The organism is Paenibacillus sp. JNUCC 34, assembly GCF_058269055.1.
The window spans coordinates 4,507,672-4,565,186 of sequence record NZ_CM177770.1 but is presented as its reverse complement, the minus strand read 5'-3'; the positions used below and the strand labels follow the sequence as shown (position 1 = coordinate 4,565,186).

Genomic DNA, 57,515 nt, shown 5'->3' with positions numbered 1-57,515 from the left:
AATGCAAGCGTCGTGTCTTTTCATGACAATTGTGGACTGCCCCGTACAGGGATCGAACGCGGCGGTTTAACCATTAAAGGCGTTTCTTATGATATGGTCATCCATACGGCAAGCAAGGAAAACTGGCCTGTCATTCAGGAACGATTGAAGAAACCGGCTATCATGGCAGAGCGTTTGCTTACGGAAGACTTTAGTGAATAACTTGTCCGTAGTTTTATAAGCGCTGTCTCTGACAGCGAACCTATTTTCATCCGAAGGAATAGCAAATAAACTCAAGAGTTACTTGAGTTTATTTGCTATTTTGCTTCTATTGATATCCTACTCCTTGATAAGAATAGCCCAAGGTCTTCATTCGTCCGGCATCCAGTAGGTTCCTGCCATCAAATAGATTCGGATGCTTCATGATCTGCTTCATTTGACGCCAATCGATGTTCTTATACATCTTCCACTCGGTGCAGAGGAATGCGGCATCGGCTCCTTTCAACGCTTCATCAGGGGAGTTGCAGAATGTAACTGATGGTTGGACCAGTTCTGGGGGAAGCTTTGCGATCGGATCGTGCACGTAAATATGTGCCTGTTCGTGAAGAAGAACCTTGATCATCCTGATAGCAGGCGCTTCCCGGATATCATCCGTTTCCGGCTTAAAGGCGAGACCCAATATGGCGATTTTTCTTCCGTTGAAATCCCCTAGCCTTTTTCGAGCCTTTTCTAGTAAATATAAATATTGGGTCTGATTTACGGATACGGCCTGTTCTATTATGGTTAACGGGGAATTAAGCGCATCTGCCAACCGGACCAAAGCGGAGGTATCTTTGGGAAAACAGGAGCCGCCGTAGCCTATCCCGGCTTGCAGAAAGCTTGGTCCAATTCTGGGATCAAGTCCGATCCCGTGAGCTACTTCTTTGACGTTAATCTCAAGCTTGTCGCAAAGCCTGGCTAATTCGTTGATGTATGAAATTTTCATGGCCAAATAAGCATTGGCAGCATATTTAATCAACTCTGCCGTTGCAGGCGTCGTAATCACGACCGGACAAGATAGCGATTGATACAGTTCCTTGAGAAGCTTGACTGCATGATTACTGTCCGTTCCAATGATGATCCTATCCGGAGAAAACGAATCCGACAATGCCATTCCCTCACGTAAAAACTCGGGATTCGAAACGACATCGAATGGGGAAGCAAGAGCTTGCGCTGAGCGAATCCATTGCACGATTAAACGTTGCGTTCCGACGGGAACGGTGCTCTTGACAACGATAAGCTTATATTCGTTCATGCAGCGGCCGATATTGGCGGCGATCTGCCTGACATACTGAGTATCAGCTTGGCCGTCTTGCCCGGATGGGGTTCCTACGCATATAAAAATCACATCATTATTCCGAATGGCTGAGTCCGTATCCGAAGTGAACTTGATCTTTCCGGTCCGTAGATGCTTCTTCAACAAACGTTCAAGCCCTTCTTCATGAAAGGGGATGGATCCTTGTTGAAGCTGTTTCAGCTTGTTCAGATCGGTATCTAGCCCCGTTACGTTCCAACCTGACTCCGCCAGCACCAGAGCGGTTGTCGTCCCCACATAACCAGTACCTGCTACCAGTATATTCATGATGTGGTCAACACCTCTTTTCAAAAAGTAAGGCCGTCTTTGACTGAGAGGCTCGTTACTTCCACATTATGATGAAACGAAAAGGAATGACATGGGTAGTACGTCTGGTGAATTCGCCGTTTCTCCTCTAATGTAAATTTCATACTTTATCAGGAAAAGGAAAATTATGATCAACCGGTATTACATCACGGAGGTGTTGATCTTAGCGACAAAGAGATCAGAAGGGATGGATCGAGTTGGTTTCTATCATTTGTTGTACGATGAGACCTTCTTTTATGAATAACATATTCGATAATTATGCTCGTCAAAATTTTGAAAATAAAGAATTGATTATCGTATTGAATAAAGATGACATGGATATAGACCAATGGAGGGAAGAAGCAAAGAGGTATAAATATGTATCCGTTTATAAGATCTCGGAGAAATGGAAATTAGGACAATGTTTGAATTACGGGATCGGGAAGGCAAAACATGATCTCATTGCAAAATTCGATGATGATGATTACTATGCACCCGATTACCTGAAAGAGGGCGTAAGCACGCTTAAGCGAACCAAGGCTCACGTTGTAGGTAAACATACTTCGTTTGTGTATTTTGAGGAAAAAAATGCGCTAATGCTGTTCAGGAAGGAAGGAGAAGAAAAGTACAGAAGGCATCTTAAGGGGGGGACCCTTCTGTTTAAGAGGGAGGTATGGGATAGAATCAAATTCAATGAGGAGATGGAACACGCGAGCGATGCCGAATTCCTGAGACGATCCAAGAGAGAAGGATATCGATTATTCTCCTCATCCAGATACAATTACGTATGCGTCCGAAGAAAGAACATAAATACCCATACGCAGAAAACCAGCACCGAAGAGTATATGGCCAAGTGCCGATTCATATCGTACACCGATAACTATATCACGCTAATAACCAAAAGCTTTGATATTTGAAATGGGGGTGATATCTTGACTCATAAAAGGATATATTTATCTCCTCCGCATTTAAGCAATAACGAATTGAAATGGATACAAGAGGCTTTTCGGACTAACTGGATTACAACATTAGGTCCTCATGTAGAAGCTTTCGAACGGGAAATAGCTGAATATGCGGGGGTAATGGGGGCTGTAGCTGTAAGCTCGGGTACAGCTGCCATTCATTTGGCCTTAATTTCTTTAGGTATAGGGTCCGGGGATCTTGTTTTTTGTTCAACGCTTACCTTTGTTGCAAGTGCAAATCCTATAGTATACCAAGGGGCAACACCTGTATTCATCGACTCAGAACCGGAATCATGGAACATGTCATCCACAGCGTTAGAGCGTGCTTTTGAACATTATAAATTTAAAGGACAATTACCGAAAGCCGTTGTGGTCGTAAATTTATACGGGCAAAGCGCAGATATGGAAGCGATCATAAAGGTATGTGAACAGTATGGAGTACCCATTATCGAGGATGCTGCAGAGTCTCTGGGAGCAACATATCAGGGAAAAGCCAGCGGGTCATTGGGGAAACTCGGTATTTATTCTTTTAACGGGAATAAGATCATTACCACCTCAGGGGGAGGGATGGTCATATCCGATGATGAAGCAGCCATAGCGAAAATTCGAAATTGGGCATCGCAATCTCGGGATCCTGCGATTTATTATCAGCACAGTGAATTGGGGTATAATTACCGGCTTAGCAATGTGTTGGCGGCAATCGGGAGGGCGCAATTAGAAGTACTCGATCAGCGGGTATCCGAACGACGTAAAGTTTTCGAGTCGTATCATCAAGCTCTTTCGAAATGGGATGGAATAGAGTTTATGGCAGAGCCCCAATATGGCCGATCTACCCGTTGGCTCACTGCACTTACAGTTGACCCCACACGTACCGGAATATCCGCGGTAAGGATCATAGAAGCTTTAGCAGAGCTTGATATTGAAGCGCGGCCAGTCTGGAAGCCAATGCATCTTCAGCCCCTCTATAATAAATGTAACTATTTTCAGCACGACGAGAAAGGCAGCGTTTCTGATTTATTATTTCAACGAGGGCTTTGTCTGCCGTCCGGTTCTAATCTATCAGAGAAGGATCTTGAACGAGTTATTGAAAGTATTCTCAAAATTTTAAGAAACGACCGGAAATCATGATCCCCCATCCTAATCAAGACCTTTTTTATAAAAGACTTAGAATACATCTGGTAATATGCTAAATTAAAAAGCTTTGCGGGAGGTTGAATAAAACAACTTATGAAAAGGACAAGAGACGCAAAGACAAGGGAGCGTATCATACGAAATGCTCTTGAGGATATAAGTATGGGGGACTTGCTCGAGAGAAGGTCGATTGATATCAAGATTGATGAAATAAGTGGTTACATCAAAGATAAGGTCATTCTTGTAACTGGTGCGGGAGGTTCAATCGGTTCCGAGCTTTGTCGGCAAATCACTAGGTTTGAACCTCGCATGCTTCTGTTATTAGGGCATGGTGAGAATAGTATTTATCTCATTGAAAAAGAATTAAGAAACCATCATAAACTTATAAAAATGATATCGCTTATTGCAGATATTCAGGATAAAAAAAGACTCGAAGATATTTTTTCATTCTACCGGCCCCAGATTATCTTCCATGCGGCAGCCCATAAGCACGTTCCGTTAATGGAACTAAACCCCTCCGAAGCTATAAAAAACAACGTATGGGGAACTAGAAATCTGGCCGATTGTGCCCAAAAGTATAAAGCAGAGTGTTTTATATTTATTTCTTCCGATAAAGCTGTTAATTCAACAAGTATCATGGGAGCAAGCAAAAGGCTGGCGGAGTTAGTGCTGCAAACTAGGGCGAAAGACAACGGGACCCGGTTCGTTATCGTTCGTTTTGGTAATGTACTGGGAAGCAGGGGGAGTGTCTTCCATTTATTTAAAGAGCAAATTATGAAGGGAGGTCCGGTCACAATAACCCACCCTGAGATGGTTCGTTATTTTATGACGATTCCGGAAGGAGTAAAACTAGTCATACAGGCTGGGGCAATGGCCAAAGGAGGGGAAATCTTTGTTCTTGATATGGGCAATCCTATCAAAATCATAGACTTGGCTCATAAACTGATCTCCTTAGCGGGTCTTAAACTCGGTAAAGATATTCAAATTGTATTTACAGGAATGCGTCCGGGTGAAAAGCTAGTGGAAGAAATATTAACGGATAGAGAGAAAGTAAGAGCTACTTACCATGATCTTATTTATATAAGTGATCCTCCTACAATTTCAGAAGAACTGTTGGTGAGTTTAAGAGAATTTGAAAATTTTGTTTCCTTGCATGACTCGGTTGCAGTTGAAGAAATTCTTACTAGGGTAAGGACTATGTTTCCAGAATTATACCAGCCTCAGCCCTCAGGTGTTGATTCGAGTGAAGAGCAGCAAACTTAATATTTTATATTTCACCTTTAATTGGTCCGCATACACGTATAAACCCGATCATTACTTTAAACAAATCTTAGCCATTCAGCCTGATGTGCATGTACATTTCACAGAGCAAGGTGGTTATCTTCCTGAGATTATTAGAAAGCTCGATTTTACCCCCGATTTTATTTATATTGATAACTTTACTCATAACAGACGAATCAATACTCTCCCCAATGGTTTGAATGAAGTCAATATTCCTAAAGGTATACTTCTTCATGACGTTCAAAGGAGGAAAAATGCTTTTAGGAGCTTTCTGTTGAGTAATGACATAGATTTAATATTTGTTCACTATCGTGATGCATTTCTTAAATACTTCCCACAATTGCGTAACAGATTAAGATGGATGCCGAATCATGTATATAAGCCAATCTTTCATAAATATAATGTCAAAAAAACGATTGATTACCTAACGATGGGTAGAGTTAATAATCTTTATCCGCTTCGCAAAGAAATTGTAAGCAAATGTCATCAGTTGAAGGGGTTAATCGTCCATGAACATCCTGGGTACAAAAGTTTCACTAATGAAGAAAAGGATTCTTTATTCCTGGATGAGAAATACGCAGAGGAAATCTGTTGTGCCAAAATGTTTCTGACATGTGGATCCCGATATGATTTTGCAGTAGGTAAATACTTTGAGATCCCTGCTTGTGGAACATTACTATTAGCTTCAGATTTTCCGGAGCTTACTGACTTAGGGTTCAAAGATAAAAAGAACTTCATTAGTATCAACAAAAGGAACTTCGTAAAGAAAGCTAAATATTATCTTGAACATGAAGATGAGAGAAATGAAATAAGCCGAGAAGGCTATAAGCTAGTAAATTCACGGCATTTAACGGATATTCGAGTCAGAGAATTCGTGAATGAGCTCTGGAATTTCCTTGGAAATACAACTAGTGAAAGAAGTCTGAGCACCTTTGATAAGGGGGGACAAAGTTGAATAAGATCAATATTCTATATTTTACAATCAATTGGTCTACCTTTACGTATAAACCCGATCATTATTTTAAATTGGAACTTGCCAAGTTGCCGGATGTGCGAGTTCATTTTAGGTATGGATTGCGGGATGGAAAAAAGAAAAGCGGAGGGCATCTTCCAGACATAATTAAAGACCTGGGTTTTGTTCCAGACTTTATTTATTTTGACGATTTTGAATCTATTCGAGGTGTTTATGGGCTTCCGACAGGAATGAATGAAGTGAAAATACCTAAGGGAATTTTGTTTCACGATGTCTATCGGATTAACGAATCATTTAGAAAGTATGCAATTGAGAATAAAATTGAATTGATTTTTGCCCACTACCGGGATGCCTTTAATAAATATTTCCCAGATCTTAAAGACAGGTTAAGATGGCTTCCGAATCATGCCTATAGTCCGGTTTTCCACAAATATAAGGTCGAAAAGAAAATAGACTATTTGATGATGGGAAAAATCAATGAGTTATATCCTCTTCGCAATACAATATACCATAGCATGCAAAAGATGGAAGGCTTTGTTTCCCACGATCATCCAGGATATAAATGGGTTTCGGGGGGGGAAAAGAAAACCATGTTTATTGATGAAAAGTACTCAAAAGAAATAAGCAGAGCAAAAATGTTTCTAACCTGCGGTTCCAAATACGATCTTGCGGTTGGAAAATATTTTGAAGTTCCGGCCTGTGGAACCTTGTTGTTGGCTTCTAGATTTCCGGAGTTAGAAGATTTAGGTTTCATCCATAAAAAGACCTACGTCAGAATTTCTCGAAACAACTTTCTTGATAAAGCTAAATATTATTTGAAGCATGAAGACAAAAGAAATCAGATCACTGAGAATGGAATGCAATTAATCCGTACCCGCCATACAACTGCGATTCGCGTTAGAGAATTTGTAGATGAGCTTTGGAAATTCACTGGGAAGACCAGAGACAAGGCTCGAGAAGGTGATCAACCTAATGACGAAGTTTAATATTTTATTTACTAGTGCAGGCCGAAGAGTCTCACTAATTCGATATTTTAAAGAGGCTTTGCTTGAGATGGGCGTAGATGGAATAATGGTGACTGCCGATATGCGGAAAAATGCTCCTGCAGCTCAGGTTAGTGATATCCATGAGCTACTGCCCCGTGTTACAGATTTGGACTATATCCCAAGATTAATTGACCTTTGCAAGAAGCATGCCATCAAGCTTGTGATCCCGTTAATAGATACGGAGTTGCAAGTTCTTGCTGATCATCGAAATGAATTTGAAAAAATAGGTGTATTCGTTCTTGTTAGTGCTTCCGAGGTTATCCAAATTGGAAACGATAAAAGAAAAACAGCATTGTTTTTAGAAAGCATTGGAATGAAGACACCCAAGCTTATGGATCCTTACCAGGCTGTACAAGAAAATTATACCTGCTACCCCCTAATGCTCAAGCCTTTTAACGGGAGCAGCAGCATAGGCGTGACGAAGGTAAATAGTGTTGAAGAATTAAAATTTTTTTTGAGCTATTTCCAAAATCCAATACTTCAGGAATTTGTGACAGGACAAGAGTATACGGTTGACGTCTTGATGGATTTTCAGGGGAAAGCTTGTGCGGCGGTACCTCGTTTGCGGATAGAAACTAGATCAGGCGAAGTCAGTAAAGGGATGACTGTGAAAGATAAACAAATTATGAACGCTGCAAAAAAAGTCGCAGAGGCACTTCCTGGAGCAGTGGGATGCATAACATTGCAGTGCTTTGTCACTGACTTGAAAGAGATTGTATTTATTGAGATCAATCCTCGATTTGGAGGTGGTGTCCCTCTTTCCTTAGCAGCTGGTGCCCACTTTTGCAAAACTATTATTCAATGGCTATTAAACGAGCCGGTTGAATGGGAGAATATGGATGGTTGGTGCGACGGTCTAGTCATGCTTCGATACGATGAGGCTTTCTTTGTAGAACAAGGCGATATAAAGTGATAAAGGCTGTCGTGTTTGATTTGGATGATACTCTTTATATGGAGAAAGAGTATGTCATTAGTGGTTTTCAGGAAGTGGATCTTTGGGTACAAAGGCACTGCAAGGTACAAGGTTTTTTTGAAAAAGCGATGTTGCTCTTTAATCAAGGACACAGAGGTCATATTTTTGATGAAGCGCTTGAATTATTGAACATAGACATTGAATACGGAATGGTCCTGCAAATGCTAAAGATTTATCGTGAACATCTGCCAAAGATACAGCTATATCCGGATGCACGGTGGGCGTTACAATATTTTTATGATAAAGATGTAATAGGTCTATTAACCGATGGGTTCCTAGAGGCACAACGTCAGAAGGTGAAAGCTTTAGGCATAGGCCCCTATTTTAAAACAATCGTGTACTCGGATGAGTTGGGTCGAGAATATTGGAAGCCTAGCCCGATTCCTTATATTAGAATGTCTACAAATATGGGATTTGATCCTAAGCAATGCGTCTATATTGGAGATAATCCTCAAAAAGACTTTATAACGGCAAAGCGCTTAGGTTGGACGACGATATGTATAAAGCGAACAGATGATCTATACTCCGGTGTTGCTATAGACTCTGGTTATCTAGCAGATTATCAAATCTTAACGTTATACGAGCTTAAACACATAAACTTACTTTGAGACGAGTTGGAAAGGGCAGTTCGAATACAATGATTCGACTGCTCTTTCTGCAGTTGAAATAATCAATAAATTGTTCCTTCGTTTTATTTCGCCTTAAGGTACGAATGCCGTTACAGTAAAATTACCTATACATAAAATGAGAGGAGGAGTTTACTTAAAAACAAATTTGGCAGGTGAGAAACATGTCGAAACGAATTCCTGCGCGCCCCGCAAAGAGATCAAAGACAAGGCTATATCCGTTCATGATCAGAAACGCAGAGAAACCTAAGGTGTCAGTCATCATTCCTGCCATGAACGAAAGGAAGACCATTGCAGCCGTAATCTACCAAGCTTTTCAGGTGCACCCACAGACGGAGGTAATCGTTGTTGCGAACGGTTCCACAGACGGTACGGCTGAAATTGCACAGAGGGTCGGTGCGAAAGTCATCCGCTTACCGCATGCACTTGGGCAGGACGTAGGGCGAAGTGTCGGTGCTGGAGAGGCCAAGGGAGACATTTTGCTGTTTACCGATGCTGACATCGTTATTAAGACAAGGGATTTCATACCGTTGACAAAAGCGGTAGAAAATGGCGTGGATGTGGCCTTAAATAAGTATTTGGGACCGACCGGCAAGACGCATGTTCATAGTGTTGTACTTGCCAAGCATGCGTTAAATATATTGGTCTCGAATCCCGGGTTGAAAGGCGCCTCCTTAACCACGATCCCGCATGCAATGAGCCGCCGTGCGAGGGATATGATTGGTACCGACAATTTAGCTGTTCCTCCAAAGGCTCAGGCCATAGCTATATATAAAGGCCTAAACGTACGCGGTGTCCATGAGGTCGATGTAGGGAAGAGCAACCCAAGAAGAGGAAGAACCAAAGGAAATGATCCTCTTGAGGGACTAATTGTTGGTGATCATTTGGAGGCGATAGATTGGTTTATCTCACAGTCTGGTGTACGGGGCAATCGGTCAGATCTGACACGTAACAGAGAGAGCGTGTGGTGACCTTATGGCAAACAGAAAACGGAGACGAATAGCGAAGGGCTTCTCAAATTCTTTTAGAAGAAAATCTAAACTACCGAGAAAATCAATCAGAAAGAAAAAGCGGAACTACGATCATGAAACTGAATTTCGTCAAATCTCAAGTAAGCAATTAATTACAGAAAGGGTCTCGAACTATTGGAAGGAAAGAGCTTATATAGCGGGTAATCAGGCAGCAACCGCAGAAGAGAGCTTACGCTCGGTTGAAAAGGAGATGAGTCCTTATCAACAAGTAAATAAGAGCTGGAATCGCTGGTATCAGTCTGTAAAACCATTGCCGTGGTCGGTTTACTACGCTACCGCTGCTAAATTTGCGGAAGGATATTGTAAACATTCAAAATTGTATTTCGGTAATCGTATATTGCTTCCGACAGATAAAACGGTAGCTGCGATCGTCATGGTCATGAATGAAAAAGATACGATTCTTCAAGTGATTGAACAGCTGCATCGGATGACACTGCATGAAATTATTTTTGTTGTGAACGGATCGACGGATGAGAGCTTTGAAATGATCCGAAATCAATCGAATGCAGTAATCGTTCATTACCAACAAGCTTTGGGTCACGATGTTGGCAGAGCGATAGGGGCAAAGTTGGCCGATTCTGATATTTTACTATTTCTGGACGGTGATTTTCCGGTGCTGGCAGAGCATCTCGTACCTTTCATTGATGCCATTGAAAGAGGAATGGATATTGCATTAAACAATATCTCTCCTTACATTGGATTATTCTCCGGTCGAGATTACGTGACAACAGTCAAGGAATTTATAAACCGGTCGATGTCTAGGGAGGATCTCGAAGCGAATTCGCTAACTGCGGTCCCACATGCAATGAAGAAGGAAGCAGCACGTATAATTGGGTACAGTAACTTGGCGGTTCCTCCGAAAGCGCAGGTCATTGCTATGGAGAAGGGATTGTCCATAAACGCACCCGCCAGTGTGGATGTGATTACAAGAAATCGACTTAGAACGCGAAATATTGGTCCCTATAATGCCGTTTCTGACATGATCATAGGAGACCATATCGAAGCTTTAAAAACGGCAATCGATTTGAAAGGCTCAAGGTTATCGTTCCCGGACCAGATCAGACACCGCCAAATAACCAAGGTATGAAGGTGGATGGCATGAGAAAAACGAGTATTATTATCCCGACTTATAATGGAAGGGAATTTCTTAAGGATTGTATTTATTCCATTAAACAATATACAGAACAACCGTATGAAATCATAGTTGTCGATAACGGTTCAATCGATGGAACTGTCGATATATGCCGGCAGGAGGGAGTTACTTTTATTTCACTCGCAAATAATGTTGGCTTTCCCGCAGCGTGCAATAAAGGATTGAAAATCGCTACCGGTGATACACTCCTTCTTCTAAATAATGACGTTATCGTTTCACGGAATTGGCTGAAAAACATGCTGGATTGTCTATACAGTAATAAAGATATCGGCATTGTCGGGCCATTGACGAATTATGCAAGCGGCAAGCAGCAGATCGATATGCCGTATACCAATGTGGAGGAGATGGCACAACAACTGAATGAGCCGGATTCCCGAAAGTGGCTTAAGGTGGATCGCATAGTCGGTTTATGCTTCTTGTTTAAACGGGAGTTAATGGATCAAATTGGATTGCTGGATGAACGGTTTTCACCCGGCCATTTTGAAGACGATGATTACTGTTATCGGGCGAGGCAGGCAGGATATACGTTTAGAATCGCGGGTGATGTATTTATTTTTCATCATGGAAGTGCCAGCTTCGCCAAACAGGATGCAAGCAAGGTGAAAAGCCTTATCGAGTGTAATCGGCAAAAATTTATGGATAAATGGGGAATCGACCCGACGATCTACGTATAGGTCGATTTCTTTGCAGAGAGGGAGGGTTATATGAAGGGCGTCATATTGGCAGGAGGTACCGGCACCCGTCTTTACCCGCTGACAAAAATAATAAATAAACATTTGCTGCCTGTCGGAAAAATTCCAATGATTTGTCACGGGGTAGAGAAGCTGCGAAATGCGGGTATCGAAGAGATTCTATTGGTGATTGGCAAGCATTCTGCAGGTTTATACACTGAACTGTTGGGCGGTGGAAAGGAGTGGGGTGTTCGTCTCACCTATAAAATTCAGGAAGAGGCCGGAGGGATTGCCCAAGCGTTGTCACTCGCCGAACCTATTATGAAGCCGGATGAAAAATTCGTTGTACTACTCGGTGATAATTTGTTCGAGGATCCTCTAACAACCTACGTTCAATCCTTTCGTAGACAGGCAGAGGGTGCTCGGGTACTTTTGAAAAAAGTACATGATCCTAAGAGATACGGAGTTCCTATTCTGGAAGAAGATAAAATTTTAACGATTGAAGAAAAGCCTGAAGAGCCCAAATCCGATTTTTGTGTAACCGGCATTTATATGTATGATACCGCTGTTTTTGATAAGATTCGAACCATTAAACCTTCCGGTCGCGGCGAACTGGAGATCACCGATGTTAACAACGTATACGCATCCGAGGGACAACTTGCATATGACATCTTAGACGGATGGTGGACGGATGCAGGAACTTTCCAGTCCTTGCATCAAGCCAGCGACCGGCTCATGAAGTGAAAGAAATGTTAGAAAGAATGAATCCGGAGGCCTGACTGCATGCAAACAACAGAAGTGAATTTGTTACAGCAGGGAGCGTGGTTATCGGAGCAATCCGCGAAACAAAAAGGATATGAGGACGGTTTTGAGCAGGGACGGAGAGAGGGATACCGGATCGGATTCTCTGAAGCCGCTCTACGCACACTGCCGCAGGACAAAGTACCCGTCAGGGATCTCCATATTCTATATGTGACCGCGGGTATCGGTGTTCCGTATCCAGCACTGGACCAGGCGGTGATTGACGCTTTTAAGGATCTAGTCCGAAAGCTTACGGTTGCTAATCCTTCGGAAGACATAGTTGCTCTGGCCAAAAAAGCGGACCCCGATCTTGTGCTCGCTCTTAACGGAGTTGTCCTGGAAGCGGATACCGTCAAGGGGCTCAGACAAAGTGGGTTTAGAACGGCCGTCTGGTTTACCGACGATCCGTACTACACGGATTGGACGGTATCGATTGCGCCCCGATACGATTATATTTTTACGCTTGAATCAAGCTGCCTCTCCTTTTACCGAAAGTTAGGATGCCAGCATGTTTATCACCTTCCATTCGCGGTTAATCCGAAAGTATTTCATCCGAAACACGTACCTACTTCTTATCAATCCGACATCTGCTTTATTGGGACTGCATATTGGAACCGGGTAGAGGTAATCGATCGACTCGCCCCGTTTTTAAACAATAAAAAGGTAGTTATCTCCGGATGGTGGTGGGATCGGCTGCAAAGCTACTCCCTCCTTTCTGAAAAAATCAAGCTTGGCGATTGGATGACTCCTGAGGATACGGCTAGTTACTATAATGGAGCCAAAATTGTAATTAACCTTCACCGCGCAGCAGATGACGATACGATTAATGCCAATGGACGTAAGATTCCGGCTCTTTCCGTCAATCCGCGAACATTTGAAATCGCTGGCTGCTCCACACTTCAATTGTCCGATGTTCGTCCGGATCTAGGTCAGTTATATTCCACGAGAACTGAAATCGGAACCTATGGTTCTCATGATGAGCTGGTAGAAAAGATTGAATATTATTTGCAGCATGAAGAAGAACGGCAACAAATGGCCTTTAACAGTTTGATGAGAACGAGAAGGGATCATACCTACCATAAAAGATTGGCCTCCATGCTAGACATCATTTTTCCTTAACCGATAGTTAAAAATGGATGGGTATACCCGTTTCCTAATTGATTAAAAAGAATATATTGAGCGTAAGATGGGGTGATCACCATAAGGCAGCGCTTAGGAAAAATAAAGCATAAGCGAGTGAAGAGACGCATTCTTAAGCGAGAATTCACCAAGAAACGGAGGACATCCTCCAACAAGGTTTTCGTACCATCCGATTGTGATTGTGAACAGAAGTTGCTGGAGCAAGCGTCCGCTTCGTTTAACGAAGGTTACGATTCCGGTTATGACGAGGCATGGATGAGGGCAATGCAAACCGTGCCGGTGATGCAACCGGTGCCGGATAAAGTCGTACATGAAAGCTCCGACGATGAGTACAAAAAAGGGCTGTATGACGGAGGAGAGGGTATTGTGGACTCCATCCTCCCAGAACTCGAGATTCTCCCCGGAATTTCAGTTCGAAAAATTATCGAAGTTGGCATGAAGCACATGAGTTCGCACAATTATAGACTTCTCGGTGCCACGGAAGTTGCTGGGATGATTAGGAGTGCTCTGAAAAAGCGCTCATCCTTGTCTGTTATTCGCCTGGGAGATGGAGAATTGCTGACGCTGGCACAGGAAGTTGTGATGAGTGAAGAAGAGGTGCGGAAAGAAGGACATTTTTTAAATTATTCCGGTGTGAATTTGCCGGATCTTACGGCCCGGGATATGCTGACTGCGGCTATTAGAAAAGCAGATATTGTAGGAATTCCAAAATTGCGACTATCCAACTTTCAACCTCTTGCGTTTTCCGTATTGAAGGCTCATGGCATTGATTACCGAAACCTGAAATTGACTCTATCGACAATTAACTATGCATTGCATCTGGAAGGTTTTATTCGGGGGATCCTTGCGGGCTATCGTGTTCTAATTGTCGGAAACTCGGCTCATGGACTTTCGAAGGTGCTTGAAGAGGGCGGTATCCGCGTGACTGGTGTCGTTACCCCTGTAGATGGAATACGGGATATACCGAGAGTCATGGATGAAATATCGGCTGCCCGTGAGTTCGATATCGCACTCGTTGGAGCAGGCATTCCCGCTGTGATCATTGTTCAGCGTATTGCTTCTGAGTTAGGAAAAGTTGCACTTGACTTCGGACATCTGGCTGATTCATTAGCTCAAGGAGAGTCAGTCTTATGAACAGGGTGCATGACAATCAAGGGTACAACGATGGCTACCTTAAAGGATTTGATACTGGTTACGCGGACGGGTACAGGCGTGGAAAAACAGAGGGAGCCATCCGCAGTACAACTTACTTTGAAGGTACGAGCATCATCATTCCGACTTATAATCAGCTTCATTATTTGAAGGAGTGTATCGAAAGCATTCTCCGATATACCAATGAGCCATATGAATTGATTATTATCGACAATGCATCTGTGGACGGAACCGCAGAGTATCTTAAGTCGGCTCAAGGGGTCCGATTTCGGATCAACCAAGAAAATTTGGGGTTTGCAGGGGCAGTAAACGAGGGGCTTATGATGGCAAAGGGAACAACTTTGATGATCTTGAACAATGATTCTGTCGTTACCACGAACTGGCTGCCCAATTTACTTGCCTGTCTATTCAGTAATTCGCAGTTCGGAATTGTCGGACCTGTGACGAATTACATCAGTGGGGATCAATTAATCGATGTCAGTTACACGAATACAGAGGAGATGCAGCAGTTTTCTCAATTATACAATCAATCTGATGCTCGGCGCTGGTCCGTAACCAACCGATTAACAGGTTTTTGCATGCTGCTCCGGCGGAAAGATTTTATCCGATTAGGTTATTTTGATGAAGGTTTTGAAATCGGGAATTGTGAAGATGACGACTATGGACTGCGTGCCCGGCTTCTGGGGATGCAGCTTATCATCGCAAAAGATACATTTATCCATCATTACGGCAGTGTGAGCATGAAATCATTAAATTCCAGGTTTGATCAAGTATATGCTAACAATCTGAACTTTTACTCCAATAAATGGAGTGATCCTCATGGCATGCTGCTTCTTGATTGGCAGCGTAACATGGATAACTCAAACCTTCAAACCATTGATTCGTACCCAACCTGTGTGATCGTGCAAGGAGCTGGTTCGAGAACTTATTGGATAGAGAAGGGGAGCCGTTATCCGATTGATGGCACAAGCGGAGTTCAGGCCGTTCGGGTATCTCAGGTCGATCTCCGCAATTGGCAACTTGGTGGAACCATCTCTGTGGAGGAAGTGAATCGTCGCATGAAGGCAGTATATGATTCATTCCATGACGGCAGAGATATAGAAGGCAGGCTAGTGAAAGTGCGGGACGGCAGTGTCTTTCAGTGTAAAGGGAATAAGCTGCATCGATTTCTTAATCGACATACATTAGTTGTTTGGCATCTTGACTTCTATGAACCGTTGTTAGTGAATCCTCATGAACTTCGGGATTACGAGGAGGGGGCACCAGTTATCCCGCCTCCGGTGATTAAGGCAGATAACATTTAAATGAGCAGAGGGTGAAATCCATGAGAAGAGGTATAAAAAGCCGTAATGTGAAGTTTAGATCGAAAAGAAGAGTGTTAAAAGGAAGGAGATTGACCGGAAGAAGGAGGGCGGTATCTGGAAGAAAACTGAATATAGTCACACCTGAGCATCAAACGGTTGACTACAATCAATCCTATGACAAGGGGTTTGATGAAGCTTACAATGAAGGATTTAACGTTGGCTATACGGAGGGTATGGACGCCGGCCATCAAGAAGCTTATAAAGGAGAATGATAAGATGGCTCTGAGAAAAAAACAGAGGAGCAGAACACGCCGTATGAAACAGAAACGCCCCCCTGTTACCCTAAACGCTTATCAAAAAGGACGTATCGACGGTTTTCAAAAAGGAAGAGAAGAGGGCTTCCTGCATGGGCGAACTGCAGCCCAAGTCGTTTCTAATAACGCAGTGACGGTTATCGAATCGGACCTCCCCAAAATAGATGTTCTCGTGATCGCAGCCGGATTGATTCCTTCCCTTGAGATTGGGGTTCTCCAACCTTTTAACGCATTGAAAAAACACGAGAATTTACAATATGACATGAAGTTAGAACATGAAGTGAGTAGAGAAATGATAGCCGCTGCTGACACAATCGTGTTTGTCCGCAATGTCGAACCTTCGGCCTATACGTTATTAGAGTTGGCCCATCAACTCAGGAAGCGAACCGTATATGTAATCGATGACAATTTTCTGGAAATTCAACCGACAACTCCCGTCGGACAATACTATTGCGATCCGGTCCGGAGAGAGACGTTTATCAAGTTTTTAAGAAACGCGAAGACCATTAAAGTAGATTCTCCGGATCTTGGCACCTATATTCAGGAAAGATTCAATAAGAATGTTATATATTTTCCGGGCAGTGTTGATTTTGACTGGCTCGATCAACAGCGCAGGGTGGACCGGGAGCGGGAACAAATTGTAATCGGCTATGCTGGGGGCGAAAAAGAGGAGGATTTTGCTCCCGTCATACCGGCGCTGAACAAGATTCTCGACTACTATGGGGGATTTGTGAGGCTGGAGTTTTTCGGTTACCTTCCTCCGTCCTTCGTCAATCATCCAAGCGTTGAATATGAAGGGGGAGGTATGGAATACAAGGATTTCATGAAGGAACTGAATCGGTGTAATTGGGATATCGGGATAGCCCCACTTGACAATAACTCCTTTAACAAGGGGAAAACGAACAATAAATTCCGTGAATATGGCGCTTGCCAGATTCCAGGAATTTATTCAAAGTCCCCCGCTTATGCTCCTTGGGTCACCCAGGGTGAAACAGGCTATCTTGTTGAACATACTGAGAAGGCTTGGTATGACGGGATCAAGGCTATGATTGAAGATCCGCCGATGAGGCAGCGTATCAAGGAAAATGCGGGGATGGCGGTTAGACAGCATTTTTCACTCCATACATGTCTGGATAACTGGAAGAAATTCATTTTAAAAATATAAATTAGGGGGTGGTGAGAGGGATGGGAAGAAGAGGAGATATGAACGTACTCATCATCGGATCGGAAAAAATCGCTTCCTACAAAATAGGCATTGAGCAGCCGCTCCGGCATCTTGAACAAAGCGGAGTATGCCGGTTTGAAGTCAGATCTGACGATGAGGTGGACAAATCAAGACTAGGTGCAGCGGATATCGTCATCTTCTTTCGCACGGTTCAGCCAGAAGCGTATAAACATCTTGAAATGGCCCGTGAAATGGGAAAAAAAACAGTGTATGCCATCGACGATCATTTCTTAGCCATGCCCCCTGCTTCGGATATGGGGAGATATTATCATGAATCGTCGCGAAGAAAGACGTATGTTAAGTTTCTTAAAAACGCTCAAACCGTAAAAGTCGCCTCACGTTTTTTTGCCAATCATCTCGACACGCATTTTAAACCGAATAAACTTGTATATTTTCCAGGAAGTGTTGATTTTTCGATCTTATCCGGATTGAAAAAGAACAGAAAAGCAGAGGGGAAAATTGTTATTGGTTATGAAGGTGGGAGAAAACCGGTGGCCTTCGAACCTGTAATTAAGGCACTTGATGAGGTCATCAGGAAGTATGGGGATAAAGTAAGAATTGAGTTTTGTGGATACGCTCCGGAAGAACTTAAAGATAAACCACAGGTGTCCACAGAACCTTATGATGAAAATTATAAACATTTTCTGAAACGTCTTTACCGTTCAAGCTGGGATATTGGATTGGCTCCGCTTGAGCGAACACTTCTGCACGATTGTAAGAGTAATAATAAATTCCGTGAATATTCAGCTTGCCGAATTCCGGGCATCTTCACTTCCTCTCCTGCTTACGAAGAATGGGTTCAGGGTAAAGAAAGTGGTCTGATTGTCTCGGAAACAAGCGAAGATTGGTATAAGGCTATAGTCGAGCTAATCGAACAACCGGAACTGCGGAAAAACATTGCAGATCATGTGGAAAAAGTAGCTCGGGAAAATTTCTCAGTGGAAGCTTGTGCCGAGCGGTGGCGCTCACAAATTTTAATGTCGGATTAACTGGAGATAACGAAAGGAGAGGTTTACTTGGATCATAAACTGATACCCGTTCTTCAACCAAGCATCGGACAAGAGGAAATCGACGCGGTAACAGAAGTTTTACGTTCCGGATGGCTTGGGCTTGGACCTAAAACCGAACAATTTGAACAAGAGTTCGCGAAGTTTGTTGGCAGCCGTTTTGCGGTGGCACTCAATTCCGGCACGGCTGCTCTCCATTTGGCAATGGACATTTTGGGAATTGGACCCGGTGATGAGGTTATCGTACCTTCGATTACATTCATATCCACGGTTCACGCTGTTAGTTATGTTGGTGCGACTCCGGTTTTTGCGGATATCGACAGATCTACAATGAATATATCTCCAGCTGATATCGAACGAAAAATTACGGATAGGACCAAAGCTATTATTGTCGTTCATATGGGGGGACACCCTTGCGACATGGACGCAATACATGAGTTAGCACAATCGAAGGGAATCAAGGTCGTGGAAGATGCTGCGCATGCCTGCGGAGCGGAATATAAAGGGAAACGAATCGGATCGATAAGCGATATTACTTGTTTCAGCTTCCACGCCGTCAAAAATTTGACGAGTGGTGAAGGGGGAGCTATCACCTGCAATACAGAGTGGATGAACCGAAAACTACGCGAGATGAGATGGGTTGGTATTTCACGTGATACATGGATACGGTCATCCAATGAAAAAGTGTATGCTTGGCAGTATTTCGTTGATAAGGTTGGATACAAATATCATATGAACGATATGCAGGCAGCCATTGGGCTGGTTCAACTGGGCAAGCTGGATCAGCTAAACGGAAGACGCAGGGAAATAGCAGAACGTTATCAGTCGGAGTTGAAAGATTTGGAGTGGATCGAGCTTCCTCAGGAACAAACGGATACGAAAAGCGCATGGCATTTGTTCCAAATTAAATTCAAGGACGAATCCTTGAGAGATCGTATGATTACTCATCTGCAAGAGCATAACATCGCTACAGGTGTTCATTATTATCCATGTCATCTTCATCCCGTCTATCTCCATTTAAAAGCGGTCGTTCCGCTTTCCTCTGAAATCTGGAAAAGTATTCTTACCCTTCCTATTCATCCGAATGTAACAGAAGAAGACCAAGATCGGATCATAAGCCGCATCAGGGAGTTTAAACCATGAAAAAACTGATGGTATTAGGTGCAGGCATCTCCCAGCTTCCATTAATCCAAACAGCAAAAAGGATGGGATTGTACGTCATTGTTCTAAGTAGGCAGGGAGACTATCCAGGGTTTGCTTGGGCTGACAAAGTTTATTATGAGGATACAACAAATACAGATAAAGTAGCAGAAATCGCCCGACTTGAAGGAATCGACGGAGTATGTACGACAGGTACGGATGTGGCTGTAAAGTCGATTGGTAAGGTAGTTGAAGAAATCGGGGTCAGCGGATTGAATTACGAGTCTGCCCAGCTATCGTCAAATAAATGGAAAATGAAACAGGCTTTTATGGACCACGGCGTGAGAACCGCCAAATTTGTAAAAGTCAAAAATAAAGAGGAGGCCCATGCTGCTTTCGAAGTGCTGTCACCGCCTCTCATTTTCAAAGCTGTTGATAGTGGAGGAAGTAAGGGAATTGTGAAGGTAACGAATACAGAACAAGTGGATGAAGCATACGAAAAAGTGAGAAGAGATACAAACCTCGATTTTTTTATCGTTGAAGAGTTTATTGAAGGAACCGAGTTTGGAGCACAAGCTTTTGTGTATAATAACGAGATTCAATTTATTATGCCGCACGGCGATCTTATGTTTTATGGAGACACTGGTGTGCCTATCGGCCATTATGTACCTTATGAGTTATCAGATGGCGTGGAACAAGATATTTTCTCTCAGTTAAAGCAAAGCATTCTGGCACTGCAGCTAAATAATTGCGCGATTAATGCGGATTTTATTTTAAATAACGGTAAGGTATTTGTCCTTGAAATTGGAGGTAGAGCGGGAGCAACTTGTTTACCAGAACTCGTGTCTACTTTTTATGGATTCGATTATTATGAACAGATGGTTAGGGCTGCTCTCCATATGAAACCTAGTTTTTCTATCGAGTCTTTTCAACCCTGTGCTTGTGAACTCTTGATTTCCGACAAGGAGGGTGAAATTACTGGACTTGTGAATGGGAACGCCAGTCATGAAGATATTATTCAAATATCTTTTGATTATAATATAGGTGACAAAATAAACAAATTCCGAGTGGGTACGGATCGGATCGGGCAAATTATCGTCAAAGGCGGCCGCTTAGATGAGGTTATGAATCGATTGAATGAAGTTAAAGGAAATATAGACGTACAATTAAAGTGATGATAAACAATGGATATCCCGATCCTCTCAATGATGATCGGGATTTTTTTACAGATGATACATGACTAACTGCATCGGAGGAAAATAATGAAGATTATAGATACAAAGCTGAATGGAGCGAAATTAATTGAACCGACGGTTCATCTCGACCATCGTGGATTTTTTTTAGAGAGTTACAACGAACAAACACTCAAGCAATCCGGTATTAGTTATAACTTTATTCAGGATAACCACTCCTTGTCCTGCGAAGCTGGAGTCCTTAGAGGGCTTCATTATCAGTTGGCTCCTGAAGGGCAAACGAAACTGGTTCGCGTGACGACAGGTGCGATCTTTGATGTCATTGTTGATATTCGAAAACGTTCGCCTACTTTCGGTCAATGGGAAGGCTTTGTTCTGTCTGCATCCAATTACCGGCAACTGCTTGTTCCTCAAGGGTTTGCCCATGGTTTTTGCACTCTTGTGCCCGATTGTGAAGTTCTATATAAGGTCGATGGTTATTATTCTGCTGAACATGATCGCGGAATTGCTTGGAATGATCCAGATTTGAACATCGAATGGCCCGTTTATAAACCTATTCTTTCAGATAAGGATTCGAAGCATCCGCCTTTAGTGGCGGCAGAAATCAATTTTGACTACAAAGGGTGAGGGTATGAAAGTTATTGTAACCGGAGGCGCGGGATTTATAGGCAGTAACTTTATTCGCTATACGCTGACTCAATATCCACAGGATGAAATGATTAATGTGGATTTATTAACGTATGCTGGGAATCTGTATAATCTGGCAGATATTTTACCACATCCGAAGTACCGATTTGTGAAGGCGGATATTGCTGATCGGGCATCATTAGAGCCTCTCTTCAAGGAGGGGATTGATGCTGTGGTCAATTTTTCGGCTGAATCGCATGTTGACCGGAGTATTGTACAGCCCGAATTGTTTGTCAAAACCAATGTGTTAGGAACTCAGACACTTCTGGATTTATCTAAAGAGTATGGCGTCCGAAAATTTGTTCAGGTATCAACAGATGAAGTATATGGGACACTGGGAGACACTGGTTTATTCACCGAAGATACACCTCTTCAGCCTAACAGCCCCTATTCTGCAAGTAAAGCTGGCGCAGATTTACTCGTGCGTGCCTATTATGAAACGTTTGGTTTGCCGGTTAATATTACCCGTTGTTCGAACAATTATGGTCCTTATCAATTTCCGGAGAAACTCATTCCCCTTATGATATACAATGCAATGCAAAACAAACCGCTTCCGGTTTACGGCAATGGGATGAATATTCGTGACTGGTTGTATGTAGAAGATCATTGCCGAGCGATTGATCTGGTTTTACGCAAGGGGAAGGATGGACAGATATATAATATTGGCGGACATAATGAAAGAAATAATCTGCAGGTTATCCGTACCATATTGGAAGTGCTGAACAAGCCTGAATCATTGATTTGTCATGTCGCTGATCGTCTGGGCCATGATCGTAGATACGCCATTAATGCGGACAAAATTCGGAATGAACTTGGTTGGAATCCGAAATACAATTACGAAAGCGGTATTCGAAACACAATTCGATGGTATCAGGATAACGTTACATGGTTGGACCAAGTGATTTCAGGTAATTATGCGAACCATGTGGATAAGGAATACAAGAAACAAGTGGGGGATAGTGGATAAGTGAGGCCCAATGCCAAAACCTTTCAGCATACGTTTTCTAACGGAGGTCATCCTATACGGTGTCAGTACACACCTATTATAGAGATGGAGGATGAATCATGATCAAATCCAAAGCCCTCAGCTTAACACTGTCGGCCGCAATGATCGTCAGCATTGCCGGGCTAGCGGGGTGCGGAACCCCTGCTGGGAACACAACACGTACTAATAACATTACCACGAAAAATACTGGACGTACTGGCGTTAACATGTTGGGAACCAACAACTTGAGAACCCACAACTACAATGCCAATGCTACGCAGCATGATCTAACGAATCTGAAATACAGTCCAGAGCTGTCAAGGAAAGTCTCCAAAGTCAAAGGTGTGCATGATGCGCATGTATTTGTTGCCAATAATAAGGCTTATGTGGCACTGTCAACGAACACTCAACACAGAACTGACGGCAATATGACTGGCATGAGTACGGGAAGAACGGGTCCGATGTCAACATACGGGACAACTAGAGGTCGTACCGACGGTGCTTATGGTACCACAGGAACAGGCAGTGCGGGTTTGTTGCGTGGATTGACCAATCCATTGAGAACACATCCTTCTGGGACGAATCCATCGGTGATGCATCCATCAGGAACGAATCCATCCGCGGTGCATCCATCGGGAACAAATCCACCGGGAACACTTGATAACAACACAGGACTGGGCCGTAGTACCGGATACGGTAATTTTGGCGTAAGAGGCTTTAATACAATGGGGACTAACCGTACAGGCCTGATGGGAACACATCGTACAGATGGCACAACTGGGCGATACGGTATGATGAGCGGTACGGACGGTCACGCAAATGTAACTAACGAGAATATTCCTCAGGATATCCGTCACGCTGTAGAGAGCAAAGTTCGTAGCGCGGATCCTGCTTGTAATCAGGTATATGTATCCTCAGATTCTGATTTCTATAACCATTCGGCCGGTTATGGTGGAAAGAATGTAACAGGAGGCAACATTGTTAACAATGCGGCTAGAACAACGGGTGATATTACACGTAATGTAGGAGCCTACATCAACCGTCTTTTCCCTTTGAGTACTGGTGTGCATGACGGCACTATGCACCGTGACGGCGTAAACTACCGTGATGATGGTATGTATAACCGGGCTAACCGATAATATCAGTTATTCTTGGGATCTTGATGCAAAAAGCTCTTGCCATTGCCGGCAAGAGCTTTTTGATTTTTCCGTGCAGGAATATTAACTTCTTAATATTTACGATTACCTTGTACCCACACTCCATTGATATCCAAGTCGGAATTTAACAGGAGCACATCAGCTTGATAGCCCTCTTTAAAGGAGCCGGTACGGTGGTCGATACCGAGCCGTTTGGCCGGATTCAAGCTGGCAATTTCGGATGCACGTTCCATGCTGAGTCCAATTTCGCGGATCAGGAAGTGGAAGCCTTTGATCATCGTCAGTGTGCTGCCTGCAAGGCTATCACGGTTGCCCTTCAGTGTAGCTACACCATCTTTTACAATGACCGGAAGATCACCCAAGGTATATTCTCCGTTAGGCATTCCAGTAGCAGACATCGCGTCCGTGATGAGAATCAGGTTCTGTCCTTGCTTCATCCGTTCCAAAATGCGCACACCTGCCGGATGAACGTGAATGCCGTCTGCTATGATTTCAGCACTGAGACGATCGTCACTGAGCATAGCTCCGGCAGTGCCCGGGTTGCGGTGATGTAGACCTGTCATGGCGTTAAAGGTATGCACACCATGGCTTAACCCGGCATCAATAGCTTTTAACACCTCGTCATAAGAAGCATCCGTATGACCAAGAGCAGCCACAATACTATGGTTCTTGAGCCAGGTTATCGCTTCTAGCGCACCTTCGCGTTCAGGGGCGAGCGTAACTTGCTTTACAAGACCCGGGTAAGCTTGCTCCCATTCCTCTAGCCAGTCAATGTTGGCTGTGACGATATGCTCGGGGTTTTGAGCACCCGGCCATTTAGGGCTGATAAACGGACCTTCCAGGTGAACTCCTTCCAGACGAGTATAAGGCATTCCTTGCTGGCGGTATTCATTTACTTCTTTAAGAACGGAGTCGATCGATTTCTTCGGTGCTGTCATGGTTGTGGCCAGCATAGCTGTTGTGCCCTGTGAACAGTGATAGGAAGTAATCGTATCCAGTACTTCCTTATCTGAATCCATGAAATCTTCACCATTACCGCCGTGAACATGAATATCGATAAAACCGGGAATTATATATCCATCGGATTCCCGGATTATAGTTGCGTCAGATTGATCGAGATCAGCAGGGAGAGCTGAGACTTCACCCGCAAATACGATATGTTCGCCGCGCATAGCGAGCACGCCGTTTTCCTGCAAGCCCTCAGGAGTTAATGCTTTACCATACAACAGTGTCAACTTGGTTTCGGCTGCACTGCTCATTTGAAAAATTTCCCTGCGCCTTGATCCAGCAGCACAATTACATTCGGATGGCATTGAAGCAAGGATGCCGGACACTCTGTAGTAATCGGTCCTGTTAATGCACGTTGTGCGATTTCTGCCTTGTCTTCACCACGAATCAGCAGCATGATCTGACGGGCTTTCATAATCGATCCAACACCCATTGTAACGGAATGAGTTGGTACATCGTCGATCGATGGAAAGAATCGCGCGTTGGCTTTACGTGTCTTCTCCTGCAGCGGGGCAACATGCGTACCGCTGGTAAGGACATCTCCCGGCTCGTTGAAGCCGATATGGCCGTTGTGGCCAATACCAAGCAGCTGAAGATCGATCGGACCATTTTGTTCCATCATCTGGTCGTACGAACGACATTCCTCTTCAAGGTCAGCTGCATTTCCGTTAGGCACATGCGTCTGTGCGATGTTGATATCTACATGGTTAAATAACTTCTCGTTCATGAACGTACGGTAGCTTTCCGGATGGTTCTCGGGCAGTCCTACGTATTCATCCAGATTGTAAGTTGTTGCTCCGGCGAAGCTTACGAGACCTTGACGATGCAACTCAATAAGTTTGGCATATAGTGGTACGGGAGTACTTCCAGTAGCTAGACCTAGTTTGGCGTAGGGATTGGTATTCAACAGGCTGGTGATTTGATTGGCTGCGGTTTGTACGAAGCCCTCTTCATTTTCGAAAATGTAGATGTTCACTGATTATTGACCTCCTCGGCTTTTGCGGTAATTTTGTACATTATGATATGACTGCTCCAGACGGGGAACATAGGTGGAGAAGTCCCGGCTGGCCATTCCCATAAACAAAATATCGATGATATGAAGCTGAGCGATGCGTGAAGCCATGTCCCCGCGTCGCATACCTTCCTCCAGGGAAGATGAATACAGCGCAATATCGGATAAGGACGACAGAACGCTGCTTCTATACGAGGTAATACTAATCGTAAAAGCGCCGGCATTCTTGGCGCAGGACAGAGCATCGATCGTTTCTGGTGTTTCACCTGAATATGAAATAGCGATGGCCGTGTCGTTAGACGTCAGGGTTGACGCTGAGGTGATCTGCATATGCGAATCAGCAAATGCGGTGCAGTTCTTTCCAATCCGGATCAGCTTCTGGTAAAAGTCCTGAGCGACAATAGATGAGGTGGCAATACCGTACAGATCAATACGCTTAGACCGGCACAGTACGTCAACCACGCGTTCTAGCTGCCCTAAATCCAGCAGCGAGGTCGTATCCTGAATCGAAGTCATATGGTTCGCTTCAATCGCCTGTACGATGTCAGCCAGCGGGTTTCCAGCCACGATATCCTGATATCTTGTATTGCCTGAACGTGATGTCATTTCGGCATGAGCCATTTCTGCGGCGAGTTTGACCTTGAAATCAGGATACCCTTTACAATCAAAATGCTTGCAAAATCGGGTTACGGTTGCGGCACTCACATCGCACTGGTCTGCCAGGTCCTTGATGCCCATATGAACGATTTCTGAAGGGCCATCCATTATAAACTCGGCAAGCCGCCGCTCCTGCCGGGGCAGGCGATCTTTTTCCACGGCGATAATATGCAGGATTGGTGCCATCACAGGCCTCCTTTAATAGTGGAATCAAGTGATTGAACTGGAAAATGTTGTCGTGAAAATTATTTTGTTATTATCCCACTAAATAAGAAAATTATTTTTATATCTTCATCATAGATGATGGATTTGAAGGAATCAAGGATAAAAAACCTCTTGTCCAGAATTTTAGCCCAATTTGTATTACACTCCGCACCTTCACTCCTGTTCTAACATACTATGAGTTGACTGTATCCCTTAACCTTGTTAGACCACACATACCCGGGCAAGGAGGGGTGACACCATTGAAGGGGAATGACCATAGTAGCAAGTTTTTGTTAACCCACCGTGAACGTGAAGTGTTTGAATTACTGGTACAGGACAAAACCACTCGCGACATCGCCGGGCAGTTGTTCATTAGCGAGAAAACGGTGCGTAACCACATCTCCAATGTTATGCAAAAATTGAACGTCAAGGGCCGTTCGCAAGCCGTTGTAGAATTGATTAAACTAGGAGAGCTAAAGATATAACGTCCTTGCAACTCGACCCTGCACGACGAGAGTCTTCTTTAACCGCTATGCGGGGAAAAGAAGGCTTTTTTGTGTGGAGGAAATCTTTATCGGGAAAAACATTTATGGTGGAGAATTAGCAATCGGGTAAAGTAGTATAAGCGATATTTAACCAGAAAGGATATTAGCCGTCATCCAGATAAGTGATCCCGAATAATGTGGGGAAGGAGGTGGATTAATGAAACACAAATTCATCAGTAGCAAAATGAAAAAAGGGAAGCCCTTGCTAAATGATCACGTCCTGTCCCGTCACGTTCCGAAAACCCAGTGGTATCATGATGCCACTCTTACCAGGATGCTCAGGGCCTTCCCTGTATTATATATCAAACCCGATAAAGGTACTGCGGGAACGGGGATAATCCGGGTCAAGAGGCTCAATAGTTCCAAAAGCTTGATTTCGTTCAAAGCCACGTCTAAAATGTGCCCCAATACAAGAATCGTATCCGAAGTAGTAAAGAGAATGCGTCGTAATAAAAAGTATATTATCCAGCAGGGGATCGCACTGGCAACCTATCGAAAAAAACCTTTTGATCTGCGGATTGTTCTCCAGAAACCCTCCGACCGGTGGTTGCTTACCTGGATGAGCGCCAAGGTTGCACCAAGGTCCAATTCCATCGTCACTAATGTGGCAAAAGGAGCCCGGGATGCGAGAATAAAGGAAATCCTTCGAGGAGCCGACCAACCGCTAAAAGTATCCAGGGTCCTAAAGAAGTTAAGCGGAGTCTCCTACAAAGTCGCACGTAAATTGGGCTCTTATTTCCCTCTTCGAATCGTCGGATTGGATATGGGCATCGATAAGAAAGGAAAGGTATGGTTTATCGAGGCTAACACTAAACCGAACTTTCACGGATTGAGGAAGTTTGATCCCGTCCAATACCGAAGGTATCTTCATGCAAAGAAGCTAATAGAAGCAAGGAGCAAAAAATGAGCAATTCCCCAACACTACGGAGGTTTGTGGCAGTAATATTAATATTGGCATAAGACAAGAACATTAGCTCATTAGAAGTCGTGTATATCACGGCTTCTTTTTGATTTAGGGGACTCCTTTATTCCGTCGTACTTGTAATGGTATATTGGTAGGGGAGGGGATAAGAGATGAAGCTGATTATACTTTTTGTCATCATTGTAGCCATCATCCTACTGGTTCTGAAGTATTCATTATTATCCAGGAGGCAGCACAGTAATGTGGTCTCATTACATAAGAAGAAAAAACAAAGGAATGCCGGGGGGCAGGTCTGTAGCCGATGCAAAAAGGTGCAGCCTATAACGTTCTATTCCAATGATGTAGGAATCGTTAGGGGATTGTGCAAAGAATGCAAACGGACGGCAGAGAAGCATGAGGAGCTTTATCCGGTATGAAGCAAAAAAGCAACCAGAAATCCGAAATAACGGATAATCTGGTTGCCTTTTTAATATTTTTATACCCAGCCCATGGCCCGAACGACCTGAGCCACGATGAAGGTCACACCAATGGCAATGGCAGTTGGAATCGCAAAGGAGAGAAATGTCCACTTCTTGCTCTTGGTCTCCTTGTAGATGTTGACGAGGGTCGTTCCGCAAGGGTAGTGAAGAAGCGAAAATAGCATCATGTTCAGTGCCGTAAGCCACGTCCAGCCTTGATCCAGGAAAATTTGCTTCAGCGCAAACATATCCTCAACTTCGGTCAACGAACCTGTAGCCAAGTAACCCATGAGCAGAATGGGCAGAACGATCTCGTTGGCTGGCAGTCCGATGATGAAAGCCAATAGGATGAATCCGTCTAGCCCGAGCGCCTGGGCGAACGGGTCCAGGAAGCCGACAAAATGCAGCAGAATGCTGGTGTCACCAATATTGATATTGGCCAGGATCCAGGTCAAGACGCCTGCAGGCGCCGCTACGATGACGGCTCTCCGGAGAACATACACTGTTTTGTCCAATGTAGACCGAAGGATCGTGTTCAAGATTTTAGGTTTCCGGTATGGCGGAAGCTCCAGTGTGTAGTGAGAAGGCACACCCTTTAATGCGGTTTTGGATAGCACCCACGATACAGTTAACGTGACAACAACACCGATCAGAACCATTCCCATGACAACAGAAGCCGTAACAAGAGTCTGGGTTCCACCGGAAAATCCAGCGGCCATAAACAGAGAAGAAAGAAGTATCAGTGTCGGCCAGCGTCCGTTGCACGGAACGAAGTTATTGGTCAGAATCGCCAGCATCCGTTCCCGGGGAGATTCAATAATCCGAGTAGACATGATGGCCGCGGCGTTGCAGCCGAATCCCATCGCCATCGTCAGGGACTGCTTGCCGTGGGCGCCGCTCTTCTTAAATAACCGGTCCAGGTTGAAGGCGACTCTTGGCAAATATCCGTAGTTTTCAAGAAGGGCAAACGCCGGGAAGAAGATCGCCATCGGAGGCAGCATGACGCTCACCACCCATGCGGTACCCCTAAAAAGTCCGAGAATGAGCACACCGTGGAGCCATGCAGGCGCATTTACAGCCTCGAAACCGAGCGTCAAATACCCTTCCACCCATCCGAAAAAGCTAGCAAGCATAGAGGATGGCACGTTAGCTCCCGCAATTGTCAGATAGAACAAAATGCCGAGCAGTCCGAGCATAATGGGGAAGCCCCACACTTTGGAGGTGAAGATACGGTCCAGCCGCTCTGAACGATACAGGCGGTCTTTGTCAGTCACCGTAACAGCTTCATTACAAAGTTCCCTGGATTTTTTGAACAAATCCCCGACAATCGTCTCACGGACATCATCAATTTGGTCAGTAGGAATGGTGGCTGTTAGAGCTTCTAATCGCTTTAGCTGCTCCATGCTGTACACCTCCTTTTTCTTGAGCGGAGATTCTGTCTTGCAGTGTAGCAATCAGTTTCTTATCGCCGTCCAGAAATCGAATCGCTAGCCAACGGGTTGGAAAGTCACTCCCAACGATGTCTGTGATTTCGCTCTCTAATCTGGCGATATTACTTTCAAGCTGTTCGTTGTATTTCATTCGGTAAGGAGTCGTTTGGATTTCGCCCGAGCACATTCTGAGTAAATGGTCTGACAATACATCTAATCCTTCGTTGTTTCTTGCTGAGATAGGGATAACCGGGACACCGAGTTTTTTGGAAAGCTTCCCGACATGGATCTTAATCCCTTTTTTCTTCGCTTCATCCATCAGATTTAAACAAATGATCACGCGATCGGTCATCTCAAGCACCTGAAGGGCCAGATTGAGACTTCTTTCCAGTGCGGTGGAATCAAGAACGAGCAGCGTGACATCAGGTTTCTCAAATACGATAAAATCACGTGCTACTTCTTCATCCGAGGAGTTGGAGAATAAGGAATAAGTTCCGGGCAGATCCACAAACTCGAACCGGGCGTCTTTATATTCATAATAACCGCTTGCGAGGCTAACGGTTTTTCCGGACCAGTTACCGGTATGCTGCTTTAGCCCTGTCAGAGCATTAAACAGCGTACTTTTTCCGGTGTTGGGATTTCCTGCTAGAGCAATGGTAAAAGATCTCATGATATCACCTCACCATATATCAACTGGCTTTCCTCTTTCCGTAATGCAATGACTGTGCCTGCCACTCTATATGAGATGGGATCTCCCATAGGGCTTGCTCTGAGCACTTCGATGACAGAATCCTGTACGAATCCAAGATCCAGAAGCCGCCGTTTAAGTTCACCCTGGATAGCCACCTTTTTCACCAGAAACCGCTGTCCGAGCGCAGCTTGGTGTAGATTTTGATATTTTTTTGTCTCGTCCATAAAGTTTAACCTCTTCCTATTTAATTGGTCCGAGCTCATATTGTTTCCTGAATGCAACTTTAGGTTTATATTATGCTCATTCCGACATAATGTCAACGGAAAGCCCCATACTTTTTCATTTAAAAAGAGGAACTCTTCAATTTTTATATAATTTTTGTTTACGTCTGTTTAATTATATTGTGTATCTATATATGAGCAATTACAAATATAGATTGTGGTGATAATTATGGTATGGGACACGATAGTCATTGGCGCAGGACAGGCGGGTTTGGCTGTAGGATATTGGTTAAGCCGCAGTCGTGTGGAGAATAATAATTTTTTGATACTGGACCGTAGTACGGTACCAGGTGAAGTATGGCAGGGACGATATGAATCGCTAAGATTGTTTACGCCAAGGTCTCACAGTGCACTTCCAGGGCTTCCATTAGAAGGGGAGTTGGACGGATTTCCGGACAAGAACGAGATGTCTTTATATTTGCAAAAATATGCAGTGCATTTTGGGCTTCCTATTCAATTCGGAGCAGACGTCACTTCTGTACGTAAAGAGCAGGGCACTTTTATAATAGACAGCAGCCAGGGTCAGTACCGGGCCAAGAATCTGATCATCGCGACAGGTCCGTTTCAACAGCCGAACGTTCCGGCGTATTCGCAGGAGGTGCCAAATGATATTATCCAGATGCATTCTTCCTCTTATAGACACCCGTCACAGCTTCAGGAAGGGGATGTACTCGTCGTTGGGGGAGGCAACAGCGGTGCTCAAATTGCGGTAGAGCTTTCAGAGGGACGGAAAACCTACCTGGCGCTTGGTCAGCAGCCGAGATATTTGCCGCTTAAGATCGGAACCAAGAGCATTTTTTGGTGGATGGACACTCTAGGTATATTGAAGGCAGCATCTTCGTCCTGGATCGGAAGGCGGCTACGGAGACAAGGTGATCCGATTTTCGGATATGAATTGAAAGAAGCGGTCAGGTGCGGTAAAGTGATCTTAAAAAAGAGAACCGTGGATGTGAGTGACTTCGGGGTCCTTTTTCAGGATGGCTCGGAGCTGGCGGTTCGTAACATTATTTGGGCTACGGGGTTTAAATCCCGCTACAGTTGGCTTCATATCGAAGGAGCTCTGGACAGTGATGGACAGGTTCTCCACTCCCGTGGAGTCAGTCCGGTAGATCATCTATATTTTGTCGGGTTACCGTGGCAAACCCACAGAGGTTCGGCTCTGCTTGCAGGGGTCGGATGGGATGCCCGCATAATCGTGGACGCTATGAATGAAAAGAGGGAAAGACATGGAAAAAGAGATGCACGAACTTTTGCAGGAGGAACAAGCACTTGAAGCCTCCCGCCTGCTTAAAGCGATATCCGATCCTACTCGGATCCGGATTCTTCATTTATTATCTCAGGAGGAGTGTCCGGTCGGTCATATTGCCGAGGTGCTTGGAATGAGCCAGTCTGCGGTATCACATCAACTGAGCCATTTGCGCAGCTTACGACTGGTTAAATATCGGCGTGATGGAAACACGTATTATTATACGTATCAGGATGAGCATGTCATTGGTATATTGCGCCAGGTGTTGGAGCATATCTCGTGCTAAGAGTACACTGTGATAACGGTACTATTGACATATCGACCTTTCGGATGTAACGTATTGAAAAATGAATTCCGTGAACAACCTTGATCAAGGACATAAGTCCGCAGATACGGCGTAACAGAGAGGAGGCCCTTGGCTGAAAGGCTTTCATGTACGACTGCGCTCTTCCTCCCTTGTAGTTGCTGCGCTGCTATGCTGCGGAGCCGGTACGGCCCGTTACCGCCGTCAAGAGGATCTTTCCCCTGAACAAAGGGTGGAAGATTGAAACAGGGTGGTACCACGAGCACATTCGTCCCTTATGACGGATGTGCTTTTTTGTGTTTTCACGAAAGAAGAGGAGGAATGAAAGACATGCGGCAAAGTCAATTATTTATGTCTACCTTACGCGAAGTGCCGGCTGAAGCAGAGGCGCTCAGTCATCAGCAGCTGCTCCGGGGAGGATATATCCGCCAGACAGCTTCCGGAATCTATACCTATCTGCCACTTGGTTGGCGTGTTCTGCGTAAAATCGAAGGCACTATCCGTCAGGAGATGGATGCATCCGGCGCGCAGGAGCTCCATATGCCAGCAGTTCAACCTGCTGAGCTGTGGAAGGAGTCCGGCAGATATGAAGTTTACGGGCCTGAACTTATCCGGCTTCATGACCGTCATGAAAGGGAATTTGTGCTTGGGCCTACACATGAAGAGGTTATTACATCACTGGTGCGCCAAGAGATCTCCTCGTACCGTAAACTGCCGGTCAATCTGTATCAGATTCAGACGAAGTTCCGAGATGAAAGACGTCCCCGTTTCGGACTGCTGCGTGGTCGGGAGTTCTTGATGAAGGACGCTTATTCCTTTGACCGTGACTGGGAGGGGTTGGACGTTTCATATCGGAATATGTACAACGCATATGAGCGGATCTTTAGGCGGTTCGGTCTGAACTTCCGGGCAGTGGAAGCTGACGCGGGGTCAATTGGTGGACAAGGCGAGACTCATGAATTTATGGCCTTGGCTGAAATTGGGGAAGACACCATCGTATCTTGCAGCTCATGTCAGTATGCGGCCAACCTGGAGCAGGCGCAGATGGCAACGGTTATGCAGGGAAAGAGCAAGAGCACATCAGCAGGCGAAGGTACTATTGAGCTACCAGCGATGGAAACCGTACGAACTCCCGATGTGAAGAGTATTCAAGATTTGGTACAGTTTTTGCAAGTGAGCCCTGAACAGCTGATCAAAACGCTTCTGTACAAGGCCGATGGCAAGGTGGTTGCGGTACTTGTACGCGGAGACCGTGAAGTAAACGAGGTTAAAGTGAAGTCTTATACTTCTTCAGAGACAGTTGAACTGTCGGACGCTGAGGAGGTGCAGCTCGTAACGGGTGCTCCTGTCGGTTTTGCTGGACCTGTAGGACTGCCGCAGCAGCTGCAGCTGCTGGTGGATACCGAGGTTGCTTCCATGCTGGAAGGGATCACCGGAGCGAACGAGGCTGATACACATCTATTGCATGTTCGTCCTGGAGCTGACTTTTCACTGGACCATACCGGAGATTTCCGGAATGCAGCTGAAGGTGACAGCTGTCACCGCTGCGGAGAGCCGTTGTTATTTCACCGGGGAATCGAGCTCGGACATGTATTCAAGCTAGGAACCAAATACAGCGACTCCTTGGGCGCGTCATATGTCGATGCCGATGGTCGGGAGAAGCCGGTCATTATGGGTTGTTACGGCATTGGCGTATCCCGTGTCATGGCTGCTATCGCTGAGCAGAGTACTACAGGTGAACGTCTCGTATGGCCGATGTCCGTGGCTCCCTTCCAGGCTCATGTTATTCCGGTAGCTGTAAAGGATGAAGTTCAGATGGCATTGGCGGAAGAAATTTACCGTGAACTGACAAGCGCAGGCATTGAAACGCTTCTGGATGACCGGGATGATCGGGCCGGGGTGAAATTTAAGGACGCCGATCTGGTAGGGGCTCCATCCCGCATTATCGTTGGCCGTGGAGCTGCATCGGGCGAGGTGGAGTTTGTCGGTTTGGACGGCGAGAAAGTGAATCTACCTGTAGTGGAGGCAGTCCGGCGTATCCGAGAAGCTGCATTTCAATAATAGATGTAAGTCAATTCAAAAAACCACCGTTACAGGTGGCAATTGATCAAGATTTTTTTCAAAGATAAGAGTGCTTAATAGTACTCTTATCTTTATTTTTCTGCATAAAACGATATTTGTCATAGGTAAACCTTAAGTGTGATATCACACAAATTTCTAAATTGACTAAACCAGCTGTCGTGACAACGGTATCGTTTTTGTTAACTGAGCGGGTACGATTAAGATATTATCTTGCATATAGCCTAAGATATTCGGGGTAAGCACGAAGATGTATTTCTTTTGCGCGTTTCTGTGTCATTTCTTTCACTTCTGGTATATTCTCTGCTTCAACATAATCTGCAAGCACATCAATCACGTCATCAAGTAGTTTGGCTCTGAAATAAAACTCAATCCGTTCTAATATTTCATTGCCAGCTAAACCAATAACTTGATCTTTCCAAAATGGCCAATCTTTTGTGTTATACAGCGGCCAAAGCAGCACGGAGTAATCCATTGCAGCATCTCCACTTACAGCTAAGTCATCCCAGTCGATAATCCAAAAATCACGGTTTTCATTTACTAAGACATTCTGCCAATTAATATCGTTATGTACTACATCAGTCGCTTTCTTCTGAAAAGAAGGATTCTTACTTACAATTTGTCTTAATGCATATACTTCAGAATCGAACCAGTCCAATGAGTCTTCTGTCACAAAGTTAAGCAAATGTTTTTCAGATCTAATGATTTGCAAGTCTTCTTCGAATCGAGTTATGTACTCCTCAATAAATGCCTCGGAATAAGAATGGTCTTCACCTTTACCTTTAGTTTCACTTGCGATCATCGTTTTGATCTCATTATCCGTATGTAATTGGTTTAGTGCTTTCAGGACCTTTTCAATCACTGGTATTGGATTGGAGATGGAACTTAGCGGGTTTCCTTTAATAAAATCAAACACCAAACCGTAAGAATAGCCAGGTATAATTTCTTGTGTTACCTCTTCAATTAGCTGGGGAGCATTGTAATTGTTTGTCAGATGCTCACTTATCCTGGCCCATTGTTTAAGATGAGGGGTCTTTCGTTCTTGTACGAGTTTTACATGCCGAATCGTTTCGCCGTCAGATAAGCGATAGGACTGGTTGACAAACCCTCCTGGATTCCAAATATACTTAGCTTCGATTTTCGAGCCACTTAACCCTAATGAATATGAGTTTGCTTCAGCCCACTCTTTTACCTGTTTTTCAGTGAGTTGCAGATCCATTTCGCTATCACCTTCCTTTGCTCTTTGTTAATGAATTTCTACACCAAATCACTCAAACCTTTTCTTATAATCAAAAAAAGCGGGCAACAACGCTGGTTACGTTATTACCCGCTTCTATATTCATTCTATGCAGCTCTGATCGTTGAAACGATGATCAGGACGGAGCGATGCAAGGTTTAAAATGTCCTCGCTTTGGTTAAAATCGCTCAGCGAGGTTTTTTGCTTCTTCCGCCCCATTGAAGTAAATATCTTCCGCTTTATTTGGATCAACGGAAAGCTCCTCGATAAGCAAGTGCTGGAAGTTCTGGATGCCCATGAAGTTCATGATAGTTTTCAGGTATTTTTGCGTGAATTCCATTTCAGCCCCCGGTCCATCGGAATAATGTCCGCCGCGTGCTTCCACAAGTAGAACGGGTTTATCCGGAACGAGTCCGATTGGACCTGTCTCGGTATACTTGAATGTTTTTCCTGCGACACAGATCGTATCAATATAAGCCTTCATCATAGGCGGGAAGCTGAGATTCCAGAAAGGCGTTGAGAAGACGACCTTATCCGCTGCGAGAAACTGATCGGTCAGCTCGTTCATGCGTTTAACCTTGTCCTGCTCCTGTGGAGTCAATTCGCTTTGGACTTCGAATTTACCCCAGGCGCTGAATACGTCCACATCAAGGAACGGGATGTCTGAACGGTAAAGATCAAGCGTTATGATCTCATCCTCAGGATGATTACTTTGATATGCATCCAGAAAGGTTTGGGCAAGACGGGTGGAGTAAGAGGCCTCGTCTGCTTTCGGATTGACTTTAACGTACAATAATTGTGCCATGATTAGGCAGCTCCTTTCCATACCAAATACTTAAAATTTGTAGAATGTGATCGTAGTATAGCAAATCGTGGAGAGTGAACCTGTGATTAACCTCATAAGGTGTAGAAGAACGCCGTAGCCTTGCGAAATAACGTAAAGTCGGTACAATGATCTGTAATAAGCGATTTCAAATGTATACATATATTAGGGGAAAATAGAGAAAGACAGGGGGAGCGGAACCGATGACGGAGTGGTATGAAGAAAGCTTTGGAGAAGACTACATGTTGGTATATAAGCACCGGGACGCTCAAGGAGCTGCTCATGAGGTGCAGAAAATGGCTTCGTGGCTGCGCCTGCCGGCTGGAGCGAAAGTACTGGATTTATGCTGCGGAATGGGCCGCCATTCCCTCGCCCTATCGGAAGCGGGCTATCACGTGACGGGCATTGATCTTTCTGATGTGCTGCTTCGGGAAGCCAGGCAGTTGGATCAGGACAAGGCGGTTACTTGGATTGCTTCTGATATGCGTCACCTGCCGGTGGATGATCATGAGTTCGACGCTGTACTCAACCTGTTCACCTCATTTGGTTATTTTACTAGGGATGAGGAGCATATCAAGGTGCTGCAGCAGATTTGCCGTGTCCTGAAGCCGGATGGACGCTTTATTATCGATTTTCTGAATCCGGCCTATGTAGAGCAGAATCTTGTGCCGGAATCTTCCCGGGAATCTGAGGGGCAGCAGATTGATGAGAGACGACAAATAGAGAACGGCTACGTCAAAAAGGAGATTAAGATCACGGATCTAAATGGCGGAGAACCGCGTCATTATAACGAACGTGTAAAGCTTTATACCTATGATGCATTCATGTCGATGGTAGAAGAGGCAGGCTTGTGCATCGACCAGGTTTATGGAAGCTATGATGAGGAAAAATATGATCCCGAAACGTCTCCACGGATGATATTCTTCGGCCGGCGTCCTGTGGAGCAGCGCTGATGGGGCATGAAATGAGCGATCGAAGCCCGGCAATTTCACATTTCGATGATGATGGGCTTATACAACTCAAGATCACTATGGCGTCACCACTACGTTGGGTTAACAGTTACCTATTGCGGGGTGAGGAGGGGATTACGCTAATCGATCCTGGTCCCCGAACGAAAATCTCTGAGCAGGAATGGAATGATGCTCTGGCATCGCTCCAGATCAGGCTGGAGGATATTTCATCCATCGTACTCACCCACCATCATCCGGATCATTACGGACTCGCAGGCTGGTTCCAGGAGCGCACCGGCGCTAAGGTATGGATGTCGGAGCGTGCCCACCAAGAGGCTGAACTGATGTGGGGAGCAGGCTCCCGTGCATCCAGCATGAATGAAAGGATGCCTGCGTTCTTTGCTCTTCATGGCATGCCGGAAACATGGCTCAGGCAAATGCCTGAGCACCTAAACAGCTTTATCACGCAAGTATCTCCACAACCTCAAGTATCTTATATAAGCGAAGAAATGCCGATACCTATGGGGAATCGTGTATGGCTTCCGTTTCAGACCGCTGGCCATGCACCGGGTCATCTGTCCTTCTATCACCCAGACAGCGGCATCATAATCTGCGGCGATGCCGTGCTGCCGCAGATCTCGCCCAACGTCAGCCTCGTGCCCGGCAGCGACGCCGAGCCGCTGCAGCTGTTCCTAGAGGGGCTGCGCCGCCTCCGGGAACTGCATGTCCGGGCTGCGTATCCCGGACACCGCCACCCGTTCACGCATTACCGTGAACGGATTGATGCGCTCCTCCTCCACCACGAGGAGCGCCTGACGGCCATCGCCGGCATGCTGTCCGCTGCCGACAGCCTTACCGCCTTCGAGGTCTGCACAGCCCTCTTCGGCGATAAGCTCGGCATCCACCAGATGCGCTTCGCCATGTGCGAAGCGCTGGCTCATCTCGCCGAGCTTGCCCGCCAGGGCCGAGCGGAGCAAAGGGCGACGGAAGCAGGAGTTTATCGATTTGCAGTAGCAGACAGATAGCTTCCGGAGCCTTTCCCACCTTATTATTCACAAATCCTTCTTTTCATCTATGAATGAAAACACTTCTTCTCTCATATTCCTGTTTAAGCACAGGCTCATCCGCGAAGCGGCTGGGCCTGCTGAACAGGCACACCCACCTATACATCTTGCGAACTTCTATTTTCATAATGATGCAACTTACCCAACCTCTTCCTTCTCGGATTCCCAAGCAAGTATCCCGTTTAAGATCCTTAATATGAATAAAGGAGAATCAGCCATGAAGAGAAAAGAAGTAGTGGCCATGCTGCTTGCGGGCGGACAGGGTAAACGTCTAAAAGGGTTGACGAAGACGCTGGCGAAGCCTGCGGTTTATTTTGGAGGTACATACCGGATTATTGATTTTCCCTTGAGCAACTGCTCTAATTCAGGCATCGATACGGTTGGTGTGCTGACACAGTATGAACCGCTTGTGCTGCATTCGTATATAGGCGTCGGGAGTGACTGGGACATGGATCGGCGTAGCGGAGGTGTGTACGTGCTGCCTCCTTATGAGAGAGAGGACGGAACCAGCTGGTACCGGGGAACGGCTGATGCGATTTACCGGAACCTGAAATTTATTGAACAATATGATCCGGAGCACGTGCTGATCCTGTCTGGCGATCATATTTACAAGATGGATTATGAGCATATGCTGAACTACCACAAGGAGAAAAATGCAGACTGTACCATTTCGGTCATCGACGTGACCTTGGAGGAAGCTACACGTTTCGGGATTCTGAATACAGATGATGATCTGTGCATTTATGAGTTTGAGGAAAAACCGACTAAACCGAGGAGTACCTTGGCGTCCATGGGAGTGTACCTGTTTAAATGGGATATGCTGAAAAAATATTTATTGCAAAATGTCGACAACCCAGATACAAGCCACGACTTTGGCAAAGATATCATTCCGCTTATGCTGGCTGAGGGTAAGACGCTTTATGCTTATCCATTTCAAGGTTATTGGAAGGACGTGGGTACCATAGCCAGTCTGTGGGAGGCCAATATGGATCTGCTGTCGGATCATTCGGAGCTGAATCTGAATGATCCCGCTTGGCGGATTTATACACGTAACCCCAATCAGCCTGCCGAGTACATCGCTCCTGGGGCGAAAGTGCGGAACTGTATGATCAATGAGGGATGCTCCGTTTACGGAGAAGTGAATCATTCTGTTCTTTTTTATGGTGTTGAAGTAGGGGAGGGCAGTGTGGTGACGGATTCTGTGATCATGCCGCAGGTAAGAATCGGCCGCAATGTACGTATCCACCGCGCAATTATCACTGAGAATATGGTGATTGAAGACGGTACAGTGATTGGCGAAGCTTGGGAAGACAACAGCGAAATATTATTGATCACGAATGACAATGAAACCGCACCGAAGATTAAGTTAGCAACTCCAACCCCTACTATTTAATAAAAAAGGACGGTGTGTTTCATGAAGCAACTCATGGGAGTCATTAATTTGGATCATGAACTTGATCAATTAAATGAGCTGACGTATTTTCGGTGCGGCGCAGCTGTGCCTTTTGGCGGACGGTATCGGTTAATCGACTTTGTCATGTCCAATATGATGCATGCCAGTGTGCTGGATATCGCGCTGTTTGTCCGGCGCAAATACCGGTCGCTAATGGACCATCTTGGCGAGGGGCGTCCGTGGGATCTAGACCGCAAGAGGGGCGGACTGTTCATCCTACCTCCCGATTGGAATGATCCTTCGGATGTGTCCACAGGTGAACTTCAGCATATTCATAACAATCAGGACTTTTTCGAGCGCGGCTCGGCCAAATATGTGGTGTATTCCGGGAGCCAGCATTTAAGCAATGTTGATTTCTGTGATGCCCATGAATATCATCTGGAGCAGGGGGCGGATGTCACTCTTATTTACACTAAGGTTGATCAGCTTCTGCCGGAGCACCAGTCCTGCACCCGTGTAGATGTGGATGAAAGCGGACGGGTGACTGACATCCATCGTGAAGGAGATCACTCCAACGTCTATATGGAAATGTTCATTATGGAGAAGGAACTGTTTCTAAAACTCGTTAAACAGTGCATCGCCCATGGGGAAAGCCATTTTTTCAGAGATGCCATTCAGAAAAACCGGAATAAACTAAATATTGCCGGATACGAGTACAAAGGATATCATGCAGTCATCAACTCGCTCGAGAGTTATTACCGCAATAGCTTGGATCTGCTTAAACCAGAGAAATACAATTCATTGTTCCGTGAGCAGCCGGTCCACACGAAGATCAAATATGAGGTGCCGGCCAAATATCTCAAGACATCGGATGTTAGCAATTCTCTGGTGGCGAACGGCTGTCAGATCGGTGGGGCTGTCGAGAACAGCATATTGTTCCGCGGTGTACAGGTGAAAGAAGGGGCCCGAATTCATAACTCCATCATTATGCAAAAATGCGTCATTGAAGAGAATGTGGTACTTGAGAACGTAATTCTGGACAAAGACGTGATCATTTCTCGGGGCCGCAAGCTTCAAGGCGATGTGAGAAAACCTTTTGTTGTTGCTAAAGACACTGCGATCTAAACTTAATCGTCAGGAGGAAGCTTCTTTTGTTTAACAACAAGGAATTATTCAAAACTGCGTTCAAAGAACAGCTGGTTAGTCGTTTGGGGAAAAATATGGAAGAGGCTTCGGCAGGCGATATATACAAAATTCTCGGTGCGCTCATTCGTGAATCTATCGGCCGTGAGTGGGCAGAGACCAATCAGGCTTATAAAGCACAGGAGGAGAAGCAGGTATATTACTTCTCAATGGAGTTTCTGATTGGTCGGCTTCTGGGCAACAATCTGCTAAACCTCGGATTGCTTGAGACGGCCCGGGACGGACTGCTCGATCTAGGCTGGAGTCTGGAGGAAATTGGGGAACAGGAGCCGGATGCTGGTCTTGGGAACGGAGGATTAGGGCGCCTGGCTGCATGTTTCCTCGATTCTCTTGCTTCCCTGCAGTACGCAGGTCACGGCTGTGGAATCCGGTATAAGTACGGCTTGTTCGAGCAAAAAATTATCGACGGTCATCAGGTTGAGCTTCCGGATAATTGGCTCCAGAAGAGTAATGTTTGGGAAGAACGCCGTGCTGATAAAAGAGTCGAGGTTCGTTTTTGGGGCCAGGTCGAGGTACGGGAGGACAAAGGCCGAACCGTTTTTGATACGGTCAACTACGAGAAGGTCTGGGCTGTTCCACATGATGTGCCAGTCATCGGCTACGGAGACCCTCATGTGAACACCCTTCGGCTATGGAGTGCCGAATCGTCAATGGACCCTTCTAAAATGCAGATCGAGGGCCATAATAGCTATTATAGGTTTTTGGACTATTATCGTTCGGTGGAATCGATCTCCGAATTTTTGTACCCGGATGACTCGGGCTACGAAGGCAAGCTGCTCCGCTTGAAGCAGCAGTATTTTCTGTGCTCTGCCGGACTCCAAAGTGTACTTCGGACGTTCGATAAATTAGAACTTCCATATGGTGAACTGCCTGATAAGGTTGCTGTTCACATCAACGATACGCATCCTACACTGGTCATTCCGGAGCTGATGCGTATTCTGATCGATCAGAAGGGTTACGGATGGGATGAAGCTTGGGATATTACCACCCGGACGGTTTCTTACACGAATCATACGCTGCTTAGCGAAGCACTGGAGAAGTGGCCTGCCAATATGGTACGTGAACTTCTGCCGCGTGTGTATATGATCATCGAAGAGATTAACAAGCGTTTCTGCGGCATGCTGCTTGAACGTTGTCCGGACTGTCAGGATCTGGTATCCCAAGTTGCAATCATCGAGAGTGATCAAGTGAAGATGGCTCATCTGGCCATTGTCGGCAGCCACAGTGTAAACGGAGTAGCTGGACTGCATACGGAGCTGCTGAAGCGAAATGTTATGAAGCCGTTTTACGATATGTTTCCAGAACGCTTTAACAACAAGACGAACGGAATTACTCATCGTCGCTGGCTGATGCATGCCAATTCGGAGCTTAGTCATTTGATTAGCGAAAGCATCGGCACGGGCTGGATCAAGCGCCCGCACCAGCTGCTTAAGCTGGAGTCATTCAAAGACGATTCGGCATTCCAGGAACAAATCATGAGGATCAAGCGTAGCAACAAGCTGCGGCTTGCTGCGTATATCGTTCAGAAGCAGGGTATAACGATTGATCCGGATTCCATTTTCGATGTTCAGGTGAAGCGGCTTCACGGATACAAAAGACAGTTGATGAACATTTTGCACGTCATGCACTTATACAATGAAATCAAGGATGATCCGTCAGCAGACCGTGTACCGAGGACTTTTATATTCGGTGCTAAGGCGGCACCGGGTTACTATTTGGCGAAGAGCATTATCAAGCTTATTAATGTAGTCGCAGATGTTGTGAACAAAGATCCGCAAATAAACGGCAAGCTGAAGGTGTTATTTCTGGAGAACTATTCGGTGTCGTTAGCGGAGAAGATCATCCCTGCGGCCAATGTGAGCGAGCAAATTTCCACGGCCGGTAAGGAGGCCTCAGGTACCGGTAACATGAAGTTCATGTTGAACGGTGCACTTACGATAGGCACACTAGACGGAGCTAACGTGGAAATGTATGAGATGCTCGGAGATGATAATATGTTCCTGTTCGGTTTACGGTCGGAAGAGGTGCTGGATTACTATAGATATGGCGGTTATCTGGCCAGAGACGTGTACGGACAGAATCCTCGGATTAAACGTGTTATGGACCAATTGGTGTTTTCTAGCCCGTTCTGCTGTCACGAGCGGGAGTTCGGGCTCATATATCAGTCCATTTTGGATCATAACGACGAATTTTTTGTACTTCGTGATTTTGATAGTTATGCCGCAACGCAAGCGATCATTGATCAGGCTTATCTGGACCCGCAGGCCTGGGCAATCAAATCCATTGTGAACATCGCCCATGCAGGACATTTCTCCAGCGACTGCACCATCAATCGGTACGCATCGGATATTTGGGATATCCGACCGGTGCGACCTTCGATCGAGGTGTAACGCTAACAGGTCTATTGTCCTCGGATGTCTGTTGTAAGACGCTACGAATACGAATCGTTCCTCCAATCGCTCTTACCCCCTAATTTCTCCCGACGATGATCTGGAGCATCCCTTCACGAGCTTGCTCGAATGCTTACCAATGGTGGTTACATCAAGCTGGAGCAATACTTTGTCGACGGCACCAAATGAAGTAGTAGGAAAAGGTACGCTATCTGTTTGAAACGATTGAACAAGAGAAAGTAGGCTAACCAAGGTTGATCCTCGGGTAGCCTGCTTTTTTATCTACTCTTAGAACATCTATACTTGCATTTACGGACACCCCAATTATCGCAAAAAAGATCAAAAATGTAGGATTTTCCTTTGCTATACTGAATTCATCGACGGATCCGGAGGTAAGGTTGCATGCTTTATAACGAATATAAGGATATAGTTGACCGATCACTCAGCTATATTGAACAGCATCTATTAGAGGACATCCGATTGGAACATGTGGCGAATCAAGCGGCTGTATCCATGTTTCATTTTCACCGCATTTTTCAGTCCATTGTCGGCATGAGCGTAACAGACTACATCAGGCAGCGCCGGCTGACCCATGCGGGAGGAGAATTGGCTCGTACCGACAAGAGAGTACTGGATATTGCGATAGAGTACAAATTCGGCACACAGGAGGCATTTACTCGGGCGTTTAAGAAGTTGTTCGGCATGCCGCCAAAGCAGTACAGGAATTATTATTCGTCTTTTATTACACCAAAGGAGGAGAAGGAAATGACAATAACGTTACCGCAAGGCTGGATTAAAGGAGGAAGCCGTCCCGAGGAATACGAGATGGGGGTAAATTCGGAGGTTGTGCATCACGGACAAACCTCAGGACGGATTCACGCGGGTGAGAATGCGAATCCGGAAGGGTTCGGGACCATGATGCAGATGTTTAAAGCCAATAATTATCTGAGCAAGCGGCTCCGGTTCTCTGCGTTTGTAAAAACGGACTGTGTAACGGTAAGTGCAGGGCTGTGGATGCGAGTGGACGGACCTGAAAATGAGATGCTGCAGTTTGATAATATGCAGGACCGGCCAATTGAAGGAACGCATGACTGGGGGCTGCATACCGTTGTCCTCGATGTTCCTGAAGACAGCACAGCAATTGCTTTTGGCGTGCTGCTGATCGGTCCGGGAACGGTATGGATTGACCGGATTCGTCTTGAAGAAGTGGATCAAAAGGTGCCTTCTAGCAATATGCACGGAAACGAGCCCGTAGTGGAATATTATCTGCCGGACAGTCCTGTGAATTTGGAGCTAAACTCGTAGAAACAACACTATAGAACGGAAGAGGATAATATATGCTAATGGAAGCGATGAAGATGATCGGTGAACAACGAATAGAGAGCGGCTCAGGATAACGCTCCCCTATTACGATCCCCTATTAAATCTTGGAAATTGAAGGTAGAGACAGATATATGGAATGAGATTAAGATACGCTGCGGCTGTTACTTGTAAACCGACGAATGCCATTGCTTTTTCAGGTTGAAGTTCAGCTCTAACTCTTGTAAACTTTCAGTTATTACGGGTAGATGAGGAGACTGATTTATCGTGAAAAAGAAAAGAGTCGGTATTATTGGATGCGGTAACATTTTTCCAATGCATGCGGTGTCTGTCCAGCTGAGCGGGCTGGCAGAAGTCGTTGCTGTTTCAGATGTGAAAGAGGACCGTGCTAAAGATGCTGCTAAGAAATATAACTGTGACTACTATTTGGATTACAATCAAATGATCAAGGAAGCGGATCTCGATGTTGTGCATGTGTGCACTCCACATTATTTGCATGCTCCTATGGTTATTGCTGCAGCGGAAGCAGGCAAGCATGTGCTCACAGAGAAACCGATGAGTATTACCGTCGAGGAAGCCCAGCAGATGATAAAGGCTTGTGAAGACAACAACGTGACCTTCGGCGTTATTTTCCAAAATCGCTGGAACCCTGGTTCACAGCTTATTAAAACCGAGCTTGAATCCGGACGACTGGGACGTATTCTTGGTGCGAGATGTTCAGTAACATGGAAGCGCTCTGATGAATATTACAGCAAGAGTGACTGGAAAGGGACTTGGGACAAAGAAGGCGGCGGTGTCATTATCGACCAGGCCATTCATACGCTGGACCAGATGAGATGGTTCATCAATGATGAGATCAAGTATGTTAGCGCTAATATTGAGAACCGCACACATGAGCTGATCGATGTGGAAGACAGTGCTGAAGGCGTGATTGCTTTTAACAACGGTGTTCTGGCTTCTTTCTATGCGATCAACTATCATAGCTATGATGCACCTGTGGAAGTTGAGCTTCACTGTGAGAACGGATTCGCCCGCGTATACAGCGACAAAGGAACGGTTCTTTACAACAATGGAACGACGCTGTCGGCTGATAAAGACGAAAGCCTGTCAATCGACTACGGTGAAGGTGTTAAGAACTACTGGGGCGTGAGCCACAGCAAACAGATTAAAGATTTCTACGAAGAACTTGAAAGTGGCGCGAAGGTAACCATTGACGGACACGAAGCTTTGAAAACACAAAAACTTGTGGCAGCCATTTATGAGTCAGGCAAGAGCAAGCAGCGTGTATATTTCTAATAGAATCGCATAGCAGAACGAAGGCAGGTCCTCCATAGGGCCTGTCTTTTATTGAAATATAAGAAATTATAAGTTTGGACTATACTTGACTTACATTTCTGGTAGAAACGGCCGCCGTCTGTAAAGGACGGTAAAACCGTCTCTACTTGTAAATATAGTGTTCTGCAGTTCTACTATTAATATAGTAGAAACACAAGTGCGCACTTGGGGTTATGATTGTTATCAAGCGAAAAAGAAACCGGGTATCGATCCTATCGGATGATACCCGGTTTTTCATTATAAATTATTGTCCTGTTCGGATGTTCCGGTCGTTTCAAGCTCGCGCTCCTCTTGTTTACGGTGTGCGATTCGGCTGCTGGCCGCAGCTGCGACAGCTCCAACAATATCGTCAAGGAAGGTGTGGATATGTCCGTCGGCTTTGTCATTCAACCGCTCCAATACTCCGGGCTTCAGCTTGTCAATATAACCGTAGTTTGTAAATCCGATGCTGCCATATACATTGACGATGGAAAAGGCTAAGATTTCATCTACACCATAAAGTCCTTCGTCATTGGCTAACATATCCTGAAGCGGAGAGAGGAGCTTTCCTTCTTCCGCCAACATATCTAACTGGATGCCTGTCAGAACGGCATTCTGTACCTCCCGTTTGCTGAGCACCGCTTCAACATTTTCAATACATTCTTCCATAGTCAGGTTCGGGTAGTATTTCTTTTGGAGGATCATTACCAGCTCGGCGATTTCCAGCATGGTAACTCCTCGTTCGTGGAGAAGATTGGTTGTTGCTTCTGCGACCTTCTTGCTGTTCAGGCTATAAGGTATTTTTGCGTCGGCCATGATCTCACCCCGTTATAGTAGTGGTTGTTATGGTTCTATATATCTGATTGTACTTTTTTCTTCACCGCTTTGTCCAGAAACCGAAACGAAGGGGGCATGTTTTTAAAAAGGGCTCGTATACATAAGAGTACAACCTGTACAAAATGTAGGGAGGAACAATACATGACACGTAAATGTAATATTCGCGGGCTATCAGCCGCCGGACTTCTCGCTGTTCCGATTATTCTGTCCGGCTGCGGCTCATTCGGCGGGAAAGAATCGGAGGCCATTGATCCGCCGCCTGCGCAAGTGGAGTCCCAGATGTTGAACGCTGTTTCAGGCAAGTCGATGCAAGGCCAGGTCGGCTTGCAGACAACAGTGTACCTGTCTGATCAGAAAGGCATGCTGGCTCCGGTCACGATGGGTATTCCCAAAGAAGAAGGGAAAGACCCTATTGTTGGTGCATTGGAAGTAATGGTTGACGGGGGAGCCTATTCCGGTTATATTCCCGTGGGTTTCCGCGGTGTGCTTCCTGCAGGAACACAGGTCAAAGATGTGACGGTCGATAAGGAAAACAAAACGGCTGTCGTCGAATTTAATCAATCCTTTGGCGAGTATAAAGCTCAGGATGAACGGAAAATTTTGGAGGCTCTCACCTGGACTCTGACGGGTCATGAGGGAATTGATAAAGTGCAGCTCTGGATGGAAGGCGCCAAACTGAACGAAATGCCTGTTAACCGTACCCCTCTGGATCGTCCACTGGCGAGAACGATGGGAATCAATCTGCAAAAAGCGGATGATACGCAGTACTCCCAATCTTCACCGGTAACTGTTTATTTTTCAGGCTTATCGCCAGCAGGAATACAGTACTATGTTCCGGTGACCCGCCTGGTTGCATCCGGGCAAGATTCGGTAACAGCAGCACTTAATGAGCTGATTCGCGGCCCGCAGCATGGAGATGGTCTGGAGCAGGTGATGACCAGTGAGACGTCCGTCGCAGCGGTGGATAAAAACGAGGATGGTTCGCTTACCGTTTCCTTGAATGAAAGCATGTTTGAACAAGGGGATGAGATTCCGTCTGAAATGCTTCAGGCGGTCGTGTTAACGGTCGCAGAGAATTCGAATAACGTCAAGGTGAAGATCCAGATGAACGACCTAACGGAAGTAAAGGGTGATGATGGGCGTAATTATAATGAACCCGTCAGCCGGCCAGAGCATATTAATGAAATTCCTATATAAAGGATGGGCTTACCGTAAAGGGTGCTTTTATGCCTGCACTTTGGTAGAATAGGGGATGCTAATCAGGATTGCGATAAGAAGTAGGAGGCAGAAAACATGAGATCTAACGGACGCAAGAGCGACGAGCTCAGACCGATGAATTTATCGACCCATGTGAATAAATATGCGGAAGGCTCCGTGTACATCGAAATGGGAGAGACCAAGGTGCTGATTACAGCTACCGTAGACGAGAAGGTCCCCCCATTTCTGAAAGGACAAGGAAAGGGCTGGGTGACAGCGGAATATTCCATGTTGCCACGGGCAACGCAGTCCCGTAATCAGCGGGAAGCGAACCGGGGCAAACTCAGTGGCCGGACGATGGAAATTCAACGGCTGATCGGTAGAGCGCTCAGGTCCGTTGTGAATCTGCATGCGCTGGGTGAACGTACGATCACACTGGATTGTGATGTTATTCAAGCAGACGGCGGTACCCGGACTACTTCCATTACCGGTGCATTCGTGGCAATGGCGATTGCGATAAATAAAATAGCAGAGCAGCATAAGCTGGCTGTATTCCCGATCACCGATTATTTGGCATCCGTCAGTGTCGGTGTAGCCGGAGGGCAGGCACTTCTTGACTTGAATTACGAGGAAGATTCGAAGGCTAAAGTGGATATGAATCTCGTGATGACCGGTAGCGGCAAATTTGTCGAGGTACAGGGAACCGGGGAGGATAGCCCGTTTTCACGCGAAGAACTGGATCAGATTCTGGAACTTGGTGAAAAAGGAATCCGCGAACTGATTGCCCGTCAGCAGGAGGTTCTTGGACCTATTGCTGCTAAGATTGGCACAGTCAGCACCAGAAGCGGAGTGTAATCTATGAAGCTTCAAGGGAATGTCATCATCGTTGCAACGCGAAATAAAGGCAAGATTAAGGAATTCTCTCATGCATTCGCCCCATTCGGTAAAGAAGTGGTCAGCATGTTTGATTATCCTGAACTTCCGGATGTGGTGGAAGACGGAAAGACTTTTGCCGAGAATGCGCTGAAAAAAGCCAAAGAGGTTGGGGACGTACTAGGCATGCCTGTCCTGGCAGATGATTCAGGCCTGTGCGTGGAGGCGCTAAATGGAGAACCCGGTGTATATTCTGCCCGGTATGCCGGTGAGCATGGAGCGGATGAAGATAACAATCGCAAGCTCCTGGCTGAGCTTGAGGGGATACGCCTTGGTGAAGATACGGAACAGCCGCTGCTCAGCCCGGCACAATTCGTCTGCGTACTGGTGCTTTATGATCCGGCGACGGGGCAGTTTGTTGAGACGAGAGGAACGGCTGATGGATGGATTACTTCAGAGCCATCAGGAAATGGGGGCTTCGGCTACGATCCGTTATTTTATGTTCCTCACTTCGAGAAGACCATGGCCGAATTAACTTTGGAAGAGAAACAGTCGATTAGCCATCGGGGTGACGCACTGCGTCAGCTAGTGGCAAAACTGCAGTAGAAGCCATATTGAATGTGAGCGGTGGTTCAGAACTACCGCTTGCTGTACATAGAGGATATTTCCCAACCATTCTGTAATGGCGGGAAATATCCTTTTTTCATAGCTTACCGAATGGCCACATTGTACTCCTTTAGCCAATAATTCACTTGGGCCAAATATGCAAACAACTGGGGCCCCGACATCAGCTGACCGAACCAAGGTAGGTTGGAGGATGCATCAGGAGAGGAAGCGAGCTCCCTGATTTTTGCAATGTCTACGAGCGGCAGGATTGGAGATGACGGCTCATCCAAGATGGAAAGAACCTGCTGTTTGACAGCTGTCAGATAATTGGGATTATGTGTTTTGGGATAGGGGCTTTTTTTGCGGTATAACACATCTTCTGGAAGTACGCCTTCCAGTGCCTTTCTAAGTATGCCTTTTTCACGTTCGCCTGTTGTTTTGATGCTCCAGGGGATATTCCACACATAGTCAATCAGACGGTGATCCGTGTAGGGTACGCGTACTTCCAATCCGACGCCCATACTCATCCGGTCTTTCCGGTCAAGCAGCGTTGGCATGAAGCGAGTGATATTCAAGTAGGACATAATACGCATTTTTGACTCCTGGCCGCTTTCTTCCGCCAGAGTTGGAACCTCTGCCACGGCATCGCTGTACCGATCACTCAAATACTCAAGGGGACGAATCCATTCCCGAATTTCAGGGGAGAGCAGCCCTGCACGCATATCCGGAGCGACAGACCAGGGGAATGTTCCGGCATTCAACATTTCTTCTCTGTGAAACCAAGGATATCCGCCGAATATTTCATCCGCGGCTTCGCCGGAGATAGCCACAGTTGCTCCTCTTTTAATCTCCCGGCAAAACAGGAGTAAGGAAGCGTCAACATCGGCCATACCCGGAAGATCTCTTTTTTGGGTGGACACATCAAGAGCTTCAACCAGCTCAGGGGTATCGAATTCAATCCAGTGATGCTTCGTTTCAAGCTCTTCATGCATCCGCTTGATCCAGGGAGCGTCAGCCCCTGGCTGAAAGGAATGAGATTGAAAATGTCTGTCGTTATCTACATAGTCTACGGAATACGTATGAATTTGACCTTGGCCCGTCTGTTTATAGTATTCTACAGCGATGGCGGAAAGGGCGCTGGAATCAAGTCCCCCTGACAGAAGTGAGCAGACCGGAACATCGGATATCAGCTGTCTCTCTACGGTATCGTAGAGCAGATCACGGAGATGGGCTGCGGTTTGCTCCACATTATCCTCATGGGGTCTGCTTGTGAGCTTCCAATACGTATAGGTCCGAAGACCTCCCTGATTAAATACCATCGCCTGACCAGGCTTCAGTTCTGATACATTTCGGTAAACGCCATGTCCAGGTGTCCTTGCGGGACCGACAATAAACACTTCAGCCAAGCCGTCAGGACCAACAACAGGCTCTACCTTTGGATGCTGAAGCAATGCCTTCGGTTCAGACCCGAATATGAGTGTCCCGTCAATATAGCTGTAAAACAGCGGCTTAACCCCGACCCGGTCCCTGGCTAAAAATACTTGTTCTCTTACACTGTCCCAAATCGCAAACGCGAATATTCCGTTCAAGCGTTCCAGACAATCCGGTCCCCATTCGATATAGGAAACGAGAAGAACTTCGGTGTCACACTTCGTGTTGAACCGGTGTCCTCTTCGGACAAGTTCGTCTTTCAACTCCACCGCATTATATAACTCCCCATTATATACAATGGCGTAGACTTCCTCTTCTTGGTGTATGATCATGGGTTGGGCGCCGTTCTCCGGATCGATAACACTGAGTCTCCGGTGACCGAAGGCGCACGGGTTGGAAATCCAGGTGCCTGAGCCGTCAGGTCCGCGGTGGGCAATGCTCTCAGTCATTCTAACCAGCAGCTGCGAATCCTGCGTTAAGTCGCCGCTCCATTGTATAAATCCGGTTATTCCGCACATGACGGTTCATCCTCTCTTTGTCTTTGTCATACGCTGTCCTTCTTTTTTGATCTAAATCGCCAAATTGATACAGATATATGCCGAAGCAGGGCATAAAATGTCTGTCCTTTAACGAAAACTATGACGGAGGACGAATCCAAAGCGAAGGAGTGAGAGCGTCATGGACAAGTCGACGTATTATGTTTCCGTTCAGAGCCGCTCGGTTTTGACGGAGCAGGGGCAGAGCTCTTACGAATGGGAGATTGAGGCCACCCCAGAGGAAGCTGAGCAAGTGCGGATGGAGCTTGGTTTAATGCAGGAAAAGGAAGAAGAGGCCTTTCCGGGATATGTATTTCCATGGCCGGATACACCTGAGCAGAGTACAAATGCGTTGTATCAGAATTCGCTGGACCGTGTGTATATGTCTATCTACCGTCTAGGAACGCCTGATACCCGCTACCAGATGGAACAGTTTCGGTTGCTTTCTCATCTTACTGACAATTAAAAGGAGAAATGAATATGTACTCTATAAAAGACGCAAAGATCCGGCGTATGACAGACGTGAACGGTACACCTTGTGCTGAAGTGGAAGTTCACCCCGCTTCAGGAGCGGATACTGTAGTTCTGGCTTACTTGGCCCCGACCGCACCGATGGGAGGCTACCAACTAATGAAAGTGGTTCGCAGCGACGCCTCTCTAGAGCACGACTGGTTTGACAACAGCATGCACACCGCTTATGAGGATGCAACGGACGCCGCGTTTGAGAACAGTACAGTAGGTACGGCCGAAGAGGAGCGGGAAGAGTTCAGACAGCAGCTTTTGTCCCATGGCACATTGAATCAGCAACTAAATGAACGCTTTAATGGCGGGGTTACACCATAATGGAGCAGACGGGAGAGGAACCTTAAGCGGAATAAATCCCTCAAGAATATCAGAGACCACGCCCAGTGCTTATTACGACAAAATAAAAAAGATGAAGGACCAGGCATATGCCTGGTCCTTTCTATGATTCAAATATTGAGTTGAGATAATAAAATGGTGGCTGCTATTTATGCGTATTCCTGCAGTACCTTTATTCCTTGGACCACATTGTATACAAAAGCACCGAAGTAGATAACCGCAAAAAGGAACACATATCCAAGTACCGCACCGTATGAACCTGCACTAGTAGCCATAAAAAAGAGCACGATGGCAGCAATGACCGGAAAGAGGTGAGAGAGTAGGGCGCGTTTGGCATGCTTTTCTACATAGATATCTTTAGCGACGATCCATACAATGATCGGCAATATAAATGGTGCGAAAAAGATGCTGAAGTACGTTAATGACGAAAGTAATTGCCGCATAGAGAATCCCCTTTTGATCTGTCATTTGTTATTCATATTACCCTGTCAGCGGCGAGCTGATTCACAAGTCACATTGTTCTCACAAATAATTGTTTGAAAATTGGCGAAAATGCGATATAATAAATTTCGTTACTGTTTTAAGTCTCATCTTACATAACATATGTCCCAGTAGCTCAGCTGGATAGAGCAACGGCCTTCTAAGCCGTCGGTCAGGGGTTCGAATCCCTTCTGGGACGCTTATGAAAAAACCGCCTTATGGCGGTTTTTTTGTGTATTCCAGAAGGTGAGAACCTACTTACTGCAAATTTGAAGAAAAAGAATTATACTGAAATAGTGTCCAGAGCAAGCAAAAGAGGATGGTAAGTAAACTCCACATCCTTTTGGTACCGTACTGGTGAATTCATAAATATCATACATAGAAGGAGAGACCACAGATGTCAGAGATAAAGATTTCGCAGCACACTGCTATTCTTTTGGAGCATGCGAGAAAATGCGGACTGCAAGCAGAAGAACTCTTGCAGGCTATCCGCTCAGGTCAGGTCGAAGCATTCCATGTCGCACAAAACGGCCATTTTGATTATACTGAGCTGTTTAGCTATGCCGAGCAGCATGGGGAAGATTTGGAGAAGGCCACGACAGAAGGATACCGGATTACGTTTAACACGAGAAATGGATTGAAGATATGGCTTGAAGAAGCTTTCCATTTAAGTTCGGAATCCGATTTCCTAGTTGGTGAAGGAATTATTGAAGGTCTTCCTCTGCAGGAAGAACAGCTGGAGCGTTTGAAACAGACTTTGGCTGTCAACTGGACGATTGCGGAAGCTGGCAAAACCGAGCAAGGTTACAACGTTAAACTGACAGTTCGAGGTTTGCAATAATCAGAATAGTAGAAGCCCCCATCTCTTGAGTAGACAAAGAATGGGGGCTTTTAAATGATGTTACATCCGGCTCGGCGTCGGCAGTCCAAGAATCTCTAATGCTTCACCAAGCGTTTCTTTGAAAATAGAGGTTAGCCATACGCGGAACTTCAGCACGTCACCATCCATCTTGAGAATTGGGCATGCCCCGTAGAAGTTGTTGAATAGCGAGGCCAACTCATATGCGTAATTACAAAGAGAACTCGGCGTGAGTTCTTTACCCGCTCCATAGAGTGAATCATGCCATGTGCTTATATGTCTGAGCAGAGCATGTTCTGCTTTTTCAAGAACAGGGAACTGCTCTGGTACGAATGGTATCACATCTTTGTCCTGAGCCTTGTTCAGTACACTTAGGGCGCGAGCGTAGGAATAGAGCAGATAAACACCTGTATTTCCGGAAATTTCGGTAGCTTGTTTTAGATCAAATACGACCTCGGTTTGCAGAGCAAAACGCAGCAGGTAGTAGCGGATGGAAGCTGTGGCGATATCCCGGCTGGACAAGCCGTTCTTATCCGAACGAGATTCTTCGATGACGTTTTCCATCAGGTCGATCAGTTCTGTTATTTTGATGCCGATGCCTTGACGGCCGGACATTGCGTAAGAGGCTTTACCGTCAGAGGTGTCGATGCCAAGATCCGCCGCAGCTGACGGGCTTAAGGATACAACGCCATAGCTAACATGACGCAGCTTCTCTGCTTCCGTGGTGAACCCGAGTCCTTCAAGCGCCTGCTTGACCATCGCCTGTGGATATTGCTGTCTGTAATCAATGACGTTGATAACCATATCGGCTTTACCGAATAGTTGATGTTCACCGTGAGAACTGGTCGTCCATACATCGCCTGCAAACTTTTTGTACATAAAGTCATTTTGGAGCAAGCCGTATTTCCATAAATGATATGCTATATCTTTTGCCGTATAGGTTAATATGCCATTAGAACGAACCAGTACCTTATCTATACTGTGCTCCGTATCACTGTCATCCCCGGACTCCTGCGTTGATTGCTTTAATACCCAGCAGCCAGCCAGTTTACCTTCTGTCTCTTGATGGAACAAGGAGGTCTGCTTCAGCAGCTCAAACGCAGATGCCCAAAATCCTTCTCTGACGATATTGCTTTCCCAGACAAGCAGGTCATACTCAATGCCGAACTGCTTCATTTCTTCGATGTGCTCACGTACAATCCTTTCAGCTACAAGCAACCCGACCCAGGACAGGTTTTGGTTACCTTCCTCAAGTGCATGAAGAACATCGGTTCTTTGGTGAACCAGTTCCGGGTCATTTTGATAAGTCTTGTTGATGGCGGAGTAAATATCCCAGCAATAATCTCCGAAGCGGCGATGCTCTTTGGATAAGGAAATGTTCTGAATGCCGACGACCGTATCCGCCAACTGATTGCCGAGATCATCAATGTAGTTATGAACTTCCACTTCGTATCCGATTTTCCTCATCAGCCGAACGAGAGTGTCTCCGATACAAGAATTTCTCAAGTGACCAATATGTGCTGATTTGTTCGGGTTGATGGATGTATGCTCGATTACAACCTTTTCCGCTGGTAATTGAGGAAGCTCAAAAGTCGTTTGAGCCCATGTGGACCAATCCATATAAAAATTTATGAACCCCGGCGGCACAACTTGGATATGGTGGATCAGTTTTGCAAAAGACTTGTCTTGTTCAAGCTGAACTTTAATTTGCTCAGCGATGTTCAGCGGTGCCTTACGAAGGGTTTTGGCTAACTGCATGGCAATATTCGTGGAATAGTCGCCATGGTCCATATTTGCAGGCTGCTCGACTTGTACCTGTAAAACATCTGGCAGAGCCGCTCCTGGAGTTGATGACACAACATGCTGCACCGCTTGTTCGATGCCTGTAGTGATGAATTGACTTAACATTTTTAGTTCCCCCTTAGAAAATAAAAAAAGCCCTCATCTCATAAGAGACGAGGACTATAGCGCTCGCGGTACCACTCTCGTTGCTAAACCATAGGTTTAACCACTTCAATACAATAACGGTGTAAGCCGGGGCTTCCTACTAGTTGTTTCAGAAGACCATCTCATGGGTCCGCTTCGTGACCGAGCCTGTACCGGTTCCCACTCTCCCGGCTCACTTGGACATAGACGTCGATCAGTACTCTCCCAATCATTGAACTGCGTTATTCGAGTTTTTCATATTATAACCAATCTACCGTGAAAATCAACTATCATTTGAATGCAACGATTCGAAGTCGTTTATAGTCCGCATAAAATGCATCGTCTTTCCACAGGGATTGTTTCGTAAGCTGGCTTATTTGTTCAAATGCATTTTTCTTTTCGTCTGGTGTAAGGCCAGTGAAAAAGTTGTCGCCAAAATGAGTAAGCCAGTCCTTAATACCGTTCTCACCGCCGAGAAGCCGAGTTGGACGGTCGTAATGTTGAGCCAGTGCCACCCTGAACCCTGTCTTCTCTAGTAACGAAGCATATTCACCAATACTAGGGTAGTACCACGGATTACGGTTATTGGCATCGATTCCATATTGGGATGATAGTACGTTTTGTATTGCCTTCGCGATTGTTCTGATATTGCTGGCGCCACCGAATTCAGCGATAAAGCGGCCGCCTGGCTTTAATGCCCGATATACAGAAGAGGCAGCATCTGATGCTTGGGTTATCCAGTGCAGCGCAGCATTGGAAAATACGGCATCAAAGAGAACGTCTGTGTTAAAATTTTCGCCATTCCCAACAACGAATGTCAGATGTGGATACTTGACCGCGGCTCTTCTAATCATCTCTTCAGAGAAATCCATTCCAACAACAGAGGACCCGGACGCGGCGATTTCGTGTGCCAGATCCCCAGTTCCGCAGCCAAGATCCAGAATTCGTTCTCCTTGCTGAGGGGCCAAAAGCTCAATTAATCCTTTTCCGTACGTTGTTACAAAAGACAGCTGGCGGTCATAGTCTTCAGGCTTCCACACTTGATCTGAGCTCATAACACCACTCCTTGACTATTGGTGCTCTAATTGTGACATATACGAGGTTATTAAAGGAAATATATAGTTATTATGGGGCTTATAGTTTCAACCTATAGCAAGGAGGGAAAGGAAACAGTAGAAAAGACCGCTTTTTGGCGGTCTTTTGCAAGGGATAGTTTATTTTACAGCTACCAAAAGAGCTCCAATAGCGATCAGAGCTACGCCAGCGGCGTTGATCCACGATATTTTCTCACCGAGGAATACAAATGCCAGGATGACCGCAATGACGACACTCAGTTTATCAATAGGACCAACCTGCGATACTTTGCCGTATTTTAATGCTAAAAAATAAAAAAGCCACGACAACGCACCTGCTACGCCGCTTAATACGATAAAACTGAGAGCTTTTTTCTGGACCAAAATTTCTCCCAACTGAGCGAACTTGCCTTGAACCGCTACGACACCGAGCAAAAATAGAGCCATGATTACCGAGCGGATCGCAGTTGCGGAGTTCGCGTCAATGTTTTGGAGCCCAATTTTTCCGAAAATGGCCACGAGTGAAGCAGCTACCGCTGAAAGCAGGGCATATATAAGCCATAAGGGCATGATCGTTCCTCCTCCTTTAGAGCAGATAAAGTTGGTTAAGTAGTTGGTGAAAAAAAGTGGTGTATGTATTAATGTTTGCCTTTAATAGTATAGAGCATTATTGGAATTCCTCAAATATGAATTTTAGGCACAAAAAAACGCCAAAAGGCGCTATATGCTGTATTT

The 57,515-nt window shown here is 45.6% G+C and carries 58 protein-coding genes, 1 tRNA gene and 1 other annotated feature (2 of these 60 only partly in view); of the genes, 43 read left to right on the top strand and 16 right to left on the bottom strand.

The window, feature by feature from the left end:
* Positions 1-201: the 3' portion of a GNAT family N-acetyltransferase gene (locus AC2TF5_RS21430; protein ID WP_491299147.1), read on the top strand. It extends 384 nt beyond the left edge of the window; the window shows 201 of its 585 coding nt (coding positions 385-585); its start codon lies beyond the left edge, outside the window; its stop codon occupies positions 199-201.
* A 106-nt stretch (positions 202-307) separates the two neighbouring features.
* Here the strand turns inward: AC2TF5_RS21430 and AC2TF5_RS21425 are convergent, their stop codons facing one another.
* Positions 308-1,600 (bottom strand): UDP-glucose dehydrogenase family protein, encoded by a 1,293-nt coding sequence (locus AC2TF5_RS21425; protein ID WP_491299146.1) that lies wholly within the window; start codon positions 1,598-1,600, stop codon positions 308-310.
* A 275-nt stretch (positions 1,601-1,875) separates the two neighbouring features.
* On the opposite strand from AC2TF5_RS21425, the gene AC2TF5_RS21420 reads away from it, so the two are divergent.
* The 22 genes from AC2TF5_RS21420 (at position 1,876) to AC2TF5_RS21315 (ending at position 23,552) form a co-directional block, all read left to right on the top strand.
* On the top strand, positions 1,876-2,535 hold the full coding sequence (locus AC2TF5_RS21420) for a glycosyltransferase (protein WP_491299145.1): 660 nt from the start codon (positions 1,876-1,878) through the stop codon (positions 2,533-2,535).
* A gap of 12 nt (positions 2,536-2,547) precedes the next feature.
* Positions 2,548-3,708, top strand: a complete 1,161-nt coding sequence (locus AC2TF5_RS21415) for a DegT/DnrJ/EryC1/StrS family aminotransferase (RefSeq protein WP_491302959.1) — start codon at positions 2,548-2,550, stop codon at positions 3,706-3,708.
* A 165-nt stretch (positions 3,709-3,873) separates the two neighbouring features.
* A complete protein-coding gene (locus AC2TF5_RS21410; RefSeq protein ID WP_491299144.1) occupies positions 3,874-4,974 on the top strand; it encodes a UDP-N-acetylglucosamine 4,6-dehydratase family protein in 1,101 nt (366 codons plus the stop codon).
* The gene (locus AC2TF5_RS21405) at positions 4,955-5,947 is read left to right on the top strand and encodes a glycosyltransferase (RefSeq protein WP_491299143.1); all 993 of its coding nucleotides are present in this window, start codon (positions 4,955-4,957) and stop codon (positions 5,945-5,947) included. The genes AC2TF5_RS21410 and AC2TF5_RS21405 overlap by 20 nt, the downstream gene beginning before the upstream one ends.
* Complete coding sequence (locus AC2TF5_RS21400) at positions 5,944-6,951, top strand: glycosyltransferase (protein ID WP_491299141.1); 1,008 nt, start codon at positions 5,944-5,946, stop codon at positions 6,949-6,951. The genes AC2TF5_RS21405 and AC2TF5_RS21400 overlap by 4 nt, the downstream gene beginning before the upstream one ends.
* A complete protein-coding gene (locus tag AC2TF5_RS21395) occupies positions 6,938-7,924 on the top strand; it encodes an ATP-grasp domain-containing protein (protein ID WP_491299140.1) in 987 nt (328 codons plus the stop codon). The genes AC2TF5_RS21400 and AC2TF5_RS21395 overlap by 14 nt, the downstream gene beginning before the upstream one ends.
* Entirely contained in the window at positions 7,921-8,592 is a 672-nt protein-coding gene (locus AC2TF5_RS21390; protein WP_491299139.1) for an HAD family hydrolase, read from the top strand. Before AC2TF5_RS21395 ends, AC2TF5_RS21390 begins: the two co-directional genes overlap by 4 nt.
* A gap of 182 nt (positions 8,593-8,774) precedes the next feature.
* Positions 8,775-9,581: a glycosyltransferase family 2 protein gene (locus tag AC2TF5_RS21385; protein ID WP_491299138.1), complete on the top strand. Its 807-nt coding sequence runs from the start codon at positions 8,775-8,777 to the stop codon at positions 9,579-9,581.
* A gap of 4 nt (positions 9,582-9,585) precedes the next feature.
* Positions 9,586-10,728: a glycosyltransferase family 2 protein gene (locus AC2TF5_RS21380; RefSeq protein ID WP_491299137.1), complete on the top strand. Its 1,143-nt coding sequence runs from the start codon at positions 9,586-9,588 to the stop codon at positions 10,726-10,728.
* 11 nt (positions 10,729-10,739) lie between these two features.
* Positions 10,740-11,468 (top strand): glycosyltransferase family 2 protein, encoded by a 729-nt coding sequence (locus AC2TF5_RS21375; RefSeq protein ID WP_491299136.1) that lies wholly within the window; start codon positions 10,740-10,742, stop codon positions 11,466-11,468.
* A 30-nt stretch (positions 11,469-11,498) separates the two neighbouring features.
* Positions 11,499-12,209 carry a sugar phosphate nucleotidyltransferase gene (locus tag AC2TF5_RS21370; protein WP_491299135.1) on the top strand — a complete coding sequence of 237 codons (711 nt, stop codon included), beginning with the start codon at positions 11,499-11,501 and terminating at the stop codon, positions 12,207-12,209.
* Between the two features lie 39 nt (positions 12,210-12,248).
* Entirely contained in the window at positions 12,249-13,385 is a 1,137-nt protein-coding gene (locus AC2TF5_RS21365) for a CgeB family protein (RefSeq protein ID WP_491299134.1), read from the top strand.
* A gap of 117 nt (positions 13,386-13,502) precedes the next feature.
* Positions 13,503-14,540, top strand: coding sequence for a GT-D fold domain-containing protein (locus tag AC2TF5_RS21360; protein ID WP_491299133.1), 1,038 nt, complete (start codon positions 13,503-13,505; stop codon positions 14,538-14,540).
* The gene (locus tag AC2TF5_RS21355) at positions 14,537-15,862 is read left to right on the top strand and encodes a glycosyltransferase family 2 protein (protein WP_491299132.1); all 1,326 of its coding nucleotides are present in this window, start codon (positions 14,537-14,539) and stop codon (positions 15,860-15,862) included. Before AC2TF5_RS21360 ends, AC2TF5_RS21355 begins: the two co-directional genes overlap by 4 nt.
* Positions 15,863-15,882: 20 nt before the next feature.
* Complete coding sequence (locus AC2TF5_RS21350; RefSeq protein WP_491299131.1) at positions 15,883-16,134, top strand: hypothetical protein; 252 nt, start codon at positions 15,883-15,885, stop codon at positions 16,132-16,134.
* A gap of 43 nt (positions 16,135-16,177) precedes the next feature.
* Positions 16,178-17,341, top strand: a complete 1,164-nt coding sequence (locus AC2TF5_RS21345) for a glycosyltransferase family protein (protein WP_491299130.1) — start codon at positions 16,178-16,180, stop codon at positions 17,339-17,341.
* Between the two features lie 20 nt (positions 17,342-17,361).
* Entirely contained in the window at positions 17,362-18,390 is a 1,029-nt protein-coding gene (locus AC2TF5_RS21340; RefSeq protein ID WP_491299129.1) for a glycosyltransferase family protein, read from the top strand.
* A 27-nt stretch (positions 18,391-18,417) separates the two neighbouring features.
* On the top strand, positions 18,418-19,551 hold the full coding sequence (locus AC2TF5_RS21335) for a DegT/DnrJ/EryC1/StrS family aminotransferase (protein ID WP_491299128.1): 1,134 nt from the start codon (positions 18,418-18,420) through the stop codon (positions 19,549-19,551).
* A complete protein-coding gene (locus AC2TF5_RS21330; protein WP_491299127.1) occupies positions 19,548-20,723 on the top strand; it encodes an ATP-grasp domain-containing protein in 1,176 nt (391 codons plus the stop codon). Before AC2TF5_RS21335 ends, AC2TF5_RS21330 begins: the two co-directional genes overlap by 4 nt.
* 87 nt (positions 20,724-20,810) lie before the next feature.
* On the top strand, positions 20,811-21,368 hold the full coding sequence (rfbC, locus tag AC2TF5_RS21325; protein WP_491299126.1) for a dTDP-4-dehydrorhamnose 3,5-epimerase: 558 nt from the start codon (positions 20,811-20,813) through the stop codon (positions 21,366-21,368).
* A 4-nt stretch (positions 21,369-21,372) separates the two neighbouring features.
* Positions 21,373-22,395, top strand: coding sequence for a dTDP-glucose 4,6-dehydratase (gene rfbB / locus AC2TF5_RS21320; RefSeq protein ID WP_491299125.1), 1,023 nt, complete (start codon positions 21,373-21,375; stop codon positions 22,393-22,395).
* Positions 22,396-22,493: 98 nt separating this feature from the next.
* The gene (locus AC2TF5_RS21315; protein ID WP_491299124.1) at positions 22,494-23,552 is read left to right on the top strand and encodes a YhcN/YlaJ family sporulation lipoprotein; all 1,059 of its coding nucleotides are present in this window, start codon (positions 22,494-22,496) and stop codon (positions 23,550-23,552) included.
* A gap of 89 nt (positions 23,553-23,641) precedes the next feature.
* On the opposite strand, the gene nagA is transcribed toward AC2TF5_RS21315, so the two are convergent.
* Genes nagA through AC2TF5_RS21300 form a run of 3 tightly spaced genes read right to left on the bottom strand, consistent with a single transcriptional unit; the run spans position 23,642 to position 26,433 of the window.
* Positions 23,642-24,829, bottom strand: coding sequence for an N-acetylglucosamine-6-phosphate deacetylase (nagA, locus tag AC2TF5_RS21310; protein ID WP_491299123.1), 1,188 nt, complete (start codon positions 24,827-24,829; stop codon positions 23,642-23,644).
* Positions 24,826-25,554 (bottom strand): glucosamine-6-phosphate deaminase, encoded by a 729-nt coding sequence (gene nagB, locus AC2TF5_RS21305; RefSeq protein ID WP_491299122.1) that lies wholly within the window; start codon positions 25,552-25,554, stop codon positions 24,826-24,828. Before nagB ends, nagA begins: the two co-directional genes overlap by 4 nt.
* A gap of 3 nt (positions 25,555-25,557) precedes the next feature.
* Positions 25,558-26,433, bottom strand: a complete 876-nt coding sequence (locus AC2TF5_RS21300; protein ID WP_491299121.1) for a MurR/RpiR family transcriptional regulator — start codon at positions 26,431-26,433, stop codon at positions 25,558-25,560.
* Between the two features lie 278 nt (positions 26,434-26,711).
* Here AC2TF5_RS21300 and AC2TF5_RS21295 point away from each other — a divergent pair, with 278 nt between their 5' ends.
* The 3 genes from AC2TF5_RS21295 to AC2TF5_RS21285 all read left to right on the top strand — a co-directional run bounded on the left by AC2TF5_RS21295 (position 26,712) and on the right by AC2TF5_RS21285 (position 28,334).
* On the top strand, positions 26,712-26,936 hold the full coding sequence (locus AC2TF5_RS21295; RefSeq protein ID WP_208915358.1) for a helix-turn-helix domain-containing protein: 225 nt from the start codon (positions 26,712-26,714) through the stop codon (positions 26,934-26,936).
* A 217-nt stretch (positions 26,937-27,153) separates the two neighbouring features.
* Entirely contained in the window at positions 27,154-27,903 is a 750-nt protein-coding gene (locus tag AC2TF5_RS21290; protein WP_491299120.1) for a YheC/YheD family protein, read from the top strand.
* 167 nt (positions 27,904-28,070) lie between these two features.
* On the top strand, positions 28,071-28,334 hold the full coding sequence (locus AC2TF5_RS21285) for a hypothetical protein (protein ID WP_491299119.1): 264 nt from the start codon (positions 28,071-28,073) through the stop codon (positions 28,332-28,334).
* 59 nt (positions 28,335-28,393) lie between these two features.
* Here the strand turns inward: AC2TF5_RS21285 and AC2TF5_RS21280 are convergent, their stop codons facing one another.
* Genes AC2TF5_RS21280 through AC2TF5_RS21270 form a run of 3 tightly spaced genes read right to left on the bottom strand, consistent with a single transcriptional unit; the run spans position 28,394 to position 30,721 of the window.
* Positions 28,394-29,779, bottom strand: coding sequence for a nucleoside recognition domain-containing protein (locus AC2TF5_RS21280; protein ID WP_491299118.1), 1,386 nt, complete (start codon positions 29,777-29,779; stop codon positions 28,394-28,396).
* Positions 29,730-30,476, bottom strand: a complete 747-nt coding sequence (locus tag AC2TF5_RS21275) for a FeoB small GTPase domain-containing protein (RefSeq protein ID WP_491299117.1) — start codon at positions 30,474-30,476, stop codon at positions 29,730-29,732. Before AC2TF5_RS21275 ends, AC2TF5_RS21280 begins: the two co-directional genes overlap by 50 nt.
* On the bottom strand, positions 30,473-30,721 hold the full coding sequence (locus AC2TF5_RS21270; protein ID WP_491299116.1) for a FeoA family protein: 249 nt from the start codon (positions 30,719-30,721) through the stop codon (positions 30,473-30,475). Before AC2TF5_RS21270 ends, AC2TF5_RS21275 begins: the two co-directional genes overlap by 4 nt.
* 226 nt (positions 30,722-30,947) lie before the next feature.
* On the opposite strand from AC2TF5_RS21270, the gene AC2TF5_RS21265 reads away from it, so the two are divergent.
* The 3 genes from AC2TF5_RS21265 (at position 30,948) to AC2TF5_RS21255 (ending at position 34,389) form a co-directional block, all read left to right on the top strand.
* Positions 30,948-32,051, top strand: a complete 1,104-nt coding sequence (locus AC2TF5_RS21265) for a flavin-containing monooxygenase (protein WP_491299115.1) — start codon at positions 30,948-30,950, stop codon at positions 32,049-32,051.
* Entirely contained in the window at positions 32,005-32,310 is a 306-nt protein-coding gene (locus AC2TF5_RS21260; RefSeq protein ID WP_241932568.1) for an ArsR/SmtB family transcription factor, read from the top strand. Before AC2TF5_RS21265 ends, AC2TF5_RS21260 begins: the two co-directional genes overlap by 47 nt.
* Positions 32,311-32,658: 348 nt before the next feature.
* A complete protein-coding gene (locus AC2TF5_RS21255) occupies positions 32,659-34,389 on the top strand; it encodes a proline--tRNA ligase (protein ID WP_491299114.1) in 1,731 nt (576 codons plus the stop codon).
* Positions 34,390-34,615: 226 nt separating this feature from the next.
* Here AC2TF5_RS21255 and AC2TF5_RS21250 read toward each other — a convergent pair whose 3' ends face one another.
* Both AC2TF5_RS21250 and AC2TF5_RS21245 read right to left on the bottom strand, forming a co-directional pair.
* The gene (locus AC2TF5_RS21250) at positions 34,616-35,626 is read right to left on the bottom strand and encodes a phosphotransferase (protein ID WP_491299113.1); all 1,011 of its coding nucleotides are present in this window, start codon (positions 35,624-35,626) and stop codon (positions 34,616-34,618) included.
* A gap of 196 nt (positions 35,627-35,822) precedes the next feature.
* Entirely contained in the window at positions 35,823-36,449 is a 627-nt protein-coding gene (locus AC2TF5_RS21245) for an FMN-dependent NADH-azoreductase (protein ID WP_491299112.1), read from the bottom strand.
* 221 nt (positions 36,450-36,670) lie between these two features.
* On the opposite strand from AC2TF5_RS21245, the gene AC2TF5_RS21240 reads away from it, so the two are divergent.
* The 7 genes from AC2TF5_RS21240 to AC2TF5_RS21210 all read left to right on the top strand — a co-directional run bounded on the left by AC2TF5_RS21240 (position 36,671) and on the right by AC2TF5_RS21210 (position 46,083).
* Positions 36,671-37,420 (top strand): class I SAM-dependent methyltransferase, encoded by a 750-nt coding sequence (locus AC2TF5_RS21240; RefSeq protein WP_491299111.1) that lies wholly within the window; start codon positions 36,671-36,673, stop codon positions 37,418-37,420.
* Positions 37,420-38,442, top strand: a complete 1,023-nt coding sequence (locus AC2TF5_RS21235; RefSeq protein WP_491299110.1) for an MBL fold metallo-hydrolase — start codon at positions 37,420-37,422, stop codon at positions 38,440-38,442. Before AC2TF5_RS21240 ends, AC2TF5_RS21235 begins: the two co-directional genes overlap by 1 nt.
* A 256-nt stretch (positions 38,443-38,698) precedes the next feature.
* Complete coding sequence (locus AC2TF5_RS21230; protein ID WP_491299109.1) at positions 38,699-39,874, top strand: glucose-1-phosphate adenylyltransferase; 1,176 nt, start codon at positions 38,699-38,701, stop codon at positions 39,872-39,874.
* A 21-nt stretch (positions 39,875-39,895) separates the two neighbouring features.
* On the top strand, positions 39,896-40,999 hold the full coding sequence (glgD, locus tag AC2TF5_RS21225) for a glucose-1-phosphate adenylyltransferase subunit GlgD (RefSeq protein ID WP_491299108.1): 1,104 nt from the start codon (positions 39,896-39,898) through the stop codon (positions 40,997-40,999).
* 26 nt (positions 41,000-41,025) lie between these two features.
* The gene (locus AC2TF5_RS21220; RefSeq protein ID WP_491299107.1) at positions 41,026-43,467 is read left to right on the top strand and encodes a glycogen/starch/alpha-glucan phosphorylase; all 2,442 of its coding nucleotides are present in this window, start codon (positions 41,026-41,028) and stop codon (positions 43,465-43,467) included.
* A 402-nt stretch (positions 43,468-43,869) separates the two neighbouring features.
* A complete protein-coding gene (locus tag AC2TF5_RS21215; RefSeq protein ID WP_491299106.1) occupies positions 43,870-44,772 on the top strand; it encodes a helix-turn-helix transcriptional regulator in 903 nt (300 codons plus the stop codon).
* A 282-nt stretch (positions 44,773-45,054) separates the two neighbouring features.
* Positions 45,055-46,083 carry a Gfo/Idh/MocA family protein gene (locus AC2TF5_RS21210; RefSeq protein WP_491299105.1) on the top strand — a complete coding sequence of 343 codons (1,029 nt, stop codon included), beginning with the start codon at positions 45,055-45,057 and terminating at the stop codon, positions 46,081-46,083.
* Between the two features lie 276 nt (positions 46,084-46,359).
* Here AC2TF5_RS21210 and AC2TF5_RS21205 read toward each other — a convergent pair whose 3' ends face one another.
* On the bottom strand, positions 46,360-46,917 hold the full coding sequence (locus AC2TF5_RS21205) for a phosphatidylglycerophosphatase A family protein (RefSeq protein ID WP_491299104.1): 558 nt from the start codon (positions 46,915-46,917) through the stop codon (positions 46,360-46,362).
* Positions 46,918-47,079: 162 nt separating this feature from the next.
* Here AC2TF5_RS21205 and AC2TF5_RS21200 point away from each other — a divergent pair, with 162 nt between their 5' ends.
* The 3 genes from AC2TF5_RS21200 to AC2TF5_RS21190 all read left to right on the top strand — a co-directional run bounded on the left by AC2TF5_RS21200 (position 47,080) and on the right by AC2TF5_RS21190 (position 49,614).
* A complete protein-coding gene (locus AC2TF5_RS21200; RefSeq protein ID WP_491299103.1) occupies positions 47,080-48,135 on the top strand; it encodes a GerMN domain-containing protein in 1,056 nt (351 codons plus the stop codon).
* Between the two features lie 96 nt (positions 48,136-48,231).
* Entirely contained in the window at positions 48,232-48,990 is a 759-nt protein-coding gene (gene rph / locus AC2TF5_RS21195; RefSeq protein ID WP_491299102.1) for a ribonuclease PH, read from the top strand.
* A gap of 3 nt (positions 48,991-48,993) precedes the next feature.
* Entirely contained in the window at positions 48,994-49,614 is a 621-nt protein-coding gene (locus AC2TF5_RS21190) for an XTP/dITP diphosphatase (RefSeq protein WP_491299101.1), read from the top strand.
* 104 nt (positions 49,615-49,718) lie between these two features.
* On the opposite strand, the gene asnB is transcribed toward AC2TF5_RS21190, so the two are convergent.
* The gene (gene asnB, locus AC2TF5_RS21185) at positions 49,719-51,563 is read right to left on the bottom strand and encodes an asparagine synthase (glutamine-hydrolyzing) (protein WP_491299100.1); all 1,845 of its coding nucleotides are present in this window, start codon (positions 51,561-51,563) and stop codon (positions 49,719-49,721) included.
* A gap of 160 nt (positions 51,564-51,723) precedes the next feature.
* Between asnB and AC2TF5_RS21180 the strand changes: the two genes are divergently transcribed.
* On the top strand, positions 51,724-52,047 hold the full coding sequence (locus tag AC2TF5_RS21180; RefSeq protein ID WP_491299099.1) for a hypothetical protein: 324 nt from the start codon (positions 51,724-51,726) through the stop codon (positions 52,045-52,047).
* A gap of 14 nt (positions 52,048-52,061) precedes the next feature.
* Positions 52,062-52,424, top strand: a complete 363-nt coding sequence (locus tag AC2TF5_RS21175; RefSeq protein WP_491299098.1) for a hypothetical protein — start codon at positions 52,062-52,064, stop codon at positions 52,422-52,424.
* A 167-nt stretch (positions 52,425-52,591) separates the two neighbouring features.
* Here AC2TF5_RS21175 and AC2TF5_RS21170 read toward each other — a convergent pair whose 3' ends face one another.
* On the bottom strand, positions 52,592-52,885 hold the full coding sequence (locus AC2TF5_RS21170) for a magnetosome magnetite crystal formation protein family (protein WP_491299097.1): 294 nt from the start codon (positions 52,883-52,885) through the stop codon (positions 52,592-52,594).
* A gap of 162 nt (positions 52,886-53,047) precedes the next feature.
* Between AC2TF5_RS21170 and AC2TF5_RS21165 the strand changes: the two genes are divergently transcribed.
* Positions 53,048-53,121: transfer RNA gene (locus AC2TF5_RS21165), tRNA-Arg, on the top strand.
* 198 nt (positions 53,122-53,319) lie between these two features.
* Positions 53,320-53,763 carry a hypothetical protein gene (locus AC2TF5_RS21160; protein WP_491299096.1) on the top strand — a complete coding sequence of 148 codons (444 nt, stop codon included), beginning with the start codon at positions 53,320-53,322 and terminating at the stop codon, positions 53,761-53,763.
* Positions 53,764-53,823: 60 nt separating this feature from the next.
* Here the strand turns inward: AC2TF5_RS21160 and AC2TF5_RS21155 are convergent, their stop codons facing one another.
* The 4 genes from AC2TF5_RS21155 to AC2TF5_RS21140 form a co-directional block, all read right to left on the bottom strand.
* Positions 53,824-55,689, bottom strand: coding sequence for an arginine--tRNA ligase (locus AC2TF5_RS21155; RefSeq protein ID WP_491299095.1), 1,866 nt, complete (start codon positions 55,687-55,689; stop codon positions 53,824-53,826).
* 40 nt (positions 55,690-55,729) lie between these two features.
* Positions 55,730-55,949: a binding site (T-box leader), on the bottom strand.
* 48 nt (positions 55,950-55,997) lie between these two features.
* On the bottom strand, positions 55,998-56,762 hold the full coding sequence (locus AC2TF5_RS21150; protein WP_491299094.1) for a class I SAM-dependent methyltransferase: 765 nt from the start codon (positions 56,760-56,762) through the stop codon (positions 55,998-56,000).
* A gap of 159 nt (positions 56,763-56,921) precedes the next feature.
* The gene (locus AC2TF5_RS21145) at positions 56,922-57,350 is read right to left on the bottom strand and encodes an EamA family transporter (protein ID WP_491299093.1); all 429 of its coding nucleotides are present in this window, start codon (positions 57,348-57,350) and stop codon (positions 56,922-56,924) included.
* Between the two features lie 164 nt (positions 57,351-57,514).
* Position 57,515, bottom strand: a 1-nt sliver of a protein-coding gene (locus AC2TF5_RS21140; RefSeq protein WP_491299092.1) for a MerR family transcriptional regulator. 767 nt of this gene lie beyond the right edge of the window; only 1 of the gene's 768 nt is visible here; its start codon lies beyond the right edge, outside the window; its stop codon straddles the right edge of the window (only 1 of its three bases is visible, at position 57,515).

Bases quoted from the DNA above. Each gene is read 5' to 3' on its own strand.
- AC2TF5_RS21425 (WP_491299146.1), bottom strand. From the start codon at position 1,600: ATGAATATACTGGTAGCAGGTACTGGTTATGTGGGGACGACAACCGCT.
- AC2TF5_RS21420 (WP_491299145.1), top strand. From the start codon at position 1,876: ATGAATAACATATTCGATAATTATGCTCGTCAAAATTTTGAAAATAAA.
- AC2TF5_RS21410 (WP_491299144.1), top strand. From the start codon at position 3,874: ATGGGGGACTTGCTCGAGAGAAGGTCGATTGATATCAAGATTGATGAA.
- AC2TF5_RS21395 (WP_491299140.1), top strand. From the start codon at position 6,938: ATGACGAAGTTTAATATTTTATTTACTAGTGCAGGCCGAAGAGTCTCA.
- AC2TF5_RS21385 (WP_491299138.1), top strand. From the start codon at position 8,775: ATGTCGAAACGAATTCCTGCGCGCCCCGCAAAGAGATCAAAGACAAGG.
- AC2TF5_RS21380 (WP_491299137.1), top strand. From the start codon at position 9,586: ATGGCAAACAGAAAACGGAGACGAATAGCGAAGGGCTTCTCAAATTCT.
- AC2TF5_RS21375 (WP_491299136.1), top strand. From the start codon at position 10,740: ATGAGAAAAACGAGTATTATTATCCCGACTTATAATGGAAGGGAATTT.
- AC2TF5_RS21370 (WP_491299135.1), top strand. From the start codon at position 11,499: ATGAAGGGCGTCATATTGGCAGGAGGTACCGGCACCCGTCTTTACCCG.
- AC2TF5_RS21365 (WP_491299134.1), top strand. From the start codon at position 12,249: ATGCAAACAACAGAAGTGAATTTGTTACAGCAGGGAGCGTGGTTATCG.
- AC2TF5_RS21355 (WP_491299132.1), top strand. From the start codon at position 14,537: ATGAACAGGGTGCATGACAATCAAGGGTACAACGATGGCTACCTTAAA.
- AC2TF5_RS21350 (WP_491299131.1), top strand. From the start codon at position 15,883: ATGAGAAGAGGTATAAAAAGCCGTAATGTGAAGTTTAGATCGAAAAGA.
- AC2TF5_RS21345 (WP_491299130.1), top strand. From the start codon at position 16,178: ATGAAACAGAAACGCCCCCCTGTTACCCTAAACGCTTATCAAAAAGGA.
- AC2TF5_RS21340 (WP_491299129.1), top strand. From the start codon at position 17,362: ATGGGAAGAAGAGGAGATATGAACGTACTCATCATCGGATCGGAAAAA.
- AC2TF5_RS21330 (WP_491299127.1), top strand. From the start codon at position 19,548: ATGAAAAAACTGATGGTATTAGGTGCAGGCATCTCCCAGCTTCCATTA.
- rfbC (WP_491299126.1), top strand. From the start codon at position 20,811: ATGAAGATTATAGATACAAAGCTGAATGGAGCGAAATTAATTGAACCG.
- rfbB (WP_491299125.1), top strand. From the start codon at position 21,373: ATGAAAGTTATTGTAACCGGAGGCGCGGGATTTATAGGCAGTAACTTT.
- AC2TF5_RS21315 (WP_491299124.1), top strand. From the start codon at position 22,494: ATGATCAAATCCAAAGCCCTCAGCTTAACACTGTCGGCCGCAATGATC.
- nagA (WP_491299123.1), bottom strand. From the start codon at position 24,829: ATGAGCAGTGCAGCCGAAACCAAGTTGACACTGTTGTATGGTAAAGCA.
- AC2TF5_RS21300 (WP_491299121.1), bottom strand. From the start codon at position 26,433: ATGGCACCAATCCTGCATATTATCGCCGTGGAAAAAGATCGCCTGCCC.
- AC2TF5_RS21290 (WP_491299120.1), top strand. From the start codon at position 27,154: ATGAAACACAAATTCATCAGTAGCAAAATGAAAAAAGGGAAGCCCTTG.
- AC2TF5_RS21285 (WP_491299119.1), top strand. From the start codon at position 28,071: ATGAAGCTGATTATACTTTTTGTCATCATTGTAGCCATCATCCTACTG.
- AC2TF5_RS21280 (WP_491299118.1), bottom strand. From the start codon at position 29,779: ATGGAGCAGCTAAAGCGATTAGAAGCTCTAACAGCCACCATTCCTACT.
- AC2TF5_RS21275 (WP_491299117.1), bottom strand. From the start codon at position 30,476: ATGAGATCTTTTACCATTGCTCTAGCAGGAAATCCCAACACCGGAAAA.
- AC2TF5_RS21270 (WP_491299116.1), bottom strand. From the start codon at position 30,721: ATGGACGAGACAAAAAAATATCAAAATCTACACCAAGCTGCGCTCGGA.
- AC2TF5_RS21265 (WP_491299115.1), top strand. From the start codon at position 30,948: ATGGTATGGGACACGATAGTCATTGGCGCAGGACAGGCGGGTTTGGCT.
- AC2TF5_RS21260 (WP_241932568.1), top strand. From the start codon at position 32,005: ATGGAAAAAGAGATGCACGAACTTTTGCAGGAGGAACAAGCACTTGAA.
- AC2TF5_RS21255 (WP_491299114.1), top strand. From the start codon at position 32,659: ATGCGGCAAAGTCAATTATTTATGTCTACCTTACGCGAAGTGCCGGCT.
- AC2TF5_RS21250 (WP_491299113.1), bottom strand. From the start codon at position 35,626: ATGGATCTGCAACTCACTGAAAAACAGGTAAAAGAGTGGGCTGAAGCA.
- AC2TF5_RS21245 (WP_491299112.1), bottom strand. From the start codon at position 36,449: ATGGCACAATTATTGTACGTTAAAGTCAATCCGAAAGCAGACGAGGCC.
- AC2TF5_RS21240 (WP_491299111.1), top strand. From the start codon at position 36,671: ATGACGGAGTGGTATGAAGAAAGCTTTGGAGAAGACTACATGTTGGTA.
- AC2TF5_RS21235 (WP_491299110.1), top strand. From the start codon at position 37,420: ATGGGGCATGAAATGAGCGATCGAAGCCCGGCAATTTCACATTTCGAT.
- AC2TF5_RS21230 (WP_491299109.1), top strand. From the start codon at position 38,699: ATGAAGAGAAAAGAAGTAGTGGCCATGCTGCTTGCGGGCGGACAGGGT.
- glgD (WP_491299108.1), top strand. From the start codon at position 39,896: ATGAAGCAACTCATGGGAGTCATTAATTTGGATCATGAACTTGATCAA.
- AC2TF5_RS21215 (WP_491299106.1), top strand. From the start codon at position 43,870: ATGCTTTATAACGAATATAAGGATATAGTTGACCGATCACTCAGCTAT.
- AC2TF5_RS21205 (WP_491299104.1), bottom strand. From the start codon at position 46,917: ATGGCCGACGCAAAAATACCTTATAGCCTGAACAGCAAGAAGGTCGCA.
- AC2TF5_RS21200 (WP_491299103.1), top strand. From the start codon at position 47,080: ATGACACGTAAATGTAATATTCGCGGGCTATCAGCCGCCGGACTTCTC.
- rph (WP_491299102.1), top strand. From the start codon at position 48,232: ATGAGATCTAACGGACGCAAGAGCGACGAGCTCAGACCGATGAATTTA.
- AC2TF5_RS21190 (WP_491299101.1), top strand. From the start codon at position 48,994: ATGAAGCTTCAAGGGAATGTCATCATCGTTGCAACGCGAAATAAAGGC.
- asnB (WP_491299100.1), bottom strand. From the start codon at position 51,563: ATGTGCGGAATAACCGGATTTATACAATGGAGCGGCGACTTAACGCAG.
- AC2TF5_RS21180 (WP_491299099.1), top strand. From the start codon at position 51,724: ATGGACAAGTCGACGTATTATGTTTCCGTTCAGAGCCGCTCGGTTTTG.
- AC2TF5_RS21175 (WP_491299098.1), top strand. From the start codon at position 52,062: ATGTACTCTATAAAAGACGCAAAGATCCGGCGTATGACAGACGTGAAC.
- AC2TF5_RS21170 (WP_491299097.1), bottom strand. From the start codon at position 52,885: ATGCGGCAATTACTTTCGTCATTAACGTACTTCAGCATCTTTTTCGCA.
- AC2TF5_RS21160 (WP_491299096.1), top strand. From the start codon at position 53,320: ATGTCAGAGATAAAGATTTCGCAGCACACTGCTATTCTTTTGGAGCAT.
- AC2TF5_RS21155 (WP_491299095.1), bottom strand. From the start codon at position 55,689: ATGTTAAGTCAATTCATCACTACAGGCATCGAACAAGCGGTGCAGCAT.
- AC2TF5_RS21150 (WP_491299094.1), bottom strand. From the start codon at position 56,762: ATGAGCTCAGATCAAGTGTGGAAGCCTGAAGACTATGACCGCCAGCTG.
- AC2TF5_RS21145 (WP_491299093.1), bottom strand. From the start codon at position 57,350: ATGCCCTTATGGCTTATATATGCCCTGCTTTCAGCGGTAGCTGCTTCA.